Origin of the sequence: Zhongshania sp., from assembly GCF_041623545.1 — a bacterium.
Classification (GTDB): Bacteria; Pseudomonadota; Gammaproteobacteria; order Pseudomonadales; family Spongiibacteraceae; genus Spongiibacter.
The window spans coordinates 115,344-160,266 of sequence record NZ_JBFJWS010000001.1 but is presented as its reverse complement, the minus strand read 5'-3'; the positions used below and the strand labels follow the sequence as shown (position 1 = coordinate 160,266).

Here is a 44,923-nt window from a genome sequence, read left to right as displayed (position 1 = left end):
TTAACCGTCGCTAATGTACCCAAGGTTCCGTCCCGTGCCGCTTCTCTAGGGATCGATAGCGGTAAATAGCTGCCGTCTGGCTTAAGGCGCCAATCTTTCATGCCGATGATCACATCGTGATAGTCGGGGCGTTCGCGCTCCTCAACAATTAGGGCGCCAACGAGGCCTTTACCTAATTGTTCAACGCTATTCATATGGGGGTGATACCAAAAGGTACCGGCATCGGGGCAGATGAACTCATAAATGAAACTGCCACCGGCGGGCACGGGAGGCTGAGTTAAATAGGGCACACCGTCCATAGCGATATCCAAGCGAATACCATGCCAGTGAATAGTGCTCGGCTCAGCCAATTTGTTGATGAATTTTACCCGTAGGACCTGTCCTTGCTTGGCACGTATTACGGGTGCGGGAAACTGGCCATTGAAACCGAGAATATCGCTGTCGCCGCCTTTGGCTAAGCGTGCGGTAGCGGGCTCGGCGGTGAGAATGTAATCGTAGCGGGGCTGGCCACTTTTATCCGCCGACGCCATCGCTAAACTCAATTTTGGGAGTGAGCTAGCGAGTAGGGCGGTGGCGCTGCTTTTAATCAAGTTTCGGCGTTTCATTATTTTTCCTATGCTTGCTCAGCGCAATAAAGTGAGGTGGTTGTCCCAGTGGGTGCCCGCAGCATAGGCAAGGGGTGTCAGTGCGCGGTGACCCGGTTTTAGCGCCATTAATTGGCCATTACCATTGCTCAAAATAAATTGCTGATAAGCACTATCGTAAACTGCCCCCGCGCTGTCTCGGAGTGAGTATACCTGCTTCAATTGCTGGTTACGCAGATCCCAAAGGCAAACCAAATTGTCACGTGGGCAACTGGTCACTGCGTGTATGCCCTGATCGTCGATACTAATGCTGGCAATATAGTCTTGCTTAAACTGCAATGGTAGCTCGCCATAGTCCATTGGTGTGAGCATGGCGCCACGTTCGTGGCTGTATACCAGCGGCAACCGAGAGGGTAATGCGCCTTGGAATTGTGCGCCGATGACAATTTGGCCGCTGGGGCTAACATCGAGGTGGCGAAGGCTTAATTGGTAGTGAGGCGCAGCGTGGCGCTCCACCACCTGAGCTGAGGCGATATCTAAATAGTGCAGTGCCGGTGCCATAGTTTCGGGGTTTAAGGTCTTTCTGCCACTGGCCGGCAGAGTTTTAATACCCCCAATGGCAATGGCCAATGTTTTGCCATCAGGCATAAGGGCGAGCTCGTGGGGGCCAATGCCATCGCAATCCATGTGGCCGAGGCATTGGTAATCCTTCTCGCAGTCGTAAATTCCGATACTGCCCGCGCCGTCGCCGGCGATATGATTTTCCGTGGTATAGAGGTAGCGACTGTCGGCACTCAAACAGCCGTGCCCATAGTAGTGGTAGCCATCTTCGCTGCTAATGGTGTGGCGTACATCGCCGGACTTGGCGTCGATAACGTACATTTCTCTGCCCGGACGTCGGGAGAAAAAGACCAGCTCCTGACGCTGGCGGTGAAAAAGGCTGTCGTGACCGCGACGGGGAATGCTGGCAGACATTTGCCAGTGATCGTCGCGCCATACCCCGATATGTTTGCCGCCGCTGTCACTGGCGGCACTGAGTATTGGAGTGAATTTAGCCGATTTCGCCAGCGCTGGCGCTGCCGTTACAAATGGCATGCTCAACAGGGCGCCAGAGGCAAAAATAAAGCGGCGACGTTGCATGGTGTTCCTTAGTTCTGTGTCTACGAAAACGGTGTAAATGGGTGTTTTAGTCGCCGTCTTTGGCATTGAAACCAAGGCTAATACCAAGTGCCTCGGGTAGCTTGGATTTCAATAATAATTGGAGTTCGTTAATTTCAGTTTGAAACTGAATGAGTTCTGCCTGACTGCGAGGCTCAGCGCTGCTGAACAAACTATTGGGGATTGCCTTGGCTGCAGTGAGGCTGCGATCGAAGTGTTGCTGAATTTGTGTGCTGAATTCGCCGTGTTGTTTTACCTTGCTTAAATAGTCGTCTAAGCCATAGCCATTTGCGGCCATAAATAGGTTTTTCAGCGCTTTGAGGTTGGCGATGATGGCATCTCGCGAGTACTGGCTGCGCCACCATTCAAGCAGGTAAATTTGCGCTTGGCCTTCACTACTCGCTAAGCCTAAGGGACGTTCAAATTTGTCACGTTTGATGAGTTCTACGCCGGCGACCAAGGTGTCGAGCAAATTGGCCAGTGCCACACTGTCGTCGGGGTACTCAGGGTTATCTTCGCCGGTTTGCGTAAAGATTTGCACATAGTTGCCAGCCTCTGGTCGCCACGCATCGTGCAAGCCGTTTGCAACGCTGTGCAAGTGGCCGCTGACGGCGATGAGCAGGGCGCAGCGGCGAGAGCCCGTGGCAGCATTCGCAAAGCTGTCTAACACGCCGAGCTTTGGGTCAAAGAGCAGGTACTCTAGGGATGACAGGCCTTGTACGACAACACTGGCATCGTCGACGCGTTTTTCAGTCAATGCTTCATCTGATCGCAATAGTGCTTCCACTTTACGCGCAATCAAGTTTTTCTTGTCGGGCCAGAATTGGATTTTCCAGGCTTGGTTGTCGACCAGCAGCGGACCAAATTGCAGATTTTGCACACCAGACCAGCCGTCGACGGCCACTCGCCAGTGATCGCGGACTAGCTCAAGTTGCTCGGTGTTGGGCTTGCTGCAAAAACTATTGGCCGCGGTAGCCAGCTTTTCGCTGCTTAGTGAGAAGCTTTTGTAGGCCGGTAAAATAGCCAAATTACTGGTGTCTGCCAGTACTTTGGCCGGGGGCGGCGGGCTGCATGCGGTGATTAAACTCAGCGCGGTGATGGCTAACAGTTTGCGCTTCGCTAGTCTTGCTTGTGGGCCGCGCAGTATAGATAAGTTCATTACAGTGCCTTCAGGAAATTCAGCAGAGAGTTTTGTGAGCTAGGGTCGAGTTGTAAGAATTTTTTTCGGCTAAGCGCCGCTTCGCCGCCATGCCAGAGTATGGCCTCTGTGAGCGATTTGGCGCGGCCGTCGTGAAGCAGGCGTATATTGTCACCGGCTTGGCTGCGCATGCCCAGCCCCCAAAGCGGAGCGGTACGCCATTCTGCTGCCGGCGTGTTGTCGGTAGCGGCGCTGTCAGCCAATCCTGCGCCCATATCGTGCAGTAGTAGATCGCTAAAGGGGTAAATGGTTTCTTTGCGAGTTTCAATATTATTGCCTTGCCCGAACAGTGAAAATGGCGCAGGGCGAGTCTCGGTAGCAGGAATATGGCAGTCGGCGCAGCCGACGCTAATAAAGTGCTTGTAGCCGCGTTGTAAATTGGGGCTGTTTTGTACGCCGGGGACGGCAAGATTAGCGATATAGCGGCTGACCGCATTTAATAACTTGGTGCTTATTTCCGGTGCTTGCGTTTTGTCATGTGTGAATTCTTGGTCGCAATTTATCAGGCTTACTGGGCAATTTGGCATTGGGTAAATGGGCGAGCGAATACCGATATCCTGGCTGAAGGCTAAGGCGACTTGCTGCTTGAGACTGGCTTGGCTGGCCTTCCAGCCAAAGCGCCCGGGCCGCAGGCGTTGCTGCTCCTCATCCCAGCGCATTAGGACTCGGCCGGAAATGCCGTTTTGGTCAAGATCGTTAGGGTCGCTGCGGGCGATGAGGGTTTGGTCGGGGATGCTGTCCAGTAAGCCTAAGCCAATTAGGGCGGGGGCTAGGCGCGGTGAAAATGCCATATCGCTGGTGTCGCCGTAGTTGGCGTTAGCGATAAAATACTGGCGGTAACTTAGGTCTTGCTGATCCCCAAGCTCCTTGGCTGGCGACGGGGTTTCTCGCCAAGCGATTTGGCCCTCGGCTTGGCTGCCGAGCAGAGCGTGATCTTGGAGCTGTTCGCCATAGCTTTTATGGTGTAAACCCACTGGGGCTATTCGCAGTATCAGGCCGGGGCCATGTTCGGGTAACTGGCCTTGGCCATTGCGCTGATGACAGGCCACACAACTATTAGCATTGAAGAGCGGCCCGAGGCCATCGCGAGCTGTGGTGCTCGCCGGCGCACTCACCCAAGCTTGATTCGCAAAGCTTTTACCAACTGCCCAGTCGAGTTTTTGCTCCAAGCTGAGTTGGGGCTGCGGCTGCTCGAGGATGCGAGGCGAACCTGGCGCAACTGTAAAGCTTGCGCCGCTCACCAAGGGCAGTGGCGGCGTGGCTTTGCACGCGGACAAACCAATGGCGCAGCTGTATAGCATTGCTGTCGACATGATTGCGCGCGGTATCGGCAAGGCTTATAAACCAGTAGCCGTTGGGTCGATATTAATCGTACTTGCGGCAGACTCAATTGCACGGGTTTGTGCGACTAGGTCTTTCAAAATTGCGCTGAGAATCTCTTCGCCGCGCTGGTTACCTTCCGCGATCAGCATGTCAAATCTCATGGGCTTATCTTTGGCTTCCGCGGTGTCGGTGAGTACCTTTAGACTCGCCATGGTCGCGCTCAAGGTCTGACGAGTTTTTCTGTCAACCTCGGGCTTTGCTTGGCGCACTAAATCACTGAGTGACGGACCCTTTAGGGTAGTGCCATTAAGGCGCTGATAGCGGCCGAGATACACGTTTTCAATGCCCAAGCCATTGTAGTAGTGAGACCAATGGGTGTTGTCGCTAAAGCAGTCGTGTTCGTCTTCGGTGGAGTTGGCTTCTAGCGATACTTTAATGCGCTCGCCGCCGAGCTCGCCAAGGGATAGCGACCCTATGCCATTGAACATTCTCGCTAAAACAATTTGCTTGTCCATTGCGAGTATTTGGCTGCGATAGTTGCCCGCTTGATTGGGCGCCCATTGCTTGACCATATAGCTAAGGTCGTCAATAAGTATGCTGGCGACGGTGCGCAAGTACGCGGCGCGGCGATCACAATTGCCGTTGCTGCATGCCGCACCTTGGCTGTAATCGGTATAGGGGCGTTCACCGGCGCCCAGCTCATGGCCGTGAAGGTCTTGCCCCCACAACAAGAACTCGATGGCGTGGTAGCCAGTAGTGACATTTGCAGCTGAACCGCCAAGTTCGTGTAGGCTGCGCAGTAATTCGGCGCTGATAATACTAGCGTCAATTATTTCGCCGCCGAGATTAATCGTGGGGTTAGCGATAATATTTAGATCTCCGCCGATATTGCCCAGCGCGGCGAAGTAGTCATCTGCGACATAATCAATAAGCCCTTCGTCCAGCGGCCAGCTATTGAGCTGATGCTCCCAATCGTCGACTACTGGATTGCCAAAACGAAAGGCTTCACTTTGCTGATAGGGAATGCGCGCCGTTTGCCATGCTTTTTGCGCTGCGATTAAGCCCTGCTGGTCGGGCGCCTCTAAAAAGCGATTAAGTTGAATTTGTAGTTGGCGAGCGCTGGTCTCGGCGTCGCTGTATACCGCGTAGGCAAGGTCGGCATAGTGTTGAACAACCGCCTGTGAGTTTACTTTCGCCCCTGGGTTGGCGTCTGTGTGGGCTATGCTAGTCAAGGCCAAAAAGCCAAAAAGGAATATGATGTGGCGAAACAGCGCTGGCATTAACAGACTCCGCAATGAAAACTGGCTTCCCTGGAGAAGCGGGGTGGATATTCTATCGCTAATTGATAATGATTCGCAATTAATGCTTGTGATGGTCAAACCTAAGGTCTGGCTCAGTACTTCACTCAGCTGTGATAAACTTCCTGCCTTTTCAAATTAAAGAGAGTTTTTTATGGCCGCTAATCCGCGTCGCTCAGTCTTGTATATGCCTGGCTCAAATGCTCGGGCTTTGGAGAAGGCTCGTAGCCTTGACGCCGATGTTCTCATTTTGGACCTAGAAGACGCGGTTTCGCCGGGTCAAAAGGATTTAGCTCGGGAGCAGGTTATGGCTGCGGTGTTGGCTGGAGGCTTTGGGCGGCGAGAATTAGTCGTGCGGGTTAATGGCTTTGATACCGAGTGGGGGCGTAAAGATATTGAAGCCTTTGCTACCGCGCCAATCTCGGCCCTGTGTTTGCCAAAAGTGGAGTCAGCGGCCGAAGTGCACGCGGTAGTTCAGGTCTTGAAGCAGGCCAATGCCGCGGCGAGCCTGAAACTTTGGGCAATGGCTGAAACGCCGAGGGGTATATTGGCGGTAAATGAAATTGCCGGCGCCCATGCTCGCATGGATGCTATTGTCCTTGGTACCTCGGATCTTGCTAAAGACCTGCGGGTACCTCATACCCCGCAGCGCTTAGGCATGCTCACATCCTTGGGTTTATGTGTGCTCGCGGCCCGCGCAAATGGTATTGATGTTTTTGATGGTGTCCATCTCGATCTCGACGACGATGCTGGCTTAGCTTTGGCTTGTGAGCAGGGCGTCGAGCTGGGTTTTGACGGTAAAACCTTGATACATCCAAAGCAAATTGCAGTTACCAACCGCTTGTTTTCGCCATCGCCAGAGGCCTTGGCTCGGGCCGAGAAAGTTCAGCTCGCTTGGCGCCAAGCCGAAGCGGAAGGCAAAGGTGTAGTCTTGGTCGATGGGCGGTTGGTGGAAGCCCTGCATGTAGAGGAAGCGGTGCGGCTATTGGCGATCGCTGAGCAAATCGCCACGGCGTGATTACTAATTAGCCCTGCTGGCCGCTTTTTGCCGGGTCGCCAGCGGGGTAGCGGCGTAGATTAATCAATTCCACAAGGCGTTCATCCAACCAGCTGTCGAGTTGATAATTTTTAACAAAGCCACAGTGGCCGCCGTAACGTGTGGTTTCGATACTAAGCTGCTTGTTCGCAGCTAAGTGCGCGAAATCCTCGGCTAAGATAATTGGATCGTCCTGGGCGGCAATAATATGGGCTGGCGAGTTTAATGTCGCCAGTCTATCGCCAGCAATGGAATAGGCCTGAAAGTAATCTTTGCTATCGCTATAGTCGGTGTGGTTGGGGATGAAGTAACTGTTCATATCCCGTAGGGTTTTTAGTTTAAATAAGCTATTTTGATAGCCTAATTCCGGATATAAATTAATTTTTTTGCGCAGCGACTTCTGCCATTTTCGCACAAAATACTTTTCATATACCCACCAGCCTTCTTCAAGCGCAATCATTGTTTTTGCCGGATCAACAACCGGACAGATAGCCACTGTTTGTGCAATCGTTAGCTCTGCCTTTTCTGCCTCCGCGGCAATACGTAGAGCGAAATTACCACCGAGGGAAAACCCCGCTAAAAACTGCCATTGATGAGGGTAAGTTGTATGGATTGCTTTAATAGCCCCAATAACCTCATCTAAGCGCGCCGAATTAAATAATTCGCGGTTAAGGTGGTGACTAGGGCCGTGATCTCGTAGATTAAGCCGAAATACGTCATATCCCGCTGCAAATAAACTTCCGCCAGTAGACAGCATATAGGTAGATTGCGAACTGCCCTCCCAGCCATGGATCAGCGTAATTAGCCCTTTACTACGTGTGGCATGTGCGGCGTATTCGCCTAATAGTTGCTGCCCGTTACCACAATCTAATACGACTGTTTTACTTGCGCTCAACATGGCGCGAGAACGGGGGTAGCTGCGCAATTTACGTAATTTGGTTGACGCCAGTATTGATTGGGCGTGGGGGTTCTTCAAAAGCCCATTTGGGGCAAAATCATTCATGATAAATCCTGATGAATAGCTGCGTGTGAATCTGCCGGTGCTACGTCGAATGGATGATGTTCCCGCAGGTCCTTTTGTTGCGACTATCACTGGGTTTGCGGTCGCGGCGCATTGTGCCTTTAATGGCCTGCGCAACTAGTATGCCATGGACGTCGCCAATGACACAGTTTTGGCGCGCAAACTTTATGTGGCTTCACGTTATGGCTTTAATTATGTGCCAAAGGAGAGAGACAATGGGAAATGCACAAGCGGCACTGGCGGCAAGCCGGTTGTCTGGTCAATACGTAGAGGAGGGGAATAAAGCGGCGTGGCTCGCGCTATTTTCCGATACTGCGCTGGTTCAGGATCCAGTCGGTAAATCGCCGCTGGATCCGAGCGGCGAAGGCCACCGCGGCAAAGCTGCCATTGGGAATTTTTGGGATTTGATCATTGCGCCGGGTAAAATAGAATTTACGATTTTGGCGTCATTTCCCGCTGGTGACGAATGTGCCAATTTGGTTCACTTGGTGAATAATCTGTCGGGTGACCTAAAAATGGAAATGGACATGATTGTTGTTTATCAAGCAGATGATGCAGGGAAGATTTCTTCCTTAAAAGCCTATTGGGATTTTGATGCTGTTCAAGAAAAAATGGCCGCTGTATAAAAAAATATTATTTTGCATTAAATCTCCGAATTCAATTGAACGCTCGAAAATCTACTATACAAGCACTATTTCTCATATTTATTTTTTGTGAACTTGCGAGCCAGTAAGCTGCCTTATATTGTGGTATGGCAGCTTGCTGCGCAGTTTTGAAAATTTTTTTGGGACGATAAGACTGTCTGTTTGTCTGTGCACTGTGTGACGCAAGTCACTAAAGTCTATTAGTACTTTCCCGTACGATGATGTCATACCGAGGCCACTTTTGGCTGGGGTCAATGTTTGACTTGGCATTGGCCGTATGAAATTTAATATGGAAATTGTCTGGGGTACATAATATGAAAACACCAACGATGAAAAAAATAGCATTGACGGCGGCGATCGCGTCGATCACTTCTGCATCGCTTGCAGGGCCTCTTGCTCCCTTAATTGATCCGCTAGCAGGTGCAGTTTCTGGAACCCCCTTGTCTATGGTGACTGATCAGTTAGGCGGCTTGGATGCACAGTTAGAGACATTGTCCGAAGGTGGTTCACCCAGTTTGGATGCTTTGCCTGTTGATCCTGCGGAGTTAGCTGGCGGCTTAGAGGGATTGCCGGTTGATCCAAACTCATTGCCCGGTGGTGGATTGCCTAGTTTAGATGCTTTGCCTATTGACCCTGCTTCATTGGCCGGCGGCGACAGTGGCGGTGACCAAGGTGGTAACCCGCTGGCGGGCTACACAATGCAATTTACTAACGCTGTAGATGAATTTGCTTCTGACATAGGTGCTGCTGATGGCACCGTCGATGCGCTGACTGACGTTGTAGATGCCTTAGCTGAAGATCCGGCAATGGTTCCCGGTAGTATTCAAGTAGTGCCGTCTACGTTAGAAACTGCGTTTACTAATTTACAAGCGAACTTGATGGCAATGTCTGGCGGTGGTGGTGATTCGGATTCATCGCCTTTTGATCCGGCTACTCTAGCTGATGGTGGCATGCCTAGTTTAGATGCGCTACCGGTTGATCCAGCATCATTTGGTGAAAGTGGTGGAATGCCGGGTTTGGACGCGTTACCGCTAGACCCTGAATCTTTGGCGGGCGGTGGCGGCATGCCGGGTTTAGACGCCTTACCGATTGATCCTGCATCTTTGGCAGGCGATGGCGACTTGCCGAGTATGGGAATGTTGCCTGTTGACCCGACTTCTTTGGCTGGTAGCGAAGGTTTGCCGAGTTTGGATGCCTTACCTATTGATCCAGCGTCATTATCGGGCGAGGGCGGTGATGGCGAAAATCCATTTGCGGACTATGCGACACAGTTCACTTTTGCGATTGACGAGCTCGCTGCGGATCTTGCCGGTAGTGATGGCACCATCGATGCGGTGACCGATGTGATTGACGCACTTGCGACGGATCCGGCTTCAGCGCAGGGGAGTATAGAGGCTGTACCGTCGACAATCGAACGCGCAGCGACTAATTTGCAAGCTAATTTAATGGCCTTATCGGGGGCCGATAGCGAGGATGGTGACAGTGGCGAGGACGCAGCGGAGCTCTCGTTGGTTTTAACAACGCCAGCGGGAGTGTTAACTGCCGACAGTTCAGGGCCGTCATTTGAGTGATTGGGCTCAATTGCTCGCTTAGAATGTAGTGGTATGCCGAGCGATTAAGCCGTCTTGTTGGGCGTGAATTACTTGTAATGCCGCTTGAATAGCCAGCCCTTTTGTTCTAAAGGCTGGCTTTTTGCTATTTGGTAAAGCAGTGATGTTATGCCACACTATAGTTGTACTGTGAAAAACTGATATAACGCAGGTGTGATTTGTATATCGATCAGTTATAGCGTGTCATATTTTGTTTTATAAGTGGAGTGACCCCCCCTTTTGGCTCGATTAGCGCGGGTATTTTTGCTGACGATTAGCGTTGTAGCCATGTCGCCGTTTTTGCGCGCGCAATTAGTTAATGTTGAATTACTTGGTGGCTCGCTTACTGCACCTGTCAGTGGTGCCTTATCTGATGTGGATTTACTCAGTGGCGGCGGTGCTTTTGATAATTTGTTGGGTGTAGACGCTTTAGGTGACAATGGATTGCTTGGGGTGAGTGTTAGCGGCCAAGATATTTTGCTACTTGGCGCACCGAGTGTGGAAGGGCCTGTTGGTGGCGCGTTAGCGCCGCTTGTCGGCCTTGGTGATTCACAGGGGACTGTACTGGAATTTTTACAGGAAACTGCCAGCGGTAGTGAGCTTAATCCGACCGTTTTAACAGTCGAGCTTCCCGGAGGCAGCGATGGTTCTGGCAGCGATTTTGATATTAGTAAAGACCGCGATGCATCACAAAATAATGATGCCCTCAATGGTGTTTCTAAAAATACTGCTTACCAGTGCATAGATAACGATCGTGATAGTGTTTGTGATCAATTCGATCAATGTCTGAATTCGCCACCAAATGCAATGGTCTTGCCATCTGGCTGTCACCTTGATGATAAGGCACCCTTGGAGTTGCGAGGAGTCAACTTTGCTGTTGATACAGCTTTATTGACTGCGTCGTCCACAGCAACACTCCGCCAGGCCGCGCGGATTCTTAAAGCAAATCCTAAATTAAAAATAGAAATTGCGGGTCATACCGACGACCTAGGCAGTAACGCTTATAACCAACAGTTATCCGAGCGCCGTGCAAAAGCGGTGAAAAACTATTTTCTTGCTGAAGCCGTGCCCGCAAGCATGCTTTTTACCCGGGGCTATGGGGAGCATCGGCCAGTAATTAAAATAGATGGGCTTGCTGGCGAGTCACTGGTGAGGGCCCGAGCGCGAAATCGACGGGTAGAGTTAATCGTTATAAAAGATAACTCTCAGTACTGAGCAAAAATTAAGTAATGGAGCAATTATGGCTATCGATTTACCGCCAGTAATACCTCCGCAGGCTTCTACTGCGGAGCGTATTGAGCAATACGCAGCTTTACACTCTGATAATATCGTCGACGTAACGATCGGCGATTACGCTTTGCGAATTTCGGGAAATCGCTACCTCAGTCGCGAGCAACTTGATCGAATAATGAATGCTGCACAGACACCGGCGCAAGCTGTGAACGCCCTAAATCAGGCCTATTATCAATTGGGGCACCTCTTGGTTACGGTTTATTTTGCCCAGCGTGACAAGACGATATACGCCCATGTGATTAACGGGAACTTAGCAGCGGTCAAGGCGCCTGATAATATTTATCCGTATTTTTCCGGTTTGATTGGTGACAAGGATTTACAAAAATCTGAATTTGGCAGTAAACAAGTGCTGGCAAATTTAAAGAGTGACCGCGCCGGGCTTGATTACGCCGTAAGTTATCAAGTTGGCGGGGACCCCGAGGCTTATACCTTGGTGTTTACGGAAAAGCCAAAAGCTGATCACGACAGCACCGAACTTGATGTTAGTGTCAATAATTTTGGCAACCGGTTTCTTGGTCGCTACTTTGCCAATGCAAGTCTTAAACACGATTTTCAGTCGGGCGTTGAGACGTCCATTGCCTATGATCGCGCCTTAACTGAATTTGGTGAAGTGAACGGCGGCGATTACTACGACGGATTTACTTTTAAATTAAATTACCCAAGCAGTTTTGGACTCTACGGCTTAGAGGCGCGTTATGTCGAGTATGCTCGCGATGCTGATGTATCGCTGACCGGTGAGCTGTCAGAGTCTAATAGCGGCGAACCTAGCGGTCTATGCACAGTATCGCTAATTTGCGATGTTAGTGATGAATTGTTGGGAGTTGATTTGAGTGGGCTTAGTGATGAGAATCCACTTTTTCCCTCACCAGACTCGCTGAACACGACACTTAATCTTTATTCCGAAACCAAGACAGTTGCGCTTACGGGTGAGCAGGTGTTATCAAGTGATAGCTTCCAACGCTTAACTACCTCCCAGCGTATAGAAAAAATTGATACATACATTGAGGTAAAGGATTACGGCTTTGCCCTGGATGAGCCTCATACAACCTTAGAGCTGGGCTTGAAGTACACTAAATTAATGCGCCTATTTGGTTTGGGTGCACAATTGACGGCGCAGGGATTATTGGAGGCCGGCTTAGAAGCCGACGGCGGTACACTTGGGACAGACTCTAGAGAGGGCGTCGTTGCCACTGGGCGCAGAACTGGAGAGTTCTTTATACTTAAACCGCGCGGCGGACTAAAAGTGGCCATTTCGGACTGGGCCAGTTTCAAGTGGGACGTGATTAGTCAATTTTCGAATAACAAGCAGCTGCCCTTGCAACAGCAGTTCTTTTTGGGCGGTGGCAGTGGGCTTAGTGCCTATTTGCCAGGGGTGTTGGTCGGCGATTCAGGTGTGTATACGAAATTCGCCTTGGAGAGTAATGGCCTCCCGTTGTGGGGTTTAAATTTTAAGCCCGCGCTTTTTGCTGAGTATGGTCAGGCGTGGTACGAAGATGCCTCAGGTGTAGCGGGGGATGTTCGCGCGATCGGCGATGCTGGCTTTAGCGTTAAGCTCGACGTCGGTAAAAACTTAGAGTCCGAACTAATTGCGGCAACACCTGTGTATGACGATAACCTCGATGAGAAAGCACTATCAGGATTAAAGGTCGATTTTTTTTGGCGGGTAAAGCTAAGCTTCTAGTTGTTGCGCACTGGCATCTCAATATCATTGAGGTGCCTCCTTTGATTACTTTTCTCCGCTTTTTTCAGCTTTCCTTGGGACACTTCAGTTTCGTGTAGTCAATTTTAATATATACGTACTAATAGTGCGCACTCCAATAGCACCGTGTCATAGGGTGCTGTTATTTCGTTTTTCCCCGATTTTTTTGTGATCCATATCACACCTAAGTATAGGTGTTAATCCGTACTATGAAATTGCGCTAACGGCCTAATAGCTTTGTTCTTGGAGTGAATTAGGCTTGTTTAAATAATAAGTATTACGGCTTGATAGACTAATTTTTAGGGGATTTTATGAAAAACGCTCAGATTAAGAAAATAGTATTGGCTGTGTCATTGGTGTCGGGTAGTGCTTTTGCTTTGGCCGGCCCGCTTGCGCCAGTTATTGGTGTTCTGACCACAATTGACAGTCAATTAGGCGGTTTGCCAGGTTTGCCTAGCGGTGGCTTGCCGAGCTTGCCAAGTCTTCCCGTCGACCCACTCTCATTAGTGGGTGGCGGTTTACCAAGTCTGCCCGGTGGTGGCTTGCCGAGCTTGCCAGTTGACCCGATGTCACTGTTGGGTGGCGGTTTACCAAGTCTGCCCGGTGGTGGCTTGCCGAGTTTGCCGGTAGACCCGATGTCACTATTGGGTGGTGGTTTACCAAGCCTGCCCGGTGGTGGCTTGCCGAGCTTGCCAGTAGACCCGCTGGCGCTATTGGGTGGTGGTTTACCAAGTCTGCCTAGTGGTGGCTTGCCGAGCTTGCCCGTGGACCCGCTGGCACTTTTGGGTGGCGGCCTACCGAGTTTGCCAGGCGGTGGTTTGCCAAGCTTGCCAGTAGATCCGATGTCACTTCTGGGTGGCGGTTTGCCGAGTCTGCCGGGTGGTGGCTTACCGAGCCTTCCTGCGCTGCCGGTTGACCCACTGGCGTTGTTGCCTATCTAAGGCCGCATTCGACGTTAGTCACGCTTTCTGGGTAAAATTAAGGCCGATTGTGTTTGCAATCGGCCTTTTTTATTAAGCAGACGTTGAGGGCGTTGGGAGTGTCAGCGTAATTTTTAAGCCTCCTAGTATCGACTTTTCAAAGCTCAACTCACCTTCGTAACTATCGATAATATCCCTGACAATTGCTAAGCCTAAACCTTGTCCTTGACCGTACTGATCGCCCCGAAGTCCTCTTTGTAATAGCGTTTCGCGTTCCAATTCACTTATTCCAGGTCCGTCATCTTCAATTAGGATATGGCACTGTTGAGTGCTTTCTGTGGCACTGATGATGATTGTGTTTTTGCAGGCCTTGCTTGCGTTGTCCAGCAAGTTGCCAAACAGTTCCATCGCATCTTGTTCGTCAATGGCTAGTGTTAAAGTGGCGGGAAGTCGGTTGTTAAATTGCAGGGTTTTATCCCGATATACTTTTTCGAGGGACTGCTTAAGTCGCTCTACTAACGCGGCGATGGCAGTTTTACTGCTCAGGTTTTGTCGGCCACTGCTTACCGCGCGTTTCAATTGATAATTGATAATATTGTCCATGCGCGTTATTTGTTCGTTGATCGCATTACTGTCTGCGCCGCCAGATTTGAGCACGGCGAGTGGGGTTTTTAAACTGTGAGCAAGGTCCGCAAGGGTGTTTCGATAACGTTCTCTTTGTTTTTTCTCTTTGCTTAGAAGTTGATTGAGGTTGTGGGTAATGCCCTGTAGTTCTCGCGGGTAATTGTCACTAAGTTGAACCGTGTCACCTTGCTCGAGTCGAAGTAGATCTTTCGCGAGTTGTCGCAGCGGGCGAAGTCCCCAGTATAAAATTATGGCGCTAACAATCGCAGATATAATTAATACAAGTCCGAGCCAAAGACTTATTTGGCTGCGAAAATTATTGAGCTCGTTTAGTAGTGTGCTCTGCTGCGAATAGAGTGAGAAGAGTAGGGGGATTTCATTTTCATTATCAGTTTCCCAAATGGCGTGATAATGAAAAGTGAAAAACGGGTCTTTATTGATTTCGGCTTCGCTAAAAAGCTCCTGGCCGGAGCGAGGCATATTTTGTGGTGTAGGTAAGCTCAGTGTGTCGCTAGAGACCGAGCGCCAAACGACTGAACCATCACGGTGACGGATTTCAGCATACAAGCCGGAGCGGAATTGCCAGAAACGTGGTTCCTTTAGGCGATCACCCATTTCAAATTCGCCGTCTTGCCACTCGAGGGCCCCGAGTAAGCCAAAAAACTGCAGGCGCAATTGCTCTTGCTCGGCGCTAAGTAGACTGTTGGTGTGGGCTCGGTCTATTGCCATACCGGTCACGCCAAGTAATATTGGCATAAGGGTTAGGCTCGTGATAATTAGGCGGCGGGTGATCGAGCCTGGGCGCTTACGCTGCATGTTTAGTGCTGAGTTTCGCTAAGTTCAAAACGATAGCCTCGCCCGCGGAGTGTTGAAATCGGTTTTAAGGTATTTTCAGGATCAATTTTTTTGCGCAACCGAGCAATAAACACTTCTATCACATTGCTGTCGCGGTCAAAGTCTTGATCGTAGAGGTGTTCCGTGAGGTCAGTTTTCGAAACCACTTGGCCACTGCGCATGGCCATGAATTCAAGCGCATTGTATTCGTATGCTGTTAATTCAAGCGGCTGCTTATTTAATAGTGCGCGTTTGGCGCCCGTGTCGATCGTAATGCAGCCAAACTCAAGCTGTGGGCTGGCAAAGCCGGCCGAGCGACGGATGAGCGCATTGGCTCTTGCCATGACCTCTTCGATTTGAAAGGGCTTGGCAACATAGTCGTCAGCGCCAGCTTCTAGGCCTTCAACTTTATCTTGCCAGCGATCCCGAGCGGTTAGTATAAGTACGGGAAATTTCCGACCCTCGCTACGCCATTGTTTAATGACGCTAATCCCGTCCATCTTGGGTAAGCCTAGGTCGACAACAGCGAGATCATACGGATTTTCCTGTCCTAAAAATAAGCCTTCACTACCATCATTTGCGCAATCACAGGCATAACCCGCTTGTTCAAACTGGCGACGTAACTGGTCGAGTAATAATTGTTCATCTTCTACAAGTAGTATGCGCATAGGAGTTTCTCGTCAGGGCTCAATCTATGGTGACGTTCTTGATTTTGCCATTGTCTTGTAGAATTCTGACTCGGTAAGCTGAGCCGACTTTTTTGGCGCCCACTGCTCGCCCACCGTAGCGCTGTTCCGCGATACTGATGGCCTCATTAACTGACATTGTGTCACGCACTCTGGATGTGTCTAATCGCTGTTCAAGTTGAGGCCGGTCAGGTAGGCCGAAACGCCCGCCACTTGCGCCACGCAATGGGTCGCTATTGACGGAGGTGGCCAGTGCTGCGGCACTGACGAAAATGAGTACATTGCACCACTTTATTCTGCTCATAACATTCCCAGGCATAAGCCCTTACCCGTGGGGAGTAACATTGACTTCAATCTCAATCTGCTTACCCGGATTATAGGGTAAACGGGTGTGATAAATCTCACCTTGGTAGCGATAGCTAACATTGTAACCCACTATTTCTTCTCGCCATTCGCGGTGGTCTTGAATTTCGCAGCGGTCAATCGTTTGGTAGTGATGGCCGCGACGCTGTCGCGAGATATCAGTGGCGACACTGGCACCGAGCACGGCGCCAACGACGGTCCCAACTCGTTTGTTACTTTTGTGGTGACCGAGCTCATTGCCGAGGGCGCCGCCCAAGATGGCACCAAGAATAGGGGCGGTGTTGCTGTGACGCTCCTCATAGGCGACGGTCTCTTGCCAGCATTGTTCGCGGGGCACGGAGTAAGTAATGCGCTCATAAATTGGACTTACCTGAGTAACCCAGGCAAGTCGGGTAGTGCTGTGGCTATAATGGCGATGGTCAGCTTGCGTTACTGCGGAGCAGAGCGCTAGCAAGGGAATTACAGAGTACTTCAACATGGCATATACTCCTGTGGCTATGTAACATGTAGCTTAGTATGCCCAGCCTGAACTAGAGCTGAATATTGCATCGATTTTTAATAATAGAGCGAGGGTGAGATAAGTGAAACTATATACCTTTGAGGCGGCCCCTAATCCACGACGCCTTGGTTTACTTCTGAAGCACAAGGGTATCAATATAGATACTCAAGCCGTTGACCTCATGAAAAAGGAGCAGTTTTCCGATAGCTTTTGTGCGATCAATCCGCGTTCAACTTTGCCGACTTTGGTGCTAGATGATGGCACCGTGCTAACTGACACCATTGCCATTTGCATGTATATCGATAGTCAATATCCTGATAAACCTCTGTTTGGGCGCAATGAATTAGAAAGAGCACAGGTGATAGGGCGCTGTCACCAGATATTTTTTGAAGGCTTTACCGCCGTGGCGGAAGTGCTTCGCAATAAAGGTGATGCGTTTAAAGATCGGCCATTGCCGGGGCCGCTGAAAATGCCACAACTCCCTGAATTGATCGAGCGAGGGAATCTCCGTATAGGCGCTTTTTATGAAGCGATGAACGACGAAGTGGCTGAACGAGACTTCTTAGTCGGTAACGACCTAAGTCAAGCCGATATCGATCTTTACGTAACCCTCGGCTTTTGCGGCTGGGTTAAACGTCAAATTCCAGATACCTGCCCAGCCCTGCAAAACTGGTTTACCAATATGAAGGCGCGATTTGGCGAGTAATTTTATGTAGGCCGCTACGGGTGTAGCGGCCTGTGCCTTAAATCCCTAGAAAAACCTTAACCCGAGTATTAAACGCCGGCTCGTAATGATGACCGCAGTGTCGACTGTGAACATGGCGAACATAATAGCGGTCGTGGTGATCATAATGATGATCGTGGTGATATTCGCGGACGTAATAAACGTCATGATCCCGATGGTGTTTATAGCCGTGATGGTTGTGGCCCTTTCCGCTGCTATATCGATATCGTGCCTCAAACTCGGCATCCCCACGTTTGTGATCGGCATGGCTGTTTGCGGCAAATGCCAGCCCAGCGATAAGAACGAGGCTAGTGCTTAATTTCATGTTAATAACTCCTTGGCTGACGAACAGCGATAGAGTGGCATAGCCAATCTGAACCATTGCTGAATCGAAAACCGAATAGCGGGCTGCTACTGCGAAAGGACCATGGTTTGGCGGGGGCGCTCGGGGGATAATGCGGATATTCTAAGAAACGGAATTACTGCTCATGCGAGATTTCATGCCAGCGCGGCGCTGTATTCGACTTCCCTCAATGATCGTTGCGGTATTATTAGGCTGCTTATCGGGTGCCGAACTGTTCGCTGAGCAAGTGATAGCCAGCAATCCATATCAAGAATTACGTGAACCTTGCTCCCAGCGTTATCCATTGCGTACTGTTTTGTTTGGCGATACCCATGTTCATACGAAGTACTCACTTGATGCCAGTACGCAAGGGACGCGAACGTCGCCGTCGGATGCCTACAGTTTTGCTCGCGGTGCCGAGATTGGTGTTCAGCCCTGGACTGCCGATGGTCGCCCCCTGCGCACATTGAAATTAGACCGCCCCTTAGATTTCGCCGTGGTGACGGATCACGCCGAGTTGTTTGGCGAGGTCGAAATTTGTCGGAACCCTGAGTTAGTGGGCTACAGTAGTTGGCAGTGTAAGCTGTATCGTAATTACCCTCGTGCCGCCTTCTTTTTGTTTAATACGCAATCTTCGCGAGCTGCCCGTTTGGGGTTTTGTGGCAAGGATGGCGACGCTTGTCGGGAGGCTGGCCTAGGTCCGTGGCAAGACATTCAGCGTGCCGCGGAGGACGCCTATGACCGGACTAGTGATTGCCAGTTTACGAGCTTTGTTGCCTATGAGTGGACCGGCGCCTCGGCTAATTTATCAAATTTGCATCGCAACATTATCTTCAAGAATAAACAGGTTCCAGCCTTACCTTTAAGTTTTATCGACACGCCGTCGGCGGAGCAGCTATGGGATGGTTTGGATCGAGACTGTGTTAATAGTGGCACTGGGTGTGAGGTATTAGTGATTCCTCATAACTCGAATTTAAGTGATGGCTATATGTTTAGCACCGTCCGAGATGATGGTTCAGCGATCAGTGCTGTGGATGCGAAACAGCGAGCTCGGCTAGAGCGACTCGTGGAAATTATGCAGCATAAAGGAAGCTCTGAGTGCTTTTATAATCCACTGGCAAACGCCGATGAGCTATGTGGCTTTGAGCAGCTACCGTACAACCGATTTTCGGGTAAGTTTGTGCCGTTTTTACGGGATGAAGCGACTGAAAAATCGGGTTTTGTTCGCGATGTTTTAAAAGAAGGCATGGCTCAGGAGGAGCGCTTGGGGGTAAACCCCTTTAAATTCGGTTTTATTGCTAGTTCAGATACTCATATCAGTGCGCCGGGAGCAGTGAGCGAGAATGGCTTTTTAGGTCATGGCGGTGCCGGTGTGCCAGCAGGTGCAGAGCTGCCCCAGGGCTTACCTGATGATTTGGAGTTTAATCCTGGCGGTTTGGCTGCTGTCTGGGCTGAAGAGAACAATCGGGAAAGTATCTTTGCTGCAATGCAGCGCCGTGAGACCTACGGTACCAGCGGGCCGCGTATGGAAGTGCGGTTTTTTGGTGCTTGGGACTTACCCACAGATATGTGTGAGCGCCAGGATTACGTAGCAACCGGCTATGAACGCGGGGTAGCGATGGGCAGCAATTTGCCGGATAAACCTCTGGGCGATAGCGCGACACCAGTATTTTCGGTATTTGCTCGTATGGACCCAGGAACTGGGCGTCAGCCGGGGATGCCGTTAAAGAATATTCAAATTATTAAAGTTAGTGTGGGGCCTGAGGGCGAGAGCAGCGAGCAGGTTATAGAGGTAGCTAACAGCGGGGATCGCGAGGTAGGCGTTGATCTTGCGAGTTGCCGAAGCTACGGAAAAGGTGCTGCGCAACTTTGCGCGCGCTGGCAAGACCCTCATTTTAACGAGGCAGAGCGGGCTTATTATTACGCTCGAGTCTTAGAAAACCCGAGCTGCCGCTGGAGTCAGCATGTTTGCGTTGCTGCTGGTGTTGATTGTAATCGGCCATCGACAATCACTTCGGGCTATGAGTCTTGTTGTAGCGCTGAACACCGGCCGATTATTCAAGAACGCGCATGGACTTCACCGATTTGGTATAGCCCGACTTTGAGAGGACCAGATTCTCAGGCTAGTGGGGCTAGTTTGCCTTGAGGGGGTTATACCAATCCAGGTTAGTGCATTTTTTTGTCCTTGGTCTTGCCTTGTATGGACTGAGTGAGCGCTATTGGGCCTATCAACAGCGGCAGTTACAGTGCCCCAGGGCGGGCCAAATCGATACTATGGTGGCTAACTGGACTCAGCAACATCGCCAGCCAGCGGGGCCTGATTTACGGGCGGCATTAAATCAGTCTGCCTTAGACGAACAAATGCTGATTCGCGAAGCCCAAATCAAGGGCTTACACAAACGCGACGAGATTGTCTTGCAACGCTTGCATCGCGACGCTGAATTTCTTGGTATTAGCGGAAGTCGGGCCGAACAGATAGACGCAGTTTTGCGTATGGGCCTACTGGAGAGTGACGAGGTCATACGCCGTCGCTTAATCCAAATTCAAGAGCAGCAAGTCGCAGCGGGGGTTGCCGCGCGGGCGCCGAGTGAGGAAGACTTGCAATCGATATTCGCCCAGAGCCCGACATTGGCTGAAAGGCCTGCTCGCTATAGTTTTGAACAGCATTTTTTTGCTGGGGTGAGTGATGATTCAAAACAGAAGGCAGAGGCGGCTCTGGTGAAATTAGAGCGCGCAGAGGGATTGCTCGACACCGACGTTTTCCTCAGCGGGGAGTCCTTTAAGCACTTGTCGGACGGCGAAATAGACGCCATTTTTGGTCCCGGGTTTTGGTCTAGTGCAGCGCCGGTTATGCCGCTCGACGAGTGGTTTGGCCCGCTCCAATCAGTGTATGGCTGGCACCTGATAAAATTGCAGGCTTATTTTCCCAGTGTGCGCCGAGATCTCGCTGAACTTCGCCCAGAACTGCGCGTAATCTGGCAGCGGCAGGAGCAGCGGCTAAGCTGGCAGGCATATATCACTGGCTTGCGTGCGCAATATCGGGTGTCTTGCCATGACGCAGTTTAAGCTGTTTTGCATTCTGATGTGCTTGGCAAGTTTTGTCCGGGGCCATAATTTTGCGCCGTCGCTCCTCGAGTTGCGGGAGCAACCGGGCGGGGTTATCAACGTGCTATGGCGCACACCATTACAAGCACTTAAGCAGCCAATCCCTGTTTTGCCGGAAAACTGCCGGCGGCTGGGTACTCTTCAGCAGGGCATTAGTGGTAGTGCCGCTGAAATTCAATATTCTGTGTTATGTCCGTCTGGCGCGCCTTTGCACTTTGCGATAACCGGGCTTGGCGAGTCGAAAACCGCAGCGTTATTGCGTTGGCACAGTGTGGACGGTGGCTACCAACAAGTTTTATTCCACGCTGACAGCGATTCTTTTTCACCGAAATCCGAGCTTGGCCTTGGGCGCGCGCTACTGCAATTTGGCGAGTTGGGCGTAATCCATATTTTGGCAGGCGCAGACCACCTGCTGTTTGTGCTCGGTTTATTGATGTTAGCAGCGACTCTTGGCCGTTTAGTGCTCCTGATTACCAGTTTTACCCTTGGTCATAGTATTAGTTTGGCGCTGGTGAGCTTGGGTTATATCCCTCATTTGCCCACATTGGCCGAGTGGCTGATTGCCCTGAGTGTCTTGTTAATGGCCTGCTATCTGAGTGCGCGCGGCCAACAGCAAACGCCGCGCAAAGGCCTTGCTGTGTTGGTGGCTGGCTTCGGTCTATTGCATGGCCTAGGTTTTGCTGGGGTATTGAATACTTTACTCGACGGCAACGCTGGTCTGGTAGCTGCGTTGCTAGGTTTTAATATTGGGATTGAGTTAGGGCAGTTACTGTTTATTGCTGGAGTATTGCTTTTCGCATGGCTGGTTCGAACGCTAGCCGGTCCGCAGTTATTAGGCGTTACACGCTGGGCTGCGATATACCTAATGGGGGCGGTGGCGATGTACTGGTTGATAGATCGCGGCCTCGCACTTACCGAGGCCGCATTGGTTTACGGCGTTTATTGACCGGTCACAGCGCTGTCAGGATTGTTTTTCGTCGCTGCTGCTTCCGGCTTGCCGGGGTAGCGTTTCATTGGGATTAGAGGATGGAATGCCAGTTCAATTCCTTCCTCGATATTGCTGGAGCGGCTTAGAATTTTTTTGCGGCGCACAAAGCTTTTTTGTGATTTACGTGAATCGATGCTATGCAAAGTATCTATACCGCCACGGCTCGAAAACAAAGGCTTGCCGTCGGTAGTGTAAATAGTCACCATCAAGGTGGCGCCTTTGATAATTTGCGTCCAATTGAAATCAGTGGGGACGCTGGCCGTGGGGCCCTCAGTCGCGGGTTCTCGACTCACCCCATACCAGCGCGCGTAGTGCTTCATGCCGGGGCTGTGCTGGATGTCATGTTCAAGTAGGTCGGTAAAAATCACGCCATCGATATCTTTGTGTTCTTTCAGGGATTGTAATGTTGCGGACATAACCTGCTGCCACGCGACGCGATCGACTTTACCGGTGGTTGGGTCGTAAAAATTGCCGAAGCTCAGCAAGGCTTGACGCCAGGCGTTGTCAAACAAGTGGCTGGGCGCAAAACTGTAGCCATTGCTCTCTAGGTAGTCCACGACCTTCGCATCTACTTTGTCGACGCTGTCGCGAAGAATTGAGCGAGTGGGCTCGCCGCTGACATTTACGCTCGCCAAAATGACTTTTTTGAGGGGCTTTTGTTTGAGATCGTCGCGACTGATAAAATAGTCGTAGGTCGTCGGATTGTAATCTGTTGAGCTGCAGCCTGCGCTGAATATAGCGCCGACCAATACAAAAATGAGAAAAGTTAATCGCACAGTAACACCTTTTTATTTGAAAGCCTGTGCATTCTAACAACCGCTATAGATGAAGAGAAGCGAACATATGCCCAGGGTTCTGAGTTTACACACTGAAGTGAGCGGTGACGGTACTTTCCCCGTTATTATGCTGCACGGCTTATTTGGTTCGGCCAGTAATTTAATGGCCGTTGCCCGCAGTTTGGCTGGGGATTACAAAGTAGTCCGCATGGATTTACGTAATCACGGTAAATCGCCACATAGCGATATTATGGATATTCCAACCATGGCGGAGGACGTCTTGGCCACGATGGATGCCCTCGATATTAAACAAGCACATTTTCTCGGTCATTCCCTCGGTGGCAAAGTGGCTATGCAGGTGGCGGTAACTGCGCCAGATCGAGTTAAGCGTTTGATTGTTGCCGATATTGCGCCTGTGCGCTACGGTCGCGGTCACGACGACATTATTACGGCGTTGTTAGGCATGGACTTACGAGCTTTGCGCAGTCGTGAGCAAGCCGACGAACTACTCCAAAAGGCGATTCCTGAGTTGGCGATAAGGCAGTTTCTCCTCAAAAATATTGCCCGCGACGGTAAAGACGCATGGACTTGGCGGATGAATTTGACTGGGATTGCGGACTGCTATGACAATTTACGCGATGCACCAAGCGCAGAGTCCTTTGCCGGGCCAACGTTGTTTATTCGGGGCGAGTTGTCCAAGTATATTCGCGATGAAAACCGTGTGCCGATGCAACGCCAGTTTCCACAGATGGAGCTGCTAACCATTGCTGGAGCGGGGCATTGGCTACACGCTGAATATCCGCAAATCTTTAATGGTATGGTCACTGCGTTTTTAGCGGCAGATCAAGCTGCTGCGTAAAGAGAATTTGATGTAGTGCAGGCAGTCTACACTGCTAGTAAAAGGTAGAGTAAGTAAGCTTAGCAATGGGGGAGGGCTATGATTAGTAGGATTACCGAGGCGTTATTCTCTGAACCGCCTCAGGAAACTTTGTACCATTACACTTCGCTGAGTGGTGTTTTGGGCATAATCGGTAGCCGTACTCTGTGGGCCAGTGATATCCGATATATGAACGATTCGGCAGAGCTGCGCCACACCGCAGACTTAGTTGCTCGCGAAGTGGCAGAACGTATTGATAGTGGCCATAGTCGACCGCAATTGCTAACCAGCTTTTTAGATTGGGTTAAAAATCGCATTACCAATGGTCATATCTTGTTTGGCGCCTCATTTCGCGCCAATGGCAATCTACTGAGCCAGTGGCGGGGCTACAGCGCTGTTGGCAAGGGTGCAAGCCTTGGCTTTAACCCTGAAACTGTGAGCCGCTGCGCTCAGTTGCAGGAGTTCCGCATGGGCCGTTGCATCTATGATCGTCATACTCAACAGCATTTAATTGCGCAGGTACTTGATGCTGTGGAGCTATTAGCTAGGGATATTGATGACGGTGTCGAACGTGAGGTTTACCACCAGTTATTTGAACATCTCGAAAGTGACTTATTGCGATTGGCTGCGATACTAAAGCACCCGTCCTTTGAAGAGGAGCAAGAGTGGCGTTTGGTGTCGCCAGTTATTTCTGACTATAGGCAGGCTGCGGTTAATTTTCGCGAGGGCCGAAGTATGTTAGTTCCGTATATTCGTTTTGCTTTGGCGGTGGAAGACCATGAGCCCGTCGCTTTAGATCACGTGTTTCTCGGCCCAACCCCCAATATAAGCCTGTCGATGAACTCTATGAAGATGTGCTTGGCCAAGCACGGAATTCGGCCGATCCGGGGTATCGAATATTGTCAGATACCCTATCGGCAAAATTAAGCTTAATCAGCTTGCTCCCTAGCGATATAAATTACTCACCAGCTAGGATAAAGTCCGCGCAGCGCTCCCCAATCAATACTGCTGTGGCATTGGTGTTGCCGGAGATTAATGTCGGCATTATTGATGCGTCCGCTACTCGCAAGCCTTCAATACCATGCACTTTGAGGCGGTCGTTCACCACTGCCATGGGATCGTTGCCCATTTTGCAGGTGCCAACGGGGTGATAAACCGATTCGCCAGTGTTGCGGATAAACTCTAGAATCTCTTCATCGCTTTGTATTTCTGGGCCGGGGATTAATTCTTCGCGGCGGTTAGCAGCGAATATCGGTGCTTCGAAAATCTCCCGTGTTTTTCGTACAGCGGCGATCATTTTTTGCTGATCTTCTTCGTCAGCTAAGTAATTGTGGAGTAGGGCTGGTGCATCTCTGGCATCATTGCTACGAATATGGACCCAGCCACGACTTTTCGGCCGCAGATAACACACTGTAGCGGTAGTGCCTGGCACGGTTATCATTCGACCCTTATCATCTTTGGTACCTGCAGCGGGGGTGAAATGAATCTGGGCGTCAGGGCGCTCCAGTTCGGCGGCGGTCTTGAAGAAAACCCCTACTTGGGAGGCAGGGTGAATGAGCATGCCACTGCGCTTGAAAATTAATTTGGCAAAAGTTTTTAGCATGGCCAGTGGACGACTGTCTTCGTAAAAGGTTTTTACACCGACAAACGACCTCTGGGTATTTACCGTAAGGTGGTCTTGTAGGTTTTCGCCAACGCCGGGCAGTGCAACCGCTACTTTGATGCTGCGCTGCTGTAATAATTCAGGATTGCCAATACCCGAAAGTTCCAGTAGCTGCGGTGAATTAATCGTACCGCCGCAGAGGATGATCTCGGCGCGGGAGCGGGCGGTTATTTCCTGGCCATTTTGTAGGTAGCGCAGTGCGGTCGCTTTATTGCCCTGAAATTCAATGCGGCTGGCTAAAGCCTTAGTTTCAACCTGTAAATTAGGGCGTTTTATAACAGGTTTTAAATAGGTTTTGGCCGTACTTTGGCGCATGCCCTTGCGAATATTAACTTGGAAATATCCCGCGCCTTCCTGAGTGGGACCATTGAAATCAGTATTGCGCGGTATTCCTGATTCCACTGCCGCTTGAATATACATCTCGGCCAATTCGTATTTATCAGTAACGTCATCGACCAAAAGTTGACCGTCTTTGCCGTGATACTCATCTTCGCCATTACTATTCTGCTCACAGCGTTTAAACACTGGCAGTAGGTCATCGTAGCCCCAACCCCGATTTCCCAATGCTGCCCAGTGGTCATAGTCTTCCCGCTGGCCGCGAATATATACCATACCGTTAATTGAGCTGGAGCCGCCCAGCAATTTGCCGCGGGGTTGATCAATGCGCCGCTGATTCATATGGGGCTCAGGCTCACTGCGGTAACACCAGCTGAAATCGGGATTATGCATTGTGAAAGCAAAGCCGATGGGAATGTGCACCATAGGGTGGGAGTCTTTGCCGCCCGCTTCCAAGAGTAGGACTTTGTGATTTGGGTTTTCAGAGAGGCGGTTGGCGAGGGCGCAGCCAGCCGAGCCAGCACCGACAATAATGTAATCGTAGTAATTTGTTATACTCATGAAACCTATCCCTGCCGTACTCTTTGTCGCGGGGCCTACGCAAGTGTATCCGTTGGCCTACATGCTAAATTGTTCGTATGAGCCTACCTTACGACTAAAGTTTCACGCATGTAAGTTATAATTTCGTAACCTTTTCATCTTGCCATTCGGCCTTGAATTTGTCCTCCCAATGAAAGCGTTTAATTAACGCTGAAAAGTGATGATCTAATGGGGCTTTTAGCTGTATTTCAAGCTTGCTTAATGGATGAATAAACCGCAGTTGCAAGGCGTGTAGCAATAGGCGAGGGCAATCTAATCGTTCGGCAAAATAACGATTGTGGCGGCCTCTGCCATGCTTGGCATCACCAATAATAGGGTGGGAAATATGCTTGAAATGGCGTCGAAGTTGGTGTCGTCGGCCAGTTTTCGGCTGGGCGAGCACTAGCGAATAGCGGGACTGGGGGTAGGTCTCAATGTGAGCATCCAGCTCGTAGCTTGCTAAGCGTCGATAGTCTGTTATGGCCTCCTGAGGGGCTGCGGGTTTGCTGCGGGCAATACGTTTGTCAGGTTCCTCGGTAAGTGGGTAGTCAATATGGCCGGCGTCGGGGCAATAGCCTCGCAGTACGGCTAAGTAGTCTTTTTCGACTTGATGGGTTTGAAACGCCTGCCCTATCAGGCTGGCGACCTCTGGGCTGAGAGCGAACAGCAAAACACCCGATGTTGGTTTGTCTAAGCGGTGGGCCGGGTAAACATATTGGCCAATCTGATCGCGGAGTATTTGAATGGCAAAGCGAGTTTCATGGCGGTCTATTGGGCTGCGATGGACGAGTAAGCCGCTAGGCTTATTGATGGCGATGATATGCTCATCTTGGTACAAAACTGACAGTGATTCTTCGCTGGGGCTCATGTGTTTACCTTATCCTCTTAGATGAAGACTTTGTCATATTCGCAGCCATCGCTTGTTTGAGTTTTACTGCGGGTGTTAGATTTCGGCCTAGCAATCAATCAGCGCTGGGCTAGCTGGGCTGTAAATAGCTGGTTTTGTCCCAGAATAACAACTATCTTCGCTTGGAGACTATGCGTGGCAAAGAGATTTCCGTGTAAAACAGTCGATATGACTTTTTTCGATACGGCCCCATTTCGCTATATTGCGGAAGTTGAGGTTAATGCGAGCGCTGCTGATGTATTTTCATCCTTCGAAAATGCCGACGATTGGCCGCGCTGGGCAATGCCAATTCTAAAAGTTGAGTGGACCGCACCGCAGCCGTTTGGAATTGGTACGACTCGGACTGTGAGTATGGTTGGTAATTTGATCGGCTATGAGGAGTTTATCGCGTGGGAGCGGGGCCGGGAAATGGCATTTTGCTTTACCCACGCCAGCGAAAACAATATCGAGTCTTTCGCTGAGCGCTACCAGGTAGAGGAATTGGCGGAAGGGCGGTGCAAGGTTAAGTGGACAATGGCGATGCGGCCTAAAGGCTTCAGTCGTTACTTCTTGCCTGTGTTCAGCCCAGTAATGCACTTGGGAGTGAAATTGATGCTGCGGAAGTTTGCCAAGTTAGTGGAAGGCCGCCAGTGTTTTGGCAGCCCCGGAAAATAATAATCTATTTCTAACGCAGGTTATTACTTACTGGCCACTTGGGCTATTTCTTTGTCCAACAAAGACATAATAGTGTCTATGTCTTTCGAACTGAGCTTGCCTTCTTTTAAGTAGCGTATTTTGCCGTTTGCATCGAGCAATATTACCGCTACGCTACTTTCTTTCAATTGCCATGCTTTAAGGCCTCTGCTGGCGTCATCGGCAACCATAGTGGCCTCGGGGTGGGCGCGCTTGTTCTTTTCCATTTCGCCGCTGACCATGCCAGAGGTGCCCCACATTGCGTCGTTAATATTCACGACGCTGATTGATTGGAAGCTGCCGGGGGTAAAGTTGCGTTCTTCTAAGCGGCTGCGCAGGGGAGCAATGATATTGTCTGAAGACATTCTCGCTGCCAAGTGGAAAATTAATGCGGGAGACCCACGGCGAATAGTCTCAGTTGACCATGCTTTATAGTCGATTTTCGACTTATTGAGGACGAGCTCTCCTTTTGTTGGAATACTGACGTCTGCTAGCGTCCCGCCAATTTCGAGGGCATAGCTGCTAATACTGCCCAGCAGGGCTAATCCCAATAAGCACTTTTTAAACCGCAACATAGTTTGTTCACCTGTTTTTTAGAGGACAAATAGAAATTTTGCCAAGAATAGCATAGCGTTTCCAAAAGAATGATGACGCTTAGTTCATAGTTTAGGCTACAGAGCTTAACCAACACTTAACGGCACCTAGCGACTTAAGTGCAGAATTACCATGCGCTTAGCGGCGGCGTGGCGGTGCTCCCACAAATAAACCCCTTGCCACGTGCCTAAGGCTAGTTGACCGTCGATAATGGGTATTGTCAGGCAGCTTGCGGTCAGCGCGGCCTTAATATGAGCAGGCATATCGTCGGCGCCCTCCAATGTGTGGGTGTAGAGTGGGTCATTTTCGGGTACAAGTCGATTTAACCAAGACTCTAGGTCCTTTCGGGCGCTGTCGTCGTAATTTTCCTGGATGAGTAAGCTTGCCGAAGTGTGCTTAATAAACAAGGTGCACAAGCCATCTTGGCCCTTGAAGTGACGTTCAACGCATTCACTCACCGCTGGTGTAATACTGTGTAAGCCCTGCCTAGTCATTGAAAAAGTAAGTTGTTTGATCATGGGTATCCCTTTTTTTATAGGCTAGTTACTTTTTCGCGTCGCGCAGTGCGTCTGGATTTAATTGGTGTTTTTTGATGAGTTTGTGAAAGTCAGAGCGATTTCGTCCAGCTTGTCGCGCAGCATCGGTTACGTTTCCTTTGGTTGAGGCAAGCACCTGCTCTAGGTAATCGCGCTCAAACTGCTTGCGGGCTTCCGCTAGTGGCGGAAGTCCTTTCGCGGGACTAGTTGTTTGCGGTAGAGCTGCAATGGTCTGCGCTTCGCCGATAATAGCCGCAGGTGATAACGCGGCAAGCTGTTCTACAATATTGCTTAATTGGCGTATATTGCCGGGCCAGTCGTAGGCCGACAATGCACATAGCGCCTCGGGCGAGAATCGCTTTGGTGTGGCGTTATTACGTGCGGCGATATTGGCCAAAAAATGTTTTGCTAACAGCTGAATGTCCGCGCGACGCTCGCGAAGCGGAGGTAAACTAAGGGACGCAACATTAAGACGGTAGTATAAGTCCTCGCGAAAGCGTCCATCGCCAATGGCATCTTCAAGGTCTTGGTGGGTGGCAGAAAGCACTCGTACATTAATACTGATGTCTTGCTGGCTGCCAACTGGCCTTATTTTTTGTTCCTGTAGCACTCGGAGTAGTTTTACTTGCAGTGGCGCTGGCATATCGCCAATTTCGTCTAAAAATACTGTGCCGCCATCAGCGCTGGCGAACAACCCTTTGTTATCGCGGCCGGCCCCAGTAAACGCGCCTTTAACGTGGCCGAACAACTCTGACTCTAATAAGTCTGGGGGAATGGCGCTGCAGTTGATAGCAATAAAGGGTTGATCTGCACGGCTGCTCGCTGCTTGTAATGCGCTGGCTAAGAGTTCTTTGCCAGTGCCACTTTCGCCACGTATTAGAATGTTAATATCGCTTTTTGCGAGTAATTTTGCTTGCTCTAAAAGCTGTTGCATATTTGCACTGCAGGTGACAATGTTATTCTCGACGTTCTGCGTCGAGATGTTTTCGCTGCCTAATTCAAGAGCTTGTTGAATACTGCTTAGCAGTTCATCTTTATCAATGGGCTTTGTAAGGAAACTGAATACACCCTTTTGGGTTGCGTTGACGGCCTCTTTAATGGACCCATGAGCTGTCAGTACAATTACGGGAAGGCCCGGATATTGTGTCTGAATATTTTCAAAAAGTTCAATGCCGTCCATACCATCCATACGCAAGTCAGAGATCACTAAATTTGCGCACTCACTTTTGAGTTTGCTCAGCGCGGCATCACCACTATCGGCACATATTACCTCGAAGGCGAGGGCTTCAAGGCGCATCGAAAGCAGTTGGAGGACGCCGGGGTCGTCGTCTACGAGTAAAATCTTTGTATGTTGCTGGGTACTCATTATTAACCTCTTTGCTACGGAGTTTCATTATCAATGATTTGGGCTTCAATATTGCTGATACCGTCTATCGTGTTTCGTAGCTTAGTGCGTAATAAATCCCGTTCATGGAGGGTTTGCAATAGACTGCGGTTGGCGTCATTGATTAGCGTTAATAAAGCGCGTTCAGCTTCACTAAAGCCTTGTAAATCTAGAGTGGAGATTAGCGCGTGACTTTGTTTTGCGTACTTGCCGGGTGCACAGGTAGTTAATATTAAACGTTGAAACGCGCTGTTTTCATCGGTTTGTGCGCGCAGTGCGGCATCGATTTGTAAGCGTTCAGTTTCGGGCAGTAAACACCAAGCTTGGCGCTTTGCGAGGAGAGCAATGGCCGGTTCCGGGGTGTCGATCGCCCCGGATTTAAAGGCAAAGGCGACTTTTTGGTTCGCTTTTTCGGGGGCACTGCTCTGGTGGTTCTCGTTTACTGGGGCACACCCGCAAAGTAGAAAAACAGATGCGGAAAGTAGGTTTATTTTCATAGTATTCCTTACCCATTATCTGGAAAGCAAAGTGTAAATTTCGATCCCTTATTTTTAATGGAGTTTAGGCTTAAGTTGGCGTTTGCTTGTTCGGCGCAGGCCTTAACAATGGCCAGGCCAATACCGCTGCCTTTTAATGCGCCATGCCGCTTGTTCCTTCCTTGATAAAAGGGCTGAAATATCGCATCGCGTTCGTCGTTGTCGATGCCCGGGCCATCATCGCTAACTTGCAACCACCAAAAGCTACCAGTGGTATTGCTGTTGAGGATGGCTTGGCCACGGTTGTCTATCTCGCGAACTCCCCAGCTCACACATACTGACCCGCTCGGTCTGCAAAAATGAATGGCGTTCGATAGTAAATTACTTAAAATCATTTCGATTAACTGAGCGTTTCCGGTTACGAGTCCATCGTGGCCGCTATAATTTATTTGGATGCTGGCATCGGATAGTAAGTTGCGGTAGCGTGCGATTAATTTTTTACACAGATTATGTAAATCAATCTCTTCATCGTTTGCCGCTATTCCTTGCGATATGGTGTTGAAGTTGAGTAGCTGTTGAATCAATTCCTGCAAATTATCTGCTTGGTTTCGCAATATTTTTAACACCGCCATTTGCTGATTGTTCACCCTGCCGGGAATTTGATCGGCAAGTATTCCTTGGGCGTCTATTATGGCGGCTAGAGGGCTTTTAAGTTCATGTGTAATGTGTTGGGTGAACTGGGCTTTCTGTTGCTCGACGCTAAGTAACTGGGTGCGCATCCATTCAAGTCGATGGCCTAGCTCGACTAAATCAGATGGCCCATTTATTCCAATAGCTTTATCCCATTTTCCGTTGCCTAAGTCATGGATGGCAAGCGACAGGCGGCTGATGGAGCGCGTAACAATAATGGTACTTGCGCCCAGTAGTAAAAAACTAGCAGGTAAGGCTAATAAGCCGGTAATGAGTACTCGCCATAACACGTTGTTTAATTCATCCTCAGCGCGGTCCAAATTGTCCTGAACAGCGCTTCGCAATTGGCCGTGTAGGGTGTCGCTATCGTTCTTTAATGTTGAGTAAAGGTTTTCTAAGTGCTGGCCTCTATTGGCATTACTGCGTTGCGATATAAGGATTATTTCTTCGCTGTGATTATTAATTTCCTGTAAAACATCATTGTTAGCTAGGCTGGGTAGCAACACTTTAACCTCGCTAAGGCTGTCGCTTAGCTGGTTTTTCTTGATTTTTAATATCTTTAATAAACTCACTTCTTGAAGTAGTTGGTGCTGGCGCGCGGAGCGCTCTATGTCTTTACTCAGTTCTTGGATGGTGGCGCTAAGCTGAGAAATTCTTGCCTGTTCCATCACTAAGCGCTTCTGCGCCCTCGCTTGCGAACTCATTTCCCATGTCGCGTAGGTCACCGCAATGATGAGTGGCAACATTGATAATAGAGTTGTGCCAATCCACTGCTGAGTGAGGCTTAGTTTTTTACTGTATAAGATTGGTTTCATCACATTATTGTTTTTGTGAATACCCTGTTGCCAAATGAATACACTCTAAGATTCTGAAATTATTAATTAAAATAAATAGTTTTGCATGTGTGTTGCAAAATACCAACAGTATGACAGCAAGGTATTCGGTTTAGTTCTCGGTAAATTAATAACTACTTGATATTGTTAGAAAAATTATTTTGGCATGGTGCTTGCCTTTCCCTAGGTGACATCGTAAAGAATGCTTTTTTTAGCGGTTGAAAAAAATATTGGTGTCACTAATTAATTTCGTTGGTCAGAAATTAATCATTTTTTAACTGGGAAAGATTATGGAGAATATTATGAAGAAGACAGCGATAGTTTTTGCAGGTTTAGCATTGAGCTCAATTTGTCTTGCGGGCCCAGTGACTGGTGGAGTTCAAGGTAGCGGTGCTGTATCTCCCAAAGGTGGCGTAAGCGGCGATGCGCAGCTGAACGCACAAGGTAAAGGTTTGAACTCGGTTGAACTAGAGCGTCGGGCACCGAGCGCACTGCAAGGGACTGAATCCGACGATGCTAGTGCGGCTGTTTTTACTGCGCTTGACAGAAATGGTGACGGTAAATTAGATAAGGCCGAAGCTAAGGCGGAACGTTCACTTAACCAGCAATTTTCGGTAATCGATGTCGATGCTAACGGCACGGTAAGTCGTGAAGAGTATTTTAACCGTCAGGACGCGATTCGAAACCTTGAAGAAGAGGCAGAGTAATCAAGTTAGTAGCGGGCCTTAGGCCCGCTTCGCCTGTATTGAGTAACGTTATTGTGATTCTTAGAGGAGATTATTATGCAAGCAGTATATTCACGTGCCTTGGCATTTCTTACCGCTGTTGTAAGCACAGTAACGCTAGGGTCGGCAGCATTCGCGAATCCCCCTGTTGGAGTGCACGCATATATCGGTGCTAATTATGGCGGGTATAAGGATCGTGGCGGCGATTTCGACGAGGACGACGATTACAAAGAAGCTATTTTAGGCGCACAGTTAAATCAGTATTTAGGTTTTGAAGCGAGTTATATTGATTTCGGCTCTTTCGGTGGCAGTACAGGAAAGGCCACAGTGGATGGATATGGTCTAGCAGTAACTGGCCGCCTACCAGTAACAGATCATATTGGTTTATACGCGAAAGCAGGGCAATTGTTTTGGGATGCTGATGTTCGTTTTGCGACTCTAAAGCAGAGCTATGATGGTGACGAGCCGTTTTATGGTATCGGTGCCGACCTAAAAGTAAATGCGCACTTTGCCGTAGCTTTGGAGTATGACCGCTATAAGTTGGATATTGATGATTCGAATTTCCTTTCGAGAGGTTCGCGCTGGGAAGGCGATACAGATACCGTTAAAATTGGTGGTCGGTTCATATTTTAAGACCTAAATCGGGCTATTTGATCTAGTGGGTGATTAAGCTAGCTACTTAGGTATTGTTTTAGGTTTTTAGCTGGCTGAAGCATAAATTTAATTACTATTCCTTCTTGTGCCAGTCGTGACAGTACTCCCCCATATTTTTGCGACTGGCTTTTTTAACCTTTTATTTTTCGTGACGACTTACAAAGGCGGCGGCATTTTTTCACCGCAATGTTTACAATAATTTGCTTCTTTGTCGTGACCAAATTTTGCGCAATTAGGGCACTGACGGTTGGTGATCATGCGCTGACTTTCTTGTATTAATTCAGCACTGAGAATGCCGGTAGGGATAGCAATAATAGCGTAGCTAGTAATCATCGCCATCGCCGCAACGAGTTGACCAAGCGGCGTGTGGGGTGCGATATCGCCGTAGCCAACAGTGGTTACCGTAACAATGGCCCAATACATACTTTGCGGCAAACTGGTGAAACCGTTCTCAGGGCCTTCTATTAAATACATCAATGCGCCAAACACCACTATGACAGTGAGTACCGAGACGAGGAAAACTGAAATTTTTCGACGTGATGCTAGCAGCGAGCGCAATAACACATTTGCTTCACTCATATAGTGAAAAAGCTTAAAAACTCTAAAAACCCGCAGTACTCTAAATACGCGGATGATCAGCAAATGCTGGGCGCCTGGAATAAATATTGATAGATATGTAGGTATCGTCGCGAGTAGGTCGATTAAACCATAGAAGCTGAAAATATAGGCGCGGCGATTGGGCGAGCAATAGATGCGCGCGCCGTACTCTACGGTAAATAACACAGTGAAAAATACTTCAATGCCGAACAAAAAGTCGCCATAGCGCTCGTGAATTGCTGCGACGGAATCAATAAATAGGGCCGCGACGCTACTGAGTATTACGACGATCAAGAAAATATCGAAGTTACGGCCGGGGCCGGGTTCGGTGCCAAAAATAATCTCATGAAGCCATGTTTTGAATTTGGCATTACTCATTTTTGTTATTCCTCTGCAGCCAAGGCGGCGACCATCTGCTGGCAAAGCAGCGCGAGATCGTCATTATTAATTATGTACGGGGGCATGGTGTAAACCAGTTTGCCAAATGGCCGAATCCAAATTCCCCTGCTTATAAACTGCGCCTGCAGACTGGCCATGTTCACGGCGGTCTTCATTTCGATGACACCAATAGCGCCAAGACAACGCACTGCCGCGACACTATTCAGCTCAGCAGCGGGCGCAAGGCCAGCGGAAAGTCCAGACTCAATGCGCTTAATATTACTCTGCCAGTCACTTGCCAAGAGTAAATCAATACTGGCATTGGCAATACTGCAGGCCAGGGGGTTGCCCATAAAAGTGGGGCCGTGCATAAAAACGCCGGCTTCGCCTTCGCAGATACCTTGGGCAATTTTTTCGCTGCACAGCGTCGCAGCTAACGATAGATAACCGCCGGTAAGGGCTTTGCCTACGCACATAATATCGGGACTAATGCCCGCGTGCTCGCAGGCAAATAATTTGCCGCTGCGGCCAAAGCCAGTGGCAATTTCATCGTGAATGAGTAAAACGTCGTATTCGTCGCAAAGTGCCCGAAGTTGTTTTAAGTAGTCACCTGAGTAAAAGCGCATACCACCTGCGCCCTGCACAACAGGTTCGAGAATAACGGCGGCCAGTTCCTGATGGTGGTTTTGTAATAGGCTTGTGATGTTTGCCATATCGGCGTCATTTGCCTGCTCGCCAAAGGCGGTTTTTGGCGCCTCGGCAAATAGGTGCTCGGGTAACACTTTGTTAAACAAGTGGTGCATGCCGGTGACGGGGTCGCAGGTCGCCATCGCACCAAAGGTGTCGCCGTGGTAGCCATTACGCAGGGCCAGTAGGCGAGTTTTGTTTGGCTGGCCAATGGAGTACCAATATTGCAGGGCCATTTTAATCGCGACCTCTACAGCGACCGAACCGGAGTCAGAAATAAACACTCGCGTAAGGGGCGCGGGGGTGATATCGACTAATCGTTTGCCAAGGCCTGCCGCGGCGGGATGGGTCAGCCCTCCGAACATCACATGGGACATATCATTGAGCTGGGCATTTGCCGCTGCGTTTAATGCTGGGTGATTATAGCCGTGTATGGCGGACCACCACGACGACATGCCATCGATTAGCTCGCGGCCATCCGCTAGCGTGAGTCGCACACCCTTGGCGGACACGACAGGAACCATGGCTGGCGGGTTCAACACCGAGGAGTAGGGGTGCCAAATGTGGTCTTTATCCCATTGTAGCCACTGTTCTGTGCTAGTGTTTTGGTAATCTGTGGGCATACTGGTCTCCATGTTAAGGCCGCTATATTTTAGGGCTTATGGGGACATAACACGAATTATCATTGCCATAGTACAAAGCGATAAGACCAATTCACGGTGATTAAGGTTTTTTGATCTAGGGTTTATTGAATTACAGGAGGCGCTATCGTGAAAAAATTCCGGCTTGAACGTGACAGCATGGGAGAGGTGAACGTTCCTTGTTCTGCAAAATATGGTGCTCAGACCCAGCGCGCCCTCGATAATTTTGCGATTAGTGGCTTGGTCCTGCCCGAACAATTTATACACGCAGTCGTGCGTATTAAGCGCTGTGCGGCGATGGTCAATCGAGAAGAGGAGCTTCTTCCCGATAACCTGTGCCAGGCCATCGTTGCCGCAGCCGATACGGTTTTGGCGGGTGGGTATAGTGATCAATTCCCCATCGATGTATTTCAAACAGGATCGGCCACCAGTACTAATATGAATGTCAATGAGGTCTTGGCGAACCTTGCAAGCGAGAGCAGTGGCCTCGAAATCAGTCCCAATGACCACGTTAATATGAGTCAAAGTAGCAATGACGTAATTCCCAGCGCAATTCACCTCAGTGCGGCGTTGGCCTTGCACCAGCGATTATTGCCAGCGCTAGAGAAGCTAGAAGCGACCCTAAAACGTAAGGCTATTGAATGCGACGGTACGATTAAAACCGGACGCACGCACCTGATGGATGCCATGCCGATTAAGCTATCTCAAGAGGTTTCGGCGTGGGCAGCGCAGATCCATAAAGCACGCACACGCCTCCTAGATACGCAAAAACAGCTCGGCCAATTAGCTCAAGGTGGGACGGCGGTAGGCACGGGGGTGAATTCACCTGACTTATTTGCCGAGAAGTTTTGCGCGGCATTGAGTATTGACACTGGCTTGAGTTTTAAGCCCAATGATTCGCTGTTTGAGGCGCTTTCCAGCCAAGACACAGCCGTAGCGGCATCCGGTCAGCTAAAGGCCTTGGCAGTGGCATTGATGAAGATCAGTAATGATTTGCGCTGGATGAACAGCGGCCCACTCGCGGGTTTGGGAGAAATCCGTTTGCCCGCATTGCAGCCTGGCAGCAGCATTATGCCGGGTAAGGTAAACCCGGTAATACCCGAAGCCGTAGCCATGGCCGCCGCACAGGTGATCGGTAATGACGCCTGTATAACCGTGGCGGGGCAGTCGGGTAATTTTCAGCTAAATGTCATGCTGCCGGTGATAGCCTATAACTTGCTACAAAGCATCGATTTGCTTAGTAATGCCAGTATTGCGCTGGCCGATAAAGCCATCGCCGGTTTCACCGTTGACAAGGCGGTAATGGCTGATAGCCTCGCTCGTAACCCAATATTAGTTACCGCGCTAAACCCTGTTGTAGGCTACTTGGCCGCGGCAAAGATCGCCAAAAGGGCCTACGCCGAGCAGCGGCCTGTACTCGATGTGGCAGTGGAGATGACTGATTTAAGCCGCGAGGACTTGGCGGTGTTGCTGGACCCAGGAAGACTAGTCTGATCTGCTGATTTACTAAGTTGCTGTGCGAGAGGGATAGCTCGCAATTGCGCTAAACGCAATGAGGATATTGCTCATTTATTTTTGCCGAGCACAAAATACCTTGCCTGCTGCGCGGCAGTAGGTAGCGGACACTGCGCATAGCGGCCGAACAAGCGGTAGCGATTGCGAGCAATTAGGCTGTAGACGGCATCTCGGATTGGTCGGGGGATCACCCGGAATATTAACAGTGACTGCCATGGCCAAGGTAACTGCTCAGCGATTTTCAACATCGCAGTGCTTTTTTCATAATGTTTGCCGTCGGAAAAATAATAGACCGATTCAATGGGCTTGTTCGTTAAGCTGTAGTGCTCGAATAGCGCTATACCCACGGGCGATTGCACTGTGGCGAGCTTGATGCGTTGGCTACTGTCGAAGCGAATGATAAAGCGGCTCCAGAAATGGCAGAATTTACAGACCCCATCGAAGATCACGAGCTTATCGTCGACTTCTAGAAATACTGGCGGCGGTTTGCTTACTCGCTCAATGTGGGCACCCATGCGAACTCCTTTGTAATGCTTCTTTGCTCTCTTACCAAAACTTAATTCAGCAGGGGTGTTAGTGCTGGTAGTACCTTCTGTACTATCAGGGCTTGTGCTTTGGCATTGGGGTGGATGCCATCGCTTTGCATTAGCTTATTGTCGGTGGCGATATCGTCGAGGAAAAAGTCCACCCAGGGTATGTCGTTGGCGTTTGCGATTTTTTTATAGCTATCAGCGAAGGCATCGGTGTAACGTTTGCCGTAGTTTGGTGGGATTTTCATGCCGAGTAACAGCGGTTGGGCGCCTGCCTCGATACTTAAATTGATCAAGGCTTGCAGGTTTTTACGTAAGCTCATTACCGGGTAGCCGCGCAAACCATCGTTGCCACCAAGTTCGATGATGACAATACTCGGCTGGTGTTCAGCCAGCAAGGCAGGCAGGCGGTTTAAGCCGCCTGCACTGGTTTCGCCACTGACGCTGGCATTGACCACGTTGTACGTAGCCGGGACTTGCTTGCCAAGCAGTGTCACCCAGCCAAGTGCGGGGTCAAAACCGTAGCCAGCACTGATACTGTCGCCAAGCACCAATATATTAGTGGTGTTCGCATGGGAAGATGGCGTTATACCTAGCAATGTTAAGCTTAAAAGTAGTAATAATCCGCCACCGCGCAGTGCGCGTGAATAAAATGAAAACACAGGTTTTAACATGATTCGAGTACAAGATCTCTGTAAAACGGTCACCAGCGGTGCCCAGGAACTAGCCATATTGCGAGGGATTAACCTCGAAATCAAGGCGGGGGAGAGCGCGGCGATTATTGGGGTGTCTGGGGCGGGAAAATCAACCTTATTGGGCTTGTTGGCTGGCCTAGACAATGCGAGTAGCGGGGCGATTTATCTCAACGGCCAAAATATCAGTGTGATGACTGAGGATCAGCGCGCCAGCCTTAGGGCAAAGCATGTGGGCTTTGTATTTCAGTCATTTCAGTTACTGCCAGGATTAACGGCACTTGAAAATGTCATGTTGCCGTTAGAATTGAGTGGTCGGCCTGGCGCGGCTGTGAAGGCAAAAATATTCCTCGATAAGGTGGGCTTGGCTGAGCGTGGTCATCATTACCCTAGGCAGTTGTCTGGTGGCGAGCAGCAGCGAGTCGCCTTAGCGCGGGCATTTGCGGTAGAGCCTGATATTTTATTCGCTGATGAACCTACCGGAAATTTAGATGAGCATACCGGGCAGCGTATTATCGAATTGTTGTTTGAGCTGAATAGTGGGAGTGAGACCACCTTGGTGCTGGTCACTCATGAACTGCCCCTCGCCAGACGTTGTGAACGGCAATTTGTCATGCACGACGGTATTTTAAGTGAAGAGTTCCACCGTGAAAGCGCTGGGTCTCAGGGGCGATCTGCGCTGGGCACACTATGAAGATAATAGCTGCGCTGCGCAATTTTAGCCGGGCTTGGCGGGGCGGCGAGTTGGGCTTGCTAGGGTTTTCACTGTGCTTGGCTGTTGTCATTGTGACTGGCATCGCCGGGTTTTCTGAACGTCTCAGTGGCGCCATGACCCAGCAGAGCCATCAGTTTCTGGCGGCTGACCGCGTGTTAAAAACCTCACGTAGCGTTGCCGATGATTGGTTAAGTGAGGCGGCAAATAGGGGGATACACACGGCGAGTGTGGTCAGCTTTCGCTCGATGATTGCCGTTGGTGATGACATGCAGCTGGCGTCAATTCGTGCGGTATCGGACAACTACCCCCTTATTGGCGAGTTGGGCGTGAGTGATACGGCTTTCGGCGAAGTTGAGCTTGTTGGTCGCGGCCCCCAAACAGGTGAAATTTGGCTGGATTCCCGCTTAATGGCATTGCTTAATTTGGCGGTTGGCGATGAAGTTGGCTTAGGGGAGGCGAGCTTTACACTAAGCCGGGCACTGCTTAGTGAACCTGATCGCGGCGGCATGAATGAAATGTTAGCGCCGCGGGCGATGATTAATACCAGGGATTTGGCGGCCACAGAGGTTGTGCAAGCAGGCAGCCTGGTGCGGTATCGCTATTTATTTGCCGGAAATGCGGAGCAACTTGACGCTTATTCGGTATGGCTAACGCCACAGTTAAATGCTGGTCAGCGCTGGGAATCGCTCAGCGATGGTCAGCCTGCCTTGGCGAATACACTAAAGCGAGCCGAAGGGTATTTATTGCTTGCCGCCAGTCTCGGTGTTGCGCTCGCAGGGGCTGCAATTGCCTTGGCGGCGCGCCGCTACGGCGATCGAAATACCGATAATGTCGCTGTTATGAAGGCCTTAGGGGCTAGGCGGCGCCAAATTTTAAACCGCTATATTGGCCAGCTTGCCTTGCTGGCTGGCGGGGCAATTGTGTTGGGCGGGCTATTGGGTTACGGCCTACAGGATGTTTTGTTCGGTAGTTTACGGGGTTTAATCGATATTGAGATTCCTGCGCCGAGCTGGCGTCCCTTTGCGGTTGGGGCGATTACCGCGGTGGTCTCGACAGCGGTATTTGCCCTGCCGCCGTTGTGGCGCTTGAGTAAAGTTGCGCCGCTGCGGGTGTTGCGTCGGGATCTCGCCGACGATAGCGACAATTTACTGAGTAGTGGTTTAATTGGCCTGGTCGGCGTTGGGCTGCTCATGTGGTGGTATAGCAATGATCTTCAGCTCAGTGGCGCGCTATTGCTGGCAAGTTTGAGTTTGGGCTTATTAGCGGCAGCCTTGGTTTTGTGGTTAATTTCACTGGCTAGGCGGTTGACCGCCAGTCGATCTCAGGGGGCATTGCGCCTGGCGCTGGCGGCAATATATCGCCGGCGTTTTGCTAATGCCTTTCAAGTAGCGAGTTTTGCTTTGGCCTTAATGGCGTTAACCACCTTGGGTGTGTTGCGTTCTACCTTATTGGCCGATTGGCAGATGCAATTGGGTGAAGGCGCCCCCAATCATTTTTTAATCAATATCCAGCCGAATGAAATTGCGCCTTTAGATGCGTTTTTTCAGCGTCACCAGCTTAGTAATGCCGGTTTATATCCAATGGTTCGCGGCCGTATAACTCATATAGACCAACAATTACTGAGTGATATCGCGGCAATCGATGCCGGTAGTGGCAATGTTAATCGGGAAATGAACCTGACTTGGGCAAAGGATTTACCTGAGGACAATCGCCTTGAAATGGGGGAATGGTGGCCAAAAGTCAGTCTCGCTGATACCGATACTATTCCCGTATCAGTAGAACAGGACTTCGCTGAAAAACTGCATATTCAATTGGGCAGCGTGTTGACCTTTGATCTTGGTGGCCAAAAATTAAACGCTGAGGTTAGCAGTATTAGGAGTCTGGATTGGAGTAGCATGCGGCCCAATTTCTATTTTATATTTCCGCCGGAAAGTTTAGAAAAATACGCGGGGAGTTATATCACCAGTTTTTATCTGGCAGCGGGTGATAAACAGTTACTGACCGAATTGTTGAGGGCTTTTCCCACTGTTACTTTGATCGAAATCGATGCGGTCATTAAACAAATGAGCACCGTCGTGAGCCAAGTGAGTGCGGCCATAGGTTTAGTGTTGTTTTTGGTTGTGGTGTGCGCGCTGCTAGTAAGTGTTGCGAATGTGCAGGCTAGTCTCGATAGTCGTCTACAGGAAAATGCGATTCTGCGGACCTTGGGGGCGAGCCGGAAATTAATTGCCAGTGGCCTGATATTGGAATTTGCGGCGGTGGGTTTACTTGCAGGGCTATTAGCGGCGCTTGGCAGCAATATTGCGCTCTTCGGTGTGCAGCGTTGGGCTCTGGATATGGATGCAGTCTGGCACGGGGAAGTGTTTTTAACTGTGCCATTAGTGGGGGCCATAACAATGGCGGCAACCGGCTGGTTTTACTGCCGAACGGTACTTACTACGCCGCCATTATTAGTCTTGGGCCGTTTGTAGGGCTGTTTTACAGCCAATTTACTCTGCGGTCGGACTTTCTGTATTTGTCGCGGTCGGCAGTTTTGATATATCTGTGGGGTCAGTGCAGAGGCCTGCGATCATCATGCGTAGCGATTTTTCCGCTTGCATATCAAGGTCGCGGTGATAACCATAGGTGTCGCCGTGATCTAGCATTAGTGTGGCTACACCGTGCACGGCGGCCCAGACGGTATGAGCCATAGAGGCAACATCGTCGAGTTGGCGAATGACGTCGGTTTTAAAGCCGCGCTCAACCCCTGCACGCACTTTGTATATTGCTTCGCGGCCAGCGGCAAACAGTTCCGGGTAATCATTGCGGGGCTGTAACACTGGGCCAAACATAAGATGAAACATTTCGGTGTGGAGTTTGGCAAACTGAACATAGCTCAAGCCGAACATCAGTAAGCTAAGATCGGCGCGTGGTTCATTTTCACTGGCTTCGCATAACACAAAAAAACGGCGAAAACCTTCGGTGGCCAGAGCCGCAAGCAAGGCATTTTTGTCTTTAAAGTGCCGATAGGGCGCCGTTTGTGATACGCCAATCTCCCGAGCAAGCGCGCGCAAACTCAATTCGCCAATGCCACCAGTAACGAGGTGCTTTTCGGCCAACTCCATCAATTCTTGGCGGAGATTCCCGTGATGGTAGCTAGTGCTTGTGTTCGTGTCAGTAGTCATATTTATGTCGCCCGTAAACCTACGGTAATGTTGACAGCGATTATATCTGATGTCATGTGTTTTTTCGGTTTTCTTGGCTATCTAAAAGCTAGCTTTACGCTAAGCAAGTTTTAGGCCGACCGGATTGGCGGGTATTCTAACTAATTGCGGGCTTGTCGTCTCGTTGAATCGAGGCATGCTAGGCCGTGACGGTCTACTCGCTAGGATTAGGCGACGCTGCTAACAGTGGAAAAATCAAAGGGTATTAAATATGGATTTGCAAATTGAGGGCAAGGTGTTTTTGGTGGCGGGCGCCAGTCGGGGCCTAGGTCTCGCGATTGCAGAGCAGTTATCCTTAAATGGCGCACGTGTGGCGATTGCCAGCCGCAACGCTGAAGCGATTTTCGTCGCCGGCCGCGAGCTCGCCGAACGTACAGGAAATTTGGTCAAGGCTTATGTGATGGATGCGAGTGATGGAGCCAGTATTACGCAATGGGTGGCTGATGCCAGTCGCGATTTCGGCCGAGTAGACGGTCTCGTCGTTAATGCCGGCGGGCCACCGCTGGGGCAGTTCGATGTGTTTAGTGATGAAGATTGGCAAGCCGCATTTAATTTGACCTTAATGAGCGCGGTAAGAATGGTCCGAGAGTGCTTGCCCCATTTAAGAAAAGCCGGCGGCGGTGCAATTTTGACCTTAACGTCGTCGTCAGTGAAAGAGCCCATCGATTTTCTACTTCTGTCGAATGTGATGCGCTCAGGTGTAACCAGCTTAGCCAAGAGCTTGTCCAAGCAATTGGCTAGCGAGAATATTCGGGTGAATAATTTAATACCGGGCCTGATTGCCACAGATCGCATGCAGAGTTTGGACCGTGCTCAAGCAGCAGCCAAGGGCATTGATATTATTGAACAGCGCCACGCCAATGAGCAAAATATTCCCCTTGGTCGTTATGGTGAACCATTAGAGTTTGGCAAAGCAGGGGCTTTTTTGTTGTCCCCCGCGGCAAGCTATATCACCGGTGCGACTTTGGTAGTGGACGGCGGCACGATGAAAACCGTGTGGTAGCCATTATTAAATTGAGCCTTTAAATTAGGCTCAATTTTTACCGTGTTCCACGCGGTACAACAGATCGATACTTTGGGTTTCACCTGACTGCGCTTTTAGGCCTAAGGATTTACTCAAAGTATAGTCTAGCTGGATACTGCCAGCGGGGGTGAATAGATTTTGTACATAGCTTATAAAGATACTTGGCGTTAGGTATTTGCCTACCACCAGAGAGCTTTCTTCATAGCTGTCACCGCCTTGTAAATTCAATACATCCATACCGAATGTGCTTTGCAGGGTATTCGTAATGCCTTTACTTTGGGATATACCGAGAGAGGTTGCGGCATTCATGACCTGGTTGGCATCAGATTGGCTCATTGCGCCCGGCACTTTGCCGGTGATTAACATGGAGATGACGTCGGTTGGTGGCATGGCTGGGTCAGAGAATAAATCACTGCGAATATCCTGAGCGAAGCCACCAATATTGATGCCAACTTGATAGCTTTCTACTTCGCGTATTGCCGTTATATTCAAACCAGGATTATCAAGAGGCCCTTGGAATAGCAACAGCCCACGTTGAATGCTCAGGTCTTGGCCGTAGGCTTTGTACACACCGTCATACAATGACAGACTGCCAAAGGCTTGTACCGCAGATTGGGGTTTTTGTGCTATTCGGAGTCTGCCGCCAAGGCGAGTACTGAGACCGTAGCCGGAGAACTGAAAACTGTCATCGAGGGTGACGGTAATTTGGGTGTCAATTGGCCTGCTTGCACTACTCGTTGGCGAATGTTGGCTGCTAATGATGACTTCATCAGCGGACACCGAACTGGCCTGTGCGGGCAGGGATTTCAAGGTGAAGTTACCCTTGGGTATGGCTAAGCTGCCGCGAATTTTAATGAGCTCGGCGGCGAGGCTGACGTTGATATTTGGCGAAATAAGGACGTTTGCATCGGCAAGGTCGACAGCGGTGAAGTTTTCGCCACTAATGTCAATGTCGCCGATTGGTCCGCTACTTGGGGAAAAAGCACCTTGGCCAAGGAGCTTGAGACGGCCAGCACCCGAAGTGATGCCCGCATCTAACTGCCAGTCGCCGGCATTCGCCAGGTGCAGGGTAGCACTGCCGGAGTGGAGGGCGAGGCCAATGGCGGGTAATTGCATATTGAGCTTGTCTACGCTGACGTCTCCGACAAAGGCGGGTGAGCCCAGCGTGCCGTTAATGACAAGCTCGGTAGCAAGGGTGGCATCGAGCTTTTCTAGCTCCGGAAAAAAACCACCGAGCCACAGCAAATTGTCAAACTGGCTGCTTACGGAGCCATTTATTGTACTGTCGGGCTCCAGTCCGCCGGTATCGA

At 50.1% G+C, this 44,923-nt stretch carries 44 protein-coding genes (1 of these 44 running past the window's edge); 19 read left to right on the top strand and 25 right to left on the bottom strand.

Features of this window, described 5'->3' with window-relative positions:
* From ABYT30_RS00715 to ABYT30_RS00695, 5 genes are all read right to left on the bottom strand, one after another.
* Positions 1 to 605: multicopper oxidase domain-containing protein (locus tag ABYT30_RS00715; protein WP_373094858.1), on the bottom strand; the 605-nt coding region annotated here is incomplete at its 3' end.
* Between the two features lie 18 nt (positions 606 to 623).
* Positions 624 to 1,724 (bottom strand): DUF1513 domain-containing protein, encoded by a 1,101-nt coding sequence (locus tag ABYT30_RS00710; RefSeq protein ID WP_373078317.1) that lies wholly within the window; start codon positions 1,722 to 1,724, stop codon positions 624 to 626.
* Positions 1,725 to 1,770: 46 nt separating this feature from the next.
* On the bottom strand, positions 1,771 to 2,901 hold the full coding sequence (locus tag ABYT30_RS00705; protein WP_373078314.1) for an imelysin family protein: 1,131 nt from the start codon (positions 2,899 to 2,901) through the stop codon (positions 1,771 to 1,773).
* Positions 2,901 to 4,253: a di-heme oxidoredictase family protein gene (locus tag ABYT30_RS00700; protein ID WP_373078311.1), complete on the bottom strand. Its 1,353-nt coding sequence runs from the start codon at positions 4,251 to 4,253 to the stop codon at positions 2,901 to 2,903. The genes ABYT30_RS00705 and ABYT30_RS00700 overlap by 1 nt, the downstream gene beginning before the upstream one ends.
* Before the next feature lie 24 nt (positions 4,254 to 4,277).
* On the bottom strand, positions 4,278 to 5,543 hold the full coding sequence (locus tag ABYT30_RS00695) for an imelysin family protein (RefSeq protein WP_373078309.1): 1,266 nt from the start codon (positions 5,541 to 5,543) through the stop codon (positions 4,278 to 4,280).
* A 172-nt stretch (positions 5,544 to 5,715) separates the two neighbouring features.
* On the opposite strand from ABYT30_RS00695, the gene ABYT30_RS00690 reads away from it, so the two are divergent.
* Positions 5,716 to 6,579: a CoA ester lyase gene (locus ABYT30_RS00690; RefSeq protein WP_373078307.1), complete on the top strand. Its 864-nt coding sequence runs from the start codon at positions 5,716 to 5,718 to the stop codon at positions 6,577 to 6,579.
* A gap of 7 nt (positions 6,580 to 6,586) precedes the next feature.
* Here ABYT30_RS00690 and ABYT30_RS00685 read toward each other — a convergent pair whose 3' ends face one another.
* Positions 6,587 to 7,600 carry a YheT family hydrolase gene (locus ABYT30_RS00685; RefSeq protein ID WP_373078305.1) on the bottom strand — a complete coding sequence of 338 codons (1,014 nt, stop codon included), beginning with the start codon at positions 7,598 to 7,600 and terminating at the stop codon, positions 6,587 to 6,589.
* A gap of 233 nt (positions 7,601 to 7,833) precedes the next feature.
* On the opposite strand from ABYT30_RS00685, the gene ABYT30_RS00680 reads away from it, so the two are divergent.
* From ABYT30_RS00680 to ABYT30_RS00660, 5 genes are all read left to right on the top strand, one after another.
* Positions 7,834 to 8,244 carry a nuclear transport factor 2 family protein gene (locus ABYT30_RS00680; protein ID WP_373078302.1) on the top strand — a complete coding sequence of 137 codons (411 nt, stop codon included), beginning with the start codon at positions 7,834 to 7,836 and terminating at the stop codon, positions 8,242 to 8,244.
* Positions 8,245 to 8,576: 332 nt separating this feature from the next.
* A complete protein-coding gene (locus ABYT30_RS00675) occupies positions 8,577 to 9,833 on the top strand; it encodes a hypothetical protein (RefSeq protein ID WP_373078300.1) in 1,257 nt (418 codons plus the stop codon).
* Between the two features lie 258 nt (positions 9,834 to 10,091).
* Positions 10,092 to 11,066, top strand: a complete 975-nt coding sequence (locus ABYT30_RS00670; protein WP_373078298.1) for an OmpA family protein — start codon at positions 10,092 to 10,094, stop codon at positions 11,064 to 11,066.
* Positions 11,067 to 11,091: 25 nt separating this feature from the next.
* Positions 11,092 to 12,825, top strand: coding sequence for a ShlB/FhaC/HecB family hemolysin secretion/activation protein (locus ABYT30_RS00665; protein WP_373078296.1), 1,734 nt, complete (start codon positions 11,092 to 11,094; stop codon positions 12,823 to 12,825).
* A 329-nt stretch (positions 12,826 to 13,154) separates the two neighbouring features.
* Positions 13,155 to 13,784 carry a hypothetical protein gene (locus ABYT30_RS00660; RefSeq protein WP_373078293.1) on the top strand — a complete coding sequence of 210 codons (630 nt, stop codon included), beginning with the start codon at positions 13,155 to 13,157 and terminating at the stop codon, positions 13,782 to 13,784.
* Between the two features lie 72 nt (positions 13,785 to 13,856).
* On the opposite strand, the gene ABYT30_RS00655 is transcribed toward ABYT30_RS00660, so the two are convergent.
* The 4 genes from ABYT30_RS00655 to ABYT30_RS00640 form a co-directional block, all read right to left on the bottom strand.
* The gene (locus ABYT30_RS00655) at positions 13,857 to 15,143 is read right to left on the bottom strand and encodes an ATP-binding protein (protein WP_373078290.1); all 1,287 of its coding nucleotides are present in this window, start codon (positions 15,141 to 15,143) and stop codon (positions 13,857 to 13,859) included.
* A gap of 62 nt (positions 15,144 to 15,205) precedes the next feature.
* Positions 15,206 to 15,889: a response regulator gene (locus ABYT30_RS00650; protein WP_373078288.1), complete on the bottom strand. Its 684-nt coding sequence runs from the start codon at positions 15,887 to 15,889 to the stop codon at positions 15,206 to 15,208.
* Positions 15,890 to 15,908: 19 nt separating this feature from the next.
* Entirely contained in the window at positions 15,909 to 16,211 is a 303-nt protein-coding gene (locus tag ABYT30_RS00645) for a PepSY domain-containing protein (protein ID WP_373078285.1), read from the bottom strand.
* A gap of 21 nt (positions 16,212 to 16,232) precedes the next feature.
* Positions 16,233 to 16,748, bottom strand: a complete 516-nt coding sequence (locus tag ABYT30_RS00640) for a glycine zipper 2TM domain-containing protein (protein WP_373078283.1) — start codon at positions 16,746 to 16,748, stop codon at positions 16,233 to 16,235.
* A 103-nt stretch (positions 16,749 to 16,851) separates the two neighbouring features.
* On the opposite strand from ABYT30_RS00640, the gene ABYT30_RS00635 reads away from it, so the two are divergent.
* On the top strand, positions 16,852 to 17,475 hold the full coding sequence (locus ABYT30_RS00635) for a glutathione S-transferase family protein (RefSeq protein ID WP_373078280.1): 624 nt from the start codon (positions 16,852 to 16,854) through the stop codon (positions 17,473 to 17,475).
* 37 nt (positions 17,476 to 17,512) lie between these two features.
* Here the strand turns inward: ABYT30_RS00635 and ABYT30_RS00630 are convergent, their stop codons facing one another.
* Positions 17,513 to 17,818: a hypothetical protein gene (locus ABYT30_RS00630; protein WP_373078278.1), complete on the bottom strand. Its 306-nt coding sequence runs from the start codon at positions 17,816 to 17,818 to the stop codon at positions 17,513 to 17,515.
* 163 nt (positions 17,819 to 17,981) lie between these two features.
* On the opposite strand from ABYT30_RS00630, the gene ABYT30_RS00625 reads away from it, so the two are divergent.
* The 3 genes from ABYT30_RS00625 to ABYT30_RS00615 all read left to right on the top strand — a co-directional run bounded on the left by ABYT30_RS00625 (position 17,982) and on the right by ABYT30_RS00615 (position 21,887).
* A complete protein-coding gene (locus ABYT30_RS00625; protein WP_373078276.1) occupies positions 17,982 to 19,982 on the top strand; it encodes a DUF3604 domain-containing protein in 2,001 nt (666 codons plus the stop codon).
* Between the two features lie 128 nt (positions 19,983 to 20,110).
* Entirely contained in the window at positions 20,111 to 20,902 is a 792-nt protein-coding gene (locus ABYT30_RS00620) for a peptidyl-prolyl cis-trans isomerase (RefSeq protein ID WP_373094856.1), read from the top strand.
* Positions 20,889 to 21,887 (top strand): HupE/UreJ family protein, encoded by a 999-nt coding sequence (locus tag ABYT30_RS00615; RefSeq protein WP_373078272.1) that lies wholly within the window; start codon positions 20,889 to 20,891, stop codon positions 21,885 to 21,887. Before ABYT30_RS00620 ends, ABYT30_RS00615 begins: the two co-directional genes overlap by 14 nt.
* On the opposite strand, the gene ABYT30_RS00610 is transcribed toward ABYT30_RS00615, so the two are convergent.
* Entirely contained in the window at positions 21,881 to 22,705 is an 825-nt protein-coding gene (locus tag ABYT30_RS00610) for a hypothetical protein (RefSeq protein ID WP_373078269.1), read from the bottom strand. The two genes, ABYT30_RS00615 and ABYT30_RS00610, sit on opposite strands and share 7 nt — an antisense overlap.
* A 67-nt stretch (positions 22,706 to 22,772) precedes the next feature.
* Between ABYT30_RS00610 and ABYT30_RS00605 the strand changes: the two genes are divergently transcribed.
* Complete coding sequence (locus ABYT30_RS00605; protein ID WP_373078267.1) at positions 22,773 to 23,564, top strand: alpha/beta fold hydrolase; 792 nt, start codon at positions 22,773 to 22,775, stop codon at positions 23,562 to 23,564.
* Between the two features lie 78 nt (positions 23,565 to 23,642).
* On the top strand, positions 23,643 to 24,509 hold the full coding sequence (locus ABYT30_RS00600) for a DUF2971 domain-containing protein (protein ID WP_373078265.1): 867 nt from the start codon (positions 23,643 to 23,645) through the stop codon (positions 24,507 to 24,509).
* Between the two features lie 31 nt (positions 24,510 to 24,540).
* Here ABYT30_RS00600 and ABYT30_RS00595 read toward each other — a convergent pair whose 3' ends face one another.
* Entirely contained in the window at positions 24,541 to 26,142 is a 1,602-nt protein-coding gene (locus ABYT30_RS00595) for a GMC family oxidoreductase (RefSeq protein WP_373078263.1), read from the bottom strand.
* Between the two features lie 115 nt (positions 26,143 to 26,257).
* Complete coding sequence (gene truC, locus ABYT30_RS00590; RefSeq protein ID WP_373078260.1) at positions 26,258 to 27,028, bottom strand: tRNA pseudouridine(65) synthase TruC; 771 nt, start codon at positions 27,026 to 27,028, stop codon at positions 26,258 to 26,260.
* A 174-nt stretch (positions 27,029 to 27,202) separates the two neighbouring features.
* Here truC and ABYT30_RS00585 point away from each other — a divergent pair, with 174 nt between their 5' ends.
* Positions 27,203 to 27,721, top strand: a complete 519-nt coding sequence (locus ABYT30_RS00585) for an SRPBCC family protein (RefSeq protein WP_373078258.1) — start codon at positions 27,203 to 27,205, stop codon at positions 27,719 to 27,721.
* 23 nt (positions 27,722 to 27,744) lie between these two features.
* Here ABYT30_RS00585 and ABYT30_RS00580 read toward each other — a convergent pair whose 3' ends face one another.
* From ABYT30_RS00580 to ABYT30_RS00560, 5 genes are all read right to left on the bottom strand, one after another.
* Positions 27,745 to 28,314, bottom strand: coding sequence for a YtfJ family protein (locus ABYT30_RS00580; protein ID WP_373078255.1), 570 nt, complete (start codon positions 28,312 to 28,314; stop codon positions 27,745 to 27,747).
* A gap of 126 nt (positions 28,315 to 28,440) precedes the next feature.
* Positions 28,441 to 28,851: a secondary thiamine-phosphate synthase enzyme YjbQ gene (locus tag ABYT30_RS00575; RefSeq protein WP_373078253.1), complete on the bottom strand. Its 411-nt coding sequence runs from the start codon at positions 28,849 to 28,851 to the stop codon at positions 28,441 to 28,443.
* Between the two features lie 25 nt (positions 28,852 to 28,876).
* The gene (locus ABYT30_RS00570; RefSeq protein WP_373078251.1) at positions 28,877 to 30,235 is read right to left on the bottom strand and encodes a sigma 54-interacting transcriptional regulator; all 1,359 of its coding nucleotides are present in this window, start codon (positions 30,233 to 30,235) and stop codon (positions 28,877 to 28,879) included.
* A 14-nt stretch (positions 30,236 to 30,249) separates the two neighbouring features.
* A complete protein-coding gene (locus tag ABYT30_RS00565; protein WP_373078249.1) occupies positions 30,250 to 30,750 on the bottom strand; it encodes a hypothetical protein in 501 nt (166 codons plus the stop codon).
* Between the two features lie 8 nt (positions 30,751 to 30,758).
* Positions 30,759 to 32,234 (bottom strand): sensor histidine kinase, encoded by a 1,476-nt coding sequence (locus tag ABYT30_RS00560; RefSeq protein WP_373078247.1) that lies wholly within the window; start codon positions 32,232 to 32,234, stop codon positions 30,759 to 30,761.
* Positions 32,235 to 32,554: 320 nt separating this feature from the next.
* Between ABYT30_RS00560 and ABYT30_RS00555 the strand changes: the two genes are divergently transcribed.
* Positions 32,555 to 32,959 (top strand): hypothetical protein, encoded by a 405-nt coding sequence (locus ABYT30_RS00555; RefSeq protein ID WP_373078244.1) that lies wholly within the window; start codon positions 32,555 to 32,557, stop codon positions 32,957 to 32,959.
* Between the two features lie 75 nt (positions 32,960 to 33,034).
* Positions 33,035 to 33,610: an outer membrane beta-barrel protein gene (locus ABYT30_RS00550; protein WP_373078241.1), complete on the top strand. Its 576-nt coding sequence runs from the start codon at positions 33,035 to 33,037 to the stop codon at positions 33,608 to 33,610.
* 177 nt (positions 33,611 to 33,787) lie between these two features.
* On the opposite strand, the gene ABYT30_RS00545 is transcribed toward ABYT30_RS00550, so the two are convergent.
* Together ABYT30_RS00545 and bioA are read right to left on the bottom strand one after the other, a co-directional pair.
* On the bottom strand, positions 33,788 to 34,606 hold the full coding sequence (locus ABYT30_RS00545) for an ion transporter (protein WP_373078239.1): 819 nt from the start codon (positions 34,604 to 34,606) through the stop codon (positions 33,788 to 33,790).
* Positions 34,607 to 34,611: 5 nt separating this feature from the next.
* Positions 34,612 to 35,916 carry an adenosylmethionine--8-amino-7-oxononanoate transaminase gene (bioA, locus tag ABYT30_RS00540; RefSeq protein ID WP_373078237.1) on the bottom strand — a complete coding sequence of 435 codons (1,305 nt, stop codon included), beginning with the start codon at positions 35,914 to 35,916 and terminating at the stop codon, positions 34,612 to 34,614.
* A gap of 147 nt (positions 35,917 to 36,063) precedes the next feature.
* Between bioA and ABYT30_RS00535 the strand changes: the two genes are divergently transcribed.
* Positions 36,064 to 37,428, top strand: a complete 1,365-nt coding sequence (locus ABYT30_RS00535) for a class II fumarate hydratase (protein WP_373078234.1) — start codon at positions 36,064 to 36,066, stop codon at positions 37,426 to 37,428.
* Between the two features lie 71 nt (positions 37,429 to 37,499).
* On the opposite strand, the gene ABYT30_RS00530 is transcribed toward ABYT30_RS00535, so the two are convergent.
* Both ABYT30_RS00530 and ABYT30_RS00525 read right to left on the bottom strand, forming a co-directional pair.
* Positions 37,500 to 37,964, bottom strand: coding sequence for a thiol-disulfide oxidoreductase DCC family protein (locus tag ABYT30_RS00530; protein WP_373078232.1), 465 nt, complete (start codon positions 37,962 to 37,964; stop codon positions 37,500 to 37,502).
* A 41-nt stretch (positions 37,965 to 38,005) separates the two neighbouring features.
* A complete protein-coding gene (locus tag ABYT30_RS00525) occupies positions 38,006 to 38,653 on the bottom strand; it encodes an arylesterase (protein ID WP_373078229.1) in 648 nt (215 codons plus the stop codon).
* On the opposite strand from ABYT30_RS00525, the gene ABYT30_RS00520 reads away from it, so the two are divergent.
* Both ABYT30_RS00520 and ABYT30_RS00515 read left to right on the top strand, forming a co-directional pair.
* Positions 38,652 to 39,365, top strand: coding sequence for an ABC transporter ATP-binding protein (locus ABYT30_RS00520; RefSeq protein ID WP_373078226.1), 714 nt, complete (start codon positions 38,652 to 38,654; stop codon positions 39,363 to 39,365). The two genes, ABYT30_RS00525 and ABYT30_RS00520, sit on opposite strands and share 2 nt — an antisense overlap.
* On the top strand, positions 39,362 to 41,857 hold the full coding sequence (locus ABYT30_RS00515; RefSeq protein WP_373094853.1) for an ABC transporter permease: 2,496 nt from the start codon (positions 39,362 to 39,364) through the stop codon (positions 41,855 to 41,857). Before ABYT30_RS00520 ends, ABYT30_RS00515 begins: the two co-directional genes overlap by 4 nt.
* Before the next feature lie 18 nt (positions 41,858 to 41,875).
* Here the strand turns inward: ABYT30_RS00515 and ABYT30_RS00510 are convergent, their stop codons facing one another.
* Positions 41,876 to 42,550, bottom strand: a complete 675-nt coding sequence (locus ABYT30_RS00510; protein ID WP_373078222.1) for a TetR/AcrR family transcriptional regulator — start codon at positions 42,548 to 42,550, stop codon at positions 41,876 to 41,878.
* Positions 42,551 to 42,800: 250 nt separating this feature from the next.
* On the opposite strand from ABYT30_RS00510, the gene ABYT30_RS00505 reads away from it, so the two are divergent.
* Positions 42,801 to 43,592, top strand: coding sequence for an SDR family oxidoreductase (locus ABYT30_RS00505; protein ID WP_373078220.1), 792 nt, complete (start codon positions 42,801 to 42,803; stop codon positions 43,590 to 43,592).
* A gap of 30 nt (positions 43,593 to 43,622) precedes the next feature.
* On the opposite strand, the gene ABYT30_RS00500 is transcribed toward ABYT30_RS00505, so the two are convergent.
* Positions 43,623 to 44,923, bottom strand: the 3' end of a protein-coding gene (locus tag ABYT30_RS00500; protein ID WP_373078217.1) for a translocation/assembly module TamB domain-containing protein. The gene runs 2,422 nt beyond the window's last position; 1,301 of the gene's 3,723 nt are visible here — the last part of the coding sequence; the start codon falls outside the window, past its right edge — the gene reads right to left on this strand; its stop codon occupies positions 43,623 to 43,625.

Bases quoted from the DNA above. Each gene is read 5' to 3' on its own strand.
- ABYT30_RS00710 (WP_373078317.1), bottom strand. From the start codon at position 1,724: ATGCAACGTCGCCGCTTTATTTTTGCCTCTGGCGCCCTGTTGAGCATG.
- ABYT30_RS00705 (WP_373078314.1), bottom strand. From the start codon at position 2,901: ATGAACTTATCTATACTGCGCGGCCCACAAGCAAGACTAGCGAAGCGC.
- ABYT30_RS00700 (WP_373078311.1), bottom strand. From the start codon at position 4,253: ATGTCGACAGCAATGCTATACAGCTGCGCCATTGGTTTGTCCGCGTGC.
- ABYT30_RS00695 (WP_373078309.1), bottom strand. From the start codon at position 5,543: ATGCCAGCGCTGTTTCGCCACATCATATTCCTTTTTGGCTTTTTGGCC.
- ABYT30_RS00690 (WP_373078307.1), top strand. From the start codon at position 5,716: ATGGCCGCTAATCCGCGTCGCTCAGTCTTGTATATGCCTGGCTCAAAT.
- ABYT30_RS00685 (WP_373078305.1), bottom strand. From the start codon at position 7,600: ATGAATGATTTTGCCCCAAATGGGCTTTTGAAGAACCCCCACGCCCAA.
- ABYT30_RS00680 (WP_373078302.1), top strand. From the start codon at position 7,834: ATGGGAAATGCACAAGCGGCACTGGCGGCAAGCCGGTTGTCTGGTCAA.
- ABYT30_RS00675 (WP_373078300.1), top strand. From the start codon at position 8,577: ATGAAAACACCAACGATGAAAAAAATAGCATTGACGGCGGCGATCGCG.
- ABYT30_RS00665 (WP_373078296.1), top strand. From the start codon at position 11,092: ATGGCTATCGATTTACCGCCAGTAATACCTCCGCAGGCTTCTACTGCG.
- ABYT30_RS00660 (WP_373078293.1), top strand. From the start codon at position 13,155: ATGAAAAACGCTCAGATTAAGAAAATAGTATTGGCTGTGTCATTGGTG.
- ABYT30_RS00655 (WP_373078290.1), bottom strand. From the start codon at position 15,143: ATGCCAATATTACTTGGCGTGACCGGTATGGCAATAGACCGAGCCCAC.
- ABYT30_RS00650 (WP_373078288.1), bottom strand. From the start codon at position 15,889: ATGCGCATACTACTTGTAGAAGATGAACAATTATTACTCGACCAGTTA.
- ABYT30_RS00645 (WP_373078285.1), bottom strand. From the start codon at position 16,211: ATGAGCAGAATAAAGTGGTGCAATGTACTCATTTTCGTCAGTGCCGCA.
- ABYT30_RS00640 (WP_373078283.1), bottom strand. From the start codon at position 16,748: ATGTTGAAGTACTCTGTAATTCCCTTGCTAGCGCTCTGCTCCGCAGTA.
- ABYT30_RS00630 (WP_373078278.1), bottom strand. From the start codon at position 17,818: ATGAAATTAAGCACTAGCCTCGTTCTTATCGCTGGGCTGGCATTTGCC.
- ABYT30_RS00625 (WP_373078276.1), top strand. From the start codon at position 17,982: ATGCGAGATTTCATGCCAGCGCGGCGCTGTATTCGACTTCCCTCAATG.
- ABYT30_RS00620 (WP_373094856.1), top strand. From the start codon at position 20,111: ATGGTGGCTAACTGGACTCAGCAACATCGCCAGCCAGCGGGGCCTGAT.
- ABYT30_RS00615 (WP_373078272.1), top strand. From the start codon at position 20,889: ATGACGCAGTTTAAGCTGTTTTGCATTCTGATGTGCTTGGCAAGTTTT.
- ABYT30_RS00605 (WP_373078267.1), top strand. From the start codon at position 22,773: ATGCCCAGGGTTCTGAGTTTACACACTGAAGTGAGCGGTGACGGTACT.
- ABYT30_RS00600 (WP_373078265.1), top strand. From the start codon at position 23,643: ATGATTAGTAGGATTACCGAGGCGTTATTCTCTGAACCGCCTCAGGAA.
- ABYT30_RS00595 (WP_373078263.1), bottom strand. From the start codon at position 26,142: ATGAGTATAACAAATTACTACGATTACATTATTGTCGGTGCTGGCTCG.
- truC (WP_373078260.1), bottom strand. From the start codon at position 27,028: ATGAGCCCCAGCGAAGAATCACTGTCAGTTTTGTACCAAGATGAGCAT.
- ABYT30_RS00580 (WP_373078255.1), bottom strand. From the start codon at position 28,314: ATGTTGCGGTTTAAAAAGTGCTTATTGGGATTAGCCCTGCTGGGCAGT.
- ABYT30_RS00575 (WP_373078253.1), bottom strand. From the start codon at position 28,851: ATGATCAAACAACTTACTTTTTCAATGACTAGGCAGGGCTTACACAGT.
- ABYT30_RS00570 (WP_373078251.1), bottom strand. From the start codon at position 30,235: ATGAGTACCCAGCAACATACAAAGATTTTACTCGTAGACGACGACCCC.
- ABYT30_RS00565 (WP_373078249.1), bottom strand. From the start codon at position 30,750: ATGAAAATAAACCTACTTTCCGCATCTGTTTTTCTACTTTGCGGGTGT.
- ABYT30_RS00560 (WP_373078247.1), bottom strand. From the start codon at position 32,234: ATGAAACCAATCTTATACAGTAAAAAACTAAGCCTCACTCAGCAGTGG.
- ABYT30_RS00555 (WP_373078244.1), top strand. From the start codon at position 32,555: ATGAAGAAGACAGCGATAGTTTTTGCAGGTTTAGCATTGAGCTCAATT.
- ABYT30_RS00550 (WP_373078241.1), top strand. From the start codon at position 33,035: ATGCAAGCAGTATATTCACGTGCCTTGGCATTTCTTACCGCTGTTGTA.
- ABYT30_RS00545 (WP_373078239.1), bottom strand. From the start codon at position 34,606: ATGAGTAATGCCAAATTCAAAACATGGCTTCATGAGATTATTTTTGGC.
- bioA (WP_373078237.1), bottom strand. From the start codon at position 35,916: ATGCCCACAGATTACCAAAACACTAGCACAGAACAGTGGCTACAATGG.
- ABYT30_RS00530 (WP_373078232.1), bottom strand. From the start codon at position 37,964: ATGGGTGCCCACATTGAGCGAGTAAGCAAACCGCCGCCAGTATTTCTA.
- ABYT30_RS00520 (WP_373078226.1), top strand. From the start codon at position 38,652: ATGATTCGAGTACAAGATCTCTGTAAAACGGTCACCAGCGGTGCCCAG.
- ABYT30_RS00525 (WP_373078229.1), bottom strand. From the start codon at position 38,653: ATGTTAAAACCTGTGTTTTCATTTTATTCACGCGCACTGCGCGGTGGC.
- ABYT30_RS00515 (WP_373094853.1), top strand. From the start codon at position 39,362: ATGAAGATAATAGCTGCGCTGCGCAATTTTAGCCGGGCTTGGCGGGGC.
- ABYT30_RS00510 (WP_373078222.1), bottom strand. From the start codon at position 42,550: ATGACTACTGACACGAACACAAGCACTAGCTACCATCACGGGAATCTC.
- ABYT30_RS00505 (WP_373078220.1), top strand. From the start codon at position 42,801: ATGGATTTGCAAATTGAGGGCAAGGTGTTTTTGGTGGCGGGCGCCAGT.